Below are 57671 nucleotides of genomic sequence, written 5' to 3' on the forward strand. Positions count from 1 at the left end.
CAGCAATACATTTTGGGAAAATTTCACAATGGTACTGATTTTTAGCGCTTCTTCTCCTACCAGGGAACCCGATGCCACAACAGCACCTGTGGTATCAATACTCCCGCCGAGCCAGGCACCGGTAACTTCTTGCGACAAGCCCATCCACTCCGCCATATAAGGCATGAAAATCATCATTGGAATCGCTGTAATAAGGACCAATGAAATGACATAAGAAAGCTTTTTGCTATCGCCTTTAATTGCTCCCGAAGTTGCTATCGCTGCGGAAACACCACAAATGGATACTGCACTCGACAACATCAAGGCCATCTCTTTATCAATCTTTAACTTTTTACAGATCCAGAACGCAAAGTACCAAACAGACAGTACGACAGCCAGTGCTTGAACAAGCCCCAAGGATCCCGCTTTGAGGATATCCCCGAAAATCACGGTGGTTCCGAGCAGAATTAGGCCTATCTTGACATAGAGCTCCGTACTGAGCGCCTCTTTAAACCAATTAGGCAGTTTAAAGCAATTGCTGATGACTAAACCGATAACCAAACTAAAAATTACAGCTTCGAGATTGTATTCTTTAACCGTTGCATTCCCTGCCAGCACCAATGCAAATACGGTAAGGATAAATACAACAGGAAATACAACGAATAAATATTTTATAGATTTCCCCAAAAGAAAGGCGCCCAATATCGCGGTAACGAATACAAAAATAAATTGGTCAAAAAGCTTCATTAAATTTGTCGGTTCGAAAACTGTTGCGACGAGTTCGGCGGAATTACTCCACGAAAAACTAGGTACCGGCGCAACAACTCCTGAGAGTGCGAGAAATATGGTAGCAATCCCCAAAATGACGACTACCCAGTCTTCTGTAAATGTAAATGATCTTGAAGATGTCATATAATGGTTAGGGTTTAAAAGGTTAAATTTAATATAATTACAGTGACTTTCTAGGATTGTAACACAAAAATGGCCGAAGATTTCTCTCCGGCCATTAACCAAAACCAATAATCTATTATCAATCAAAAACAATATTTATTCTCATCTATCAATTTCTTAGCGATTCGCTGACGGGCATCTTTCACATTAAATGGCTGTGCTTTCGTGAATCTGCGCAAACCAACCAACATCATATTCAGTTCATCACCTTCACCAAAAGAATATAATGCTTCTTTACCGGCAGCGCTGATTTTATCAATAGCACCATACAGGTAGATCTTAGCCATATCTTTTGCATAGTCTGCTTTATCAGATCCTGTATGCAGCAATTTTTCTGCACGTAACAAGACTGACTCGGTGATATAAACATACCCGATAATATCCGCAATATTCATGAGGATTTCCTCTTCTTTGGAAAGCGACATCATCAATTTCTGTACGGCTGCTCCCGCAATCAATAACCCAGCTTTTTTAAGGTTTGCCACAATTTTCTTTTCTGCAGCGAAAGGCGCATCGTCCTCTTCACCAAAATCCGGAATAGCGAGAAGCTCTCCAGCTACGGCTTGCGCAGGTCCCATCAGATCCAATTCACCTTTCATGGCCCGTTTTAACAGCATGTCAACGACAAGCAATCGATTCACTTCATTGGTACCTTCAAAGATCCTGTTGATCCGTGAATCCCGATAAGCGCGTTCCATTGGCGCATCTGCCGAGTAACCCATTCCACCATAAATCTGCACGCCTTCGTCAACCACATAATCCAACATCTCCGAGCACCATACTTTGATGATAGCGCACTCAATTGCAAACTGCTCCACAGACTTCAACTTTGCTTTTGCTTCATCCATACCGCCAGCAATCAATGCATCGTAGGCATCATCAATATTTTGACCGGCACGATACGATGCCGACTCCACAGCAAACAAACGTGTTGCCATCTCAGCCAGCTTATAACGAATGGCGCCAAATTTGGAAATCGGCAGATTAAACTGCACACGTTCATTGGCATATTGCACCGCATGGTTGATCACCATTCGTGCCGAACCGATCGTGGCAGCGCCTAGTTTTATACGGCCAATATTCAGGATATTTACAGCAATCTTAAATCCATTTTCACGATCAGAAAGCATATTCTCTACAGGAACGGCGCAATCATTGAAAAAGATCTGTCGTGTTGAAGATCCCTTAATACCCAATTTATGTTCTTCGGGATTCATCGTGATGCCACCAAAGTCTTTCTCAACAATAAATGCTGTCAGGTTTTTATCATCATCGATTTTTGCAAATACGATGAAGATATCTGCAAAACCGCCGTTTGTAATCCACATTTTTTGTCCATTGATCAAATAATGTGTCCCCTCGGCATTTAATTTTGCGGAAGTACGGCCCGAATTTGCGTCCGATCCAGCATTGGGCTCTGTCAAACAGTACGACGCCTTCCATTCACCAGTAGCAAGCTTTGGAACATATTTTGCCTTTTGGGCATCATTACCATAATACAAAATAGGCAGCGTACCGATACCCGTATGAGCAGACAATGCGACAGCAAAAGAAAACCCGCCACCTACCGCATCAGCAACAAGCATAGACGTGTTGAAATTCTTGCCGAAACCACCATATTCTTCGGGAATAGAAACTCCCAGCATGCCAAGTTCACCGGCCTTATCCATCAAACTGGGCATTAGACCTTCCTCTTGTGCATCGATACGGTCAAGCTTATTTAGTACTTCGGTATCCAAGAAATCTAAGCAGGTCTGTCGAATCATTTTAGCTTCTTCATCAAACTCTTCCGGAATAAAAACGGCTGTATAGGGAGTCTCTCTAATCACGAACTCTCCGCCTTTAATTGCTTTATTTTCGCTCATTGTCTTTTTAGATTTATAGGGATCAGCAAATCACTGCTACGTGATGCTGCTGTCCACAATGTTTTTAAATACTTCTATGCGTTATGAGATCAGAGATCCATATTTCGTTTATATTGCTATCCTTAGCGGCTAATTTTAGTCCAATAACTCAAAAATACCAGCTGCTCCTTGACCAGTTCCGACACACATCGTCACCATGCCATATTTTTTGCCTCTGCGTTTCAACTCGTTTAAGACTTGGACCGTCAATTTAGCTCCTGTACATCCAAGAGGATGCCCTAAAGCGATGGCACCACCATTGACATTTACTTTCTCTTCGTCTAATCCAAGTTCACGAATAACGGCTAGCGATTGAGAGGCGAACGCTTCATTCAACTCAAAGAGATCAATATCTTCCTTTTTAAGACCCGCTTTTGCCAAAGCCTTGGGTATGGCATAGATAGGTCCGATACCCATAATGCGAGGTGGAACACCTGCTACAGCAAAACTAACGAGCTTTGCTATAGGTTTTACACCAAGCTCTTTCACTTTTGCTTCAGACATCACCAAGACAAATGCAGCCCCATCAGAAGTTTGTGAGGAATTCCCCGCTGTCACGGAACCATTCGCTGCAAAAACTGGTTTTAATTTCCCTAAAGCCTCCAGGGAAGTATCGGCTCGAGGACCTTCATCCGTATCAACAACATACTCACGTATTGCAATCTTGCCGTCTTTCAAGTAATTTTCCTTTACGGTGATAGGCACAATGCCATCTTTCAAATGACCATTTTGAATAGCTGCAACTGCCTTTTGATTTGATTTAAGTGCAAAAGCATCCTGATCTTCACGTGAGACATTGTAATCTTTGGCTACAGCTTCGGCAGTCAATCCCATACCCCAATACCAATCGGGATGCTCTTTTGCCACGACATGATTAGGCACAATTTTCCAACCTCCAAAGGGCATTCCGGACATCACCTCTACCCCACCGGCGATAATAACATCTGCCATGCCAGTCTTGATCTTTGCGACGGCTGTTGCAATAGTCTCCAAACCTGAAGCACAGTACCGATTAACGGTTACTCCCGGGACCTTATCCGTATCCAATCCCATCAGTGAAATGAAACGAGCCATATTGAGTCCCTGCTCCGCTTCCGGCATGGCATTCCCAACGATGACATCGTCTATATCTTCTTTATTTAAATTCGGCACAGTAGATACGAGATGCTTAATCACATCCGATGCTAAATCATCCGCCCGCATAAAGCGAAATACTCCCCGAGGCGCTTTGCCTACTGCTGTACGAAATCCTGCTACTATGTATGCTTCCATTATTTTTAATTTTTTCGTGAGTAGTGATTTTAGTTCCGTAAAGGCTTACCCTTGGTCAGCATAAATTGAATCCTTTCAAGCGTTTTGCGTTCGGCACAAAGCTCGAGGAAAGTTTTACGCTCTAGATCCAATAGATATTGTTCAGACACTTCGGTCGGTGACGATAAATTTCCACCACACATCACCCAACCTAGTTTTTCTGAGATCTTTCGATCATAATCAGAGATATAATTACCTTCACGCATTGATGAAGCCCCCACATACACGATCCCTAATCCTTGGTTTCCTAAAACCTTGATATCATTGCGTGGAGCAGGCTGAACATAACCCTCATCAGCCAATTCCAGTGCCTTTGCTTTGGCATCTGCCAAAAGGCGGGCCCGGTTCATTGTAATTGCAAATTTATCTTTCTGCAAATAGCCGAGTTCATAGGCTTCATAAGCAGAAGTCGAAACTTTCGCCTGCCCAATGGTCAGGAATTTATCTTTCAGGGTGTTCTGAACAATCTGATCCTCCTTAAATTCCTCCGAGGCACGTAATGTAAATTCTTTGGTTCCACCGCCACCGGGAATAACACCAACGCCAAGTTCAACCAAGCCCATATAGGTTTCGGCGTGAGCCTGCACAAAATCAGCATGCATGGAGAATTCACAGCCCCCACCGAGGGTCATTTGAAATGGCGCAACGACTACAGGTATTGACGAATAGCGTAAGCGCATGGATGTATTTTGAAAGGCACGGACTGCCATATTCAATTCATCAAAATCCTGTTCTACGGCCATCATGAAAATCATTCCGATGTTGGCGCCAGCGGAGAAATTTTTCCCATCATTAGAAACTACCAATCCGCGGTATTCTTTTTCGGCAAGATCGATCGCTTTATTCAAACCTTGAATCACATCGCCACCAATGGTATTCATCTTCGTGTGGAATTCACAATTGATAATACCATCACCGAGATCTATAATGGAAACACCTGTATTTTTCCAGATCGTTTTACTTTCACGGATATGATCCAACACAATAAGTTCCTCTGTTCCGGGAATAGGCTTATACGACTTCGATGCAATATCATAATAATGGCGCACGCCATTTTCAATTTTATAGAAAGATTCATGTCCTGCATCTAGCATTTCATGTACCCAGGGCGCAACTTCACCATTTTGACCTGGAAGTCGTTTTTCTTCTGCCTTAATTTTAGCTAACGTCTCGCGAACACCTAAAGCATCCCATACTTCAAATGGTCCTAACTCCCATCCAAATCCAGCTCGCATAGCATCATCAATGCGGAAGAAGTCATCTGTAATTTCGGGAACACGGCGTGATACATATTCAAACAATGGATAATGCATGGCACGGAAAAGTTCCGCCGCTTTATCGCTCCCTTGTTCATATACTTTCATCCGCTTGCGGATATCCTCCACAGGCTTGGTGGCTTCCAAAGTAGCTGATTTCACTTTTTGTTGTGAACCAAATTCCAGTGTTTTTAGATTTAGAGACAAAATCTCCGAATTACCATCGGCAGCTTTTACTTTTTCATAAAACCCTTTCTTGGTTTTCTCACCCAACCATTTATTCTCTACCATCTTACTGATGAATGCTGGAAGTTGAAAGACACCCTTGGCTTCATCTTCTGGCGCATTTTGCGCCAGGCCATTGGCAACATTCACCAGGGTATCAAGCCCTACAACATCAGCCGTACGAAAAGTCGCCGATTTGGGATGCCCCATTGCAGGACCTGTATATTTGTCGACCTCCTCAACGGTCAATCCAAGAGGTTCCACTAAATGAGTAACCGCCAACATCGAATAAACACCGATACGATTACCAATAAACGCCGGAGTGTCTTTACATAACACAACCGATTTACCCAACATCTTGTCACCAAAGTGAAGTATAAAGTCAACAACCTCGGGCTTGGTATGCGGTGTTGGAATAACTTCCAATAAAGGGAGATAGCGCGGCGGATTGAAGAAGTGTGTGCCGCAGAAATGATCTTTAAAATCCTCACTTCGCCCTTCTGTCATTAAATGAATAGGGATACCAGAAGTATTGGAAGTAATTAATGTTCCAGGTTTACGAAATTGCTCAACACGCTCGAAAACAGATTGTTTAACATCAAGTCGCTCAACGACAACCTCGATAATCCAATCCACGTGGGCAATATCTTTAAGATTATCATCAAAGTTTCCTGTTTTGATTCGTTTAACAAAAGACTTGCTATAAATTGGCGATGGATTTGTTTTTAAAGCCGTTTCTAAAGAACTGTTAACAATACGATCCCGGACGATCTTGCTCTCCAACGTGAGGCCCTTGGCTTCTTCCGCTGGGAGAAGCTCACGCGGAACGATATCCAACAGTAAAACTTCAACACCAATGTTAGCAAAATGACAAGCAATTCGCGAGCCCATAACACCCGAACCGAGAACTGCCACTTTTCTAATATTTCTGTTCATCATAACATATTTAGTATGCACTTCTGTACATTTGGTTTAAATTCTAGACGATTACTTCTTCCTTGTAGTTGTTTGCAAGATCATTTAGTTTCGCTAGCGAAGCAATCAATTGTTCACGCTCATTTTCTGAAAAATTATCCGCTAGATATTGATTGAAATTACGCACGACATCTTTAGCAATTCTCCTTTTTTCACGACCTAGTTCTGTCAAATATACTTTGACAGATCTTTTATCCGTTTCGCTAGTCTCACGGTAAATAAATCCCAGCGACTCCAAATTATTCAACACCCGAGACAAACTAGTTGTTTTAACTCCCGTCAGATTTGCAATCTGGGAAACAGGCGTACCTTCTTTATGGATATTTATCAAAATATAACCCGCCGCTTGGGTAAAACCGTACTGCGAAGCGATTTGATTGTATTTATTGGCTATGGTCTGCCAGCCTGTTTTTAAAAAATAATCAATTGTCTGATTTTGGTTCATAAGTGCACTCTCAAGCTATTTATTATGCTTGCATAACAAATATACTTGTTAAGAATTAGAATAGCAACAATCAACTTACAAATTTTGTCATATATTCGTCAGCATCATGACGGTAGATAAGTTAAGCGAAACTACGAACACCACTGAAATGTGGAAAACTTTTAAATACTGATATACAGAACGATACAACACAGCTCAAAACTTTTATTAACAACCTTTATGTAATAATCAAAATTAATTCCGTTAACTTTGTCCTAAACAAATATCAACACTGTATGGCTTTAGTAAACATACCGCGCTTGGACTTGCAGCATTACACACAAGGAACCCAAGAACAAAGAAATCAATTTATTCAAGATATTGGCAAAGCGTTTAACGAAACGGGCTTTGTAACGATTGCAAATCATGGTTTATCAAAAGATCTGATAGAGGAGCTGTACCAAGTAGTGCCTGAATTTTTCAGCTTACCTACTGAGACGAAGGAAAAATATGAGTTTCCGGAATTGGCAGGTCAGCGTGGTTATACAGCAAAAGGAAGAGAAAAAGCTAAAGATGCAAAGACTCCTGACTTAAAAGAATTTTGGCAGCGCGGCCAAACTATCGTTGGCGAAGAATATTCCAAATCTGATTTCCCGGACAATCCAGAAGTTGCTGAAATTCCTCGCTTTAACGGTGTTACAGCTGAGGTTTATAAAAAGCTTGAAGATACAGGCCGGGAATTATTAAAAGCGATTGCGACCTACCTTGACCTCGAAGAGAATTACTTCGAAAAATTTGTTATCAATGGTAATTCTATTCTACGTGCGATCCATTACTTCCCTATCAATGATCCTGATGCCTTAGCGCCTGACGCTGTTCGTGCAGGTGCACACGAAGACATCAACCTCATTACGTTATTAATTGGTGCCAGTGCGGATGGTCTCGAAGTATTGACAAAAGATGGCGAATGGTTCCCTATTAAAGCCAAAGGCGAAGATATTGTTATTAATGTGGGCGATATGTTGCAACGATTAACAAATAATAAGCTGAAATCAACAACGCACCGTGTTGTCAATCCTCCACGGGAAAAGATGGGAACTTCTCGTTTTTCTATCCCTTTCTTTTTGCACCCAAAATCCTCCATGAGCCTGGCTTCACTAGCATCATGCATCGATGCAGAGCACCCTAAAGTTTACGAAGATTATACAGCCGGTCAATACTTGGATGAGCGGTTAAGAGAAATCGGATTGAAAATGTAACTGAATAGGCTACGTACCGTATATAAAAGTCCGTTAGTTAATTTCTAGCGGACTTTTTTTATAAAATGGAGCGATTCGGGACCTGTCCGACGGCTGCACACTAGGCGCCCACTATTAGAGTAGGCAAACATTGGCCCCACAGTAGGCGAACAGTAGAGAATACTAGGGCTTTCACAAGCAAGATACGAATAGATGGCGAATAAGTGTTTAAGAAGGGGCTATCAACCGCCCTTGATCTCCTGCTTAATTTTAGTCGGCAAGCTTTCCACTATTAGACTATAACTATGCAAAATTAGTTCTTCAAGCTTTTTGTCATCCAGTTCTCGATTGGCAATAATCGTATTCCAATGTTTTTTATTCATATGATAGCCTGGTAGCACTGTATGTTCGTACTTTTCACGCAATTCAACTGCTATTTCGGGATCACACTTTACATTAAACCGAAGTTCATCGATCTGATCCAGCCCAACCAATAAAAAAATTTTGCCGCCAATCTTAAATACAAGTGTATCCGGACCAAATGGAGTCTCTTCTACGACTGGACCGATCGATAAACAATAATCTCTTAAATCTTCAATGTTCATATTTTATTGGATTTAGCTTAACATCACATTACCAAACCATGACAAGGAAAAAAATGTACTTTCCCTTATTTTTCTAGCACTGACTGGATTTCCTGTTGAATAGCGCCCCCTTTATCGGTATTATACCACTTTTGAATTTCTTCTTTAATTCCAGAAAAATCCATTCCCTGCTCTTTCAACTTCAAGAACAATTCCTGACAAGCTGCGGGGCGTGGTCCCCAGACAGCTAAATCTTGTCCATTTTCGTCACGTATCACAAGAATCGGAATAGATTTTCCACCGTTAGTTAAATACGAATCTATTAAAAAGGGAGCGCTATCTCGCAATTGGATATCGACAGTAACATTGGGATTTTGGGCTGCCATCTTAGCGAGCATCGGTACAGAATGCGCTGCATCCCCACACCAAGGCTCAGTAATAATAATCCATTGTTGCTTTTCTGCAATTGACTTCACAAACTGTTCAAAAGCCGAAGTTGGCTCAAATCGCTTTATCCAACGACCCATTCTGGCCCAATTCATTTTAGTGTATTGATAATATTCTTCATCTTGATAAGTGGGGTGATTCTCAGGATGGTTTAAGATATCTTCGAATAGTTGCAAGTAATTTTCAAAAGTCATAACATCAATTTTATGCAAAGGTAAATTTTACTTTCAACTTTCTCAACATACCTAGTGGCAACTGTCTGTATTGAATGCAATAAAAAAATAGAATGCTCCAAAACTCCCTTTAAAGAAATAAAGAATTGAAATACCGACACCATATACCAAAGATTTTACATTCAGAAAAGATATTTTACATTTATTAACGATTAAGTAAATTATATTTGAAGGATAACACCCGGACATGAAAAGATTAGTTCAATTACTATTTTTGCTATTTACCCTCATCAACAGCGCTCACTCGCAAATAAACATCAAGGGAAGGATTTTAGACAAGGCAGATGACAAGCCTCTAACTCATGCTTCCATTATTCTACTGAACCGCGATTCAGTCCTCCGTTATTTTAACCGCGCCAATGAAGAAGGAAGATTTCAAATTAAAAATATCAAACCTGGGAGTTACATTATGCTGGCCACCTATCCCAAGTTTGAGCTCTATAGTGATACGATTCAAATTGCAGACAAAGATCTCGACTTGCACGATATCAAAATAAATTCTCAAAGAAATGTTTTGCAGGAGGTGATTGTCACCCGTCGTCTTCCAATTACGCTCAAAGGTGACACCATAGAATATGATGCAGGAAGTTTTGCAACAGAAAAGAATGCCAAATTAGAAGATTTACTTCGTCGTTTACCTGGTTTCACCGTTACGGGAGATGGAAGTATCACGGCGCAGGGAAAATCAGTACAGAAGGTCTTTATTGATGGGGAGGAATTTTTTGGTTATGACCCTAAAATAGCCATTAGAAATGTACGGGCAGATGCTGTGGACAAGGTACAGCTTTATGAGAAAAAATCGGAGGAGGCCGAGCTTTCGGGCATCGATGATGGCGTAAGGATCCAAACGGTTAACGTTGTACTTAAGGAGAAAGCTCGAAAAGGTCTCTTTGGTAACATGGAGGCCTTAGGAGGATCCCAAGGACTGTATGCTGGAAATCTCTTTGCTGCCAAGTTTAATAAAACCGAGCGTATTGGCGTTACTGCCAGCCACAATAATATGGGTAGTTCCAGCGGTCGTGAGGGCTCTCTTCGAATGAACAACCAAATTACGGGCGAACCACTAAACACCAACCTTGGCGCCAACTATGAAAATCAGTTCTTCAAAAAAGCCCTAAAAGTAAACGCCAATTATGGTTACGATAACAGCAGTGACAAAAATCGTTCGGAAACTTACAATAAAAATGTGCTACCCGACGAATCTATTCAACAAAAAAACAGTAAAAATTATAATGAAAGGCACAGCCGAAGTAATAGTTTCAGGTCAAACCTTAGTATGCGATTGGATTCCACACAACATATCGAACTTCAATCCAACGCCAATTGGGCTAACAGTGATAACCTTACCTATAACGACAGCAAAACAGGTGATGAATCAGGTAACCTGATCAGTGACTTTAGCGAGAACAATCAATCCAATTCTTCAAGCTCCAACAACAGTTTTCGCTTGAATTATAGAAAACGATTAAAAGCGGGTCGTTCTGTCAACCTTATGGTTGGGAATAGTCACAAAGAGTCAAATTCAGACAGTAAAGTAAATTCAAGAACTTATTTCTACAAAACAGGAGATAGTACTATTATTGACCAAAATCGATATGGTCAAAATAATGGTAATGATTTCTCTACCTCAATAAATTTCAATAACCGTATTAACGATTACGTCAATCTAGCTCTCGGCTATAGTTTCAATCATTCGAAGAATACAAACATACAGAGATCGATAAACAATATCACGCAAAAGTTTGATTCACTATATTCGCAAAATCAAATCGACAATAACTCCAATCAAGGTGTTAATATTCACTTTTCCTATCGCAGAGAAAAGTGGGAAATAAACTTTTCAAACCGTACGTTCTTTAAGAATCAAAAGTTAAGCGATAGTTACAGATCAATCGATCTCGCACGTAATTTCTGGGACAACAATTTAAATGTAGATGCCAATTATCGCCTTTCAAACAGCAAAAATTTACGTTTTGCTTATCAGAGTTCAAATATTATTCCGTCGTTTGATCAGTTACAGCCTTTACAACCTCAGACCAATCCTTTGTTTCAACAAGTTGGTAATCCTGACCTAAAACGTGCCGTTAACAATAATATTTCGGCCAATTATAATGCTTTCAGTTTATTAAAAGGAACCAATATTAATATCAACGGTAACTTATCTTTTGTGAACAATCCTATTGTTAACAAAACAACCATATTGGACAACTCGGCACAAATCAGTACTTATGAAAATCTATCCGGTAAATCCAACTGGAACGGCGGATTGAATATTAACCATATGCAGACTCTGTCCAATCGACGTATCAATTTTAACAAAAGTGCAAACGTTAGGTTTAACAATAGTTATAGTTATACCAAGTTTGAAGGGGGGCAATCCGGCGGCGAGTTTCTGCTGAACAATGCAAAGAACGCCAATTTTAGCCTAGGGTCGAGCTTAAACGAGCAAGATTCAGAAGGATTTGATTTTGACTTTTCTGCAAATGCGGGCTTTAATATTCAGCAAAATTCAATCAACAAACAGTTCAACGCTACAAGTTTTCAAGGCGGAACTTCTACCTACGTTAAATACTTCTTACCCAAAAAGTTTAATATTGTAGCAAACATTTTCTATAGCTACACAGGACCAACGAAACTTTATAAGAAATCAATCAATCAATTTTATACCAATATCGAATTGGAGAAAAAAGTACTGAAAGATGAGAGCATGACGCTAAGTGTAAAGGCTTTTGACATTTTCAACACATTTAATAATACACGCCGTAGTGCAAGTGACACCAACTATTCCGAATCTGTTCAACAGGTATTGACGCAGTATTTTTTGGTCGGTGTAAAATGGGATTTCAACAAATATCTAGGGAAAGGAAATGATTAAAAAAATATATTTAACTGTACTGATCTGCTGTATGTGCGGATTATCGCTTCAGGCGCAATATGCCTATTTTGGAAGCAGAGGCACGATCAGTTTTGATAAGGTCACTTATACAAAAGCGCGCCTGCGGCAGATGTCAAACGACATGAATCCGAAAGGGATGGACAGAGATGGAGGAATACTGGACTATCTGGATAAAATGCCTGATTCGCACACAGAAAAATTGAAATTGTACTTTGATGAGAATTCAACGGTATTAATGCCCGAGGAAAATGTGGGAAGTGAAAAGCAAAGTAACGCAATAAAAATGACTGCACCGAAAGCTACTTCTGCCAATGGTCGAGGGGGCAGATTTCAGGGGGCAGCTCGATCTGGCCCAACCCCGAGAGGACAATTTAGAGGTGGAGCTAAAAATGGTAAAGTCCTTTATCAGGATCTGAAAGCAGGCACCGCAGATATTCAGCTTGATATTGACGAGAAATACATTCTTTCGGAAACACTGGATAGCATTACTTGGCGGTTCACCGAGGAATACCGAAATATTGCCGGTGTAAACTGCCGCCGGGTGAATGGTGCCACCAAAGATTCATTGTATCTGATTGCCTATTATTCGGAAGAAATCCCTGTCTCAGCAGGACCGGCCTTAAGTCACGGTCTCCCTGGGATGATAATAGGTCTCGTGATTCCTGAAATGCATATTCAATACTGGGCTACAGCTATTGAATATACCAATAAACTTGCGCCTTCTGAGTGGCGGGATAAGAAATCAAAAAAAATGGAACTTAATGAATTCTCGGAAATATTTGGCAGATATATGCCACGCAATCGACAAAACGAGTCAGCAAAAAAAAGGATTTTAGAGCAACTGGTGTATTGAAAATGTCAGTTTGGCAGTACCTAAAGACAAATAGATGACAAATAGTGATTTTTTTAAAAAAAAGTCGGATTGGCATAAGGGTTGATAATAGAGTGATAGATTTGTTTAAGTAAAAAATTAAAACACAAGATATGTCTAAAATTATAGGAATTGACTTAGGTACTACAAACTCATGTGTTGCCGTAATGGAAGGTAACGAGCCTGTAGTAATTACGAACAACGAAGGTAAACGTACAACTCCTTCGATCGTAGCTTTCGTAGAGGGTGGCGAGCGCAAAGTTGGGGACCCAGCAAAGCGTCAAGCAATTACTAACCCACATAAAACTATTTATTCCATCAAACGTTTTATGGGACTTTCATACGATGAAGCGTTAAAAGAAGCTGAACACGTACCTTATAATATCGTTAAAGGTGACAATAACACACCCCGCGTAGAAATTGACGACCGCAAATATACACCACAAGAGATCTCTGCTATGGTTCTTCAAAAAATGAAGAAAACAGCTGAAGATTTCTTAGGTCAAGAAGTAACTGAAGCTGTTATTACAGTTCCTGCGTATTTCAACGACGCACAACGTCAAGCAACCAAAGAAGCTGGTGAAATCGCTGGTTTATCTGTAAAACGTATCATCAACGAACCTACAGCAGCAGCTTTAGCGTATGGTTTGGACAAAGCACACAAAGACATGAAAATTGTTGTGTTTGACTGTGGTGGTGGTACTCATGACGTTTCTGTACTAGAATTAGGTGACGGAGTCTTTGAGGTTAAATCTACTGACGGTGACACACACTTAGGTGGTGATGACTTTGATAACGTAATCATCAACTGGTTGAATGAAGAATTCAAAAGCGAAAACAATGGCTTTGACTTGAAAAAAGACCCAATGGCATTGCAACGTTTGAAAGAAGCTGCTGAGAAAGCGAAAATTGAGTTATCAAGCGCAACTTCTACTGAAATCAACTTGCCATATATCACTGCTGATGCAACTGGTCCAAAACACTTAGTTCGTTCATTGTCTCGCGCTAAATTTGAGGCTTTGGCAGCTGACTTGATTAAGAGAACAATTGCTCCTTGTGAGTCTGCATTGAAAAATGCTGGTTTCAGCAAATCTGATATTGATGAAATTATCTTAGTAGGTGGTTCTACTCGTATCCCTGCAATCGTTGATGCGGTAAAAGCATTCTTCGGAAAAGAGCCTTCTAAAGGTGTAAACCCGGATGAAGTTGTCGCTTTAGGTGCTGCTATCCAAGGTGGTGTATTGACAGGTGAAGTAAAAGACGTTTTATTATTGGATGTAACTCCACTTTCATTGGGTATTGAGACAATGGGTGGTGTGATGACTAAATTGATCGAAGCAAATACAACAATTCCAACTAAAAAATCGGAAACGTTCTCTACTGCTTCAGACAATCAGCCGTCTGTAGAAATTCACATCTTACAAGGTGAGCGTCCTATGGCAAACCAAAACCGTACAATCGGCCGTTTCCATTTGAATGACATTCCACCAGCTCCTCGTGGCGTTCCTCAAATCGAAGTTACTTTTGATATTGATGCGAATGGTATCATCAAAGTATCTGCGAAAGATAAAGCTACTGGAAAAGAACAAAATATCCGCATTGAAGCATCTTCAGGTTTGTCTGATGACGAAATCAAACGTATGAAAGAAGAAGCTGAAGCTAATGCTGATGCTGACAAAAAAATGAAAGAAGAAGCTGACAAAGTAAATGCAGCTGACGCTTTAATCTTCTCAACTGAAAAACAATTGAAAGAATATGGCGATAAAATTTCAGCAGATAAAAAAGCGCCAATTGAAGCTGGCTTAACAAAACTAAAAGCTGCTTACGAAGCGAAAAACTTTACTGATATCGATGCTGCTTCTGAAGAATTGCAAAATGCTTGGAATGCTGCCTCTGAAGAAATGTATGCTGCTTCTCAAGGTGGTGCACAACAACCTCAAGGTGATGCAGGTCAAGCTCAAGGTGGAAACCAAGGTGGTGATGATGTAACTGACGTAGATTACGAAGAAGTGAAGTAATCACTCCTCCCCATAAAAAAAGCTCCGGGACATTAATCCTGGAGCTTTTTTTATTTTAACCCTGTCGCTTATCGATTTCTCAACATTCAACAACTACTTTTTATACGCTTCGAGCTATTGCTTGTTTTTATAGTGACTTAATATTCCTTTATCGAATGTAGCCCATATTCCAGCGGGCATTGCAGCCTTCTTTAAGGCATTATTTGTCCAGGTATTGCAGGAATAAAACATACTATAGGCACCTTTCGCTTCATAAAATGCATCTGAATCCCCATATTGTGCATTTGTTTTTACCAAAATAGCTTTGTTTTGATTTCCGTCTAATGATTGTTTGATATATTGTATCAAATCATGATATTGTGACCTACTGATCTGGTAAGAAAAACATAATTCATCTTCCTGAACGGTATTATAATAGGTCACATGAATGGCGGACTCGCCTAATCCGAAAGCAGCGATGAATGCGATCGAGGCTTTTAGATCCTTCCATTCGGGCGTATCCAAATAAAATCCTTTGTCCCCCCAGCCGATCCCAACATATTGGTATCCGTGATGTTTTCCGGTCGTATTTTCATAAGGAAACAATTGCGACCAATCCATCTCTTCGTTGACGACCGGTAATACAATATCGGTATGAACACCATTCGATTTGACAAATACCTGCACTGTCCTATCTCCGTTGATTTCTTTTCGCGGTGCTGAAATGCGCGACAAACTGTATTCCGCGACAATATAAAGCACGCAAAAAGACAACAATCCTAAAATAAAATAACCTAACACTTTAAGAACTTTTTTCATCTAAGATCTATTTCTACTCATTAATCTACCAAACGGGGTAAAAAAAAACCTGTATTGCTGGCAATACAGGTGAAAGATAAGCTATTTCTTTTAGCTCTTAAAATAACTTTTCAGGATAGACTCCATCCGCAACCAATTTTGATATTGATTCTTGTACAATAGGTTTATCCTCTTTATAGGTTACTCCAAACCATTTCGATGAAGTTGGAATTACTTTGAAATCCGCCAACTTATGTTTAACCATATAATCAGGTACGGAAGGAATAAAAAATTCAGCTTTTAAATTTTCTTTGTTTTCCTCAACAAAAGCAGGGAACATCGCTTGTGCTACTTCGAAAATTTTTGGTGTAAAACCCCAAAAGTTCATTGAAACACGCGTTTTCGGATCAAGATCCGTTTCCACCCCATTTTCCTCGTACACGATTTTGCGGTTATCCCCTTCGCCTTTATAATATATATTTGTCCGTTCAGTTACACTTTCCATATGGCCAGAAGGCGTCACCTCACATACTCCACGCGAGACATAACCATAATCAGACATGGTATTTCCAACCTGAAAACCCATTAATGACATCTGCTGGTCAGAAACCTCGGTCGTTAAGAATTCAGCCATTTTTTGAAAAGAATCGGCCCCGTAAAAATCATCTGCATTGATGACACAAAATGGTTCCTTAACTTTATCTTTGGCACTCATCACCGCATGTGCTGTACCCCAAGGTTTAGTTCTTTCAATCACATGATTGACACCAAATTTCGTTAGGTCAAAATCTTGAAAAGCATAATCTACTTCTATTTTACCCTTCAATTTTTCATCAAATACTGCTTTCATTTTTTCCAGAAATTCTTCCCGGATAATGAATACAACTTTTCCAAATCCTGCGCGAATGGCATCGTAAATTGAATAGTCAATAATTGTCTCGCCGTGTGGGCCAAAACCATCTACTTGTTTTAAAGAACCATACCGGCTAGCCATTCCTGCTGCCAAAATCAAAAGGGTTGGTTTACTCATATTTAAATTGCGTTAATAGAATTTTCTTCTCGTGGGTAAACTTAGCTAAATTTGCCTTTAAAAGCAAATTTCGGCAAGCTCAGTGCTACCCTCAAAGGTATAGTATTGAAACGAAAAAGATCAAAAAATTAGTATTATTTCTTTTTTAAGAATGCGTTTAATAATCCCGCCGCTAATTTGCCCAAAAACTTCACCCCTTCGCGCGCTAAAGTCGTTGTAGCAGTTCGTTGTGCGGCTTCCAAAGGAGTCTGTCTTCGAGAAGTGGGCCGACTCGCTTTTTCCGCTTTTTTTTCCTGGGCCGCGCGTTGTTCTTCCTGTGCTGCAGCCTGGATTCGTTCTTCTATGATTTCAGCCGCAGAGCGATTTTCTTGCCGCTCTTGGTATTTAACTTTTAAATCAGACTGATTGATCATTTGTTGGATTGTTGCGCCACTTGCAGGCCCCATCACGGCACGGGCAGGTACCAAATGCGTAGCAACAACCTCTGTGGGGATACCTTTATCATTCAATACGGTAATCAATGCCTGTCCTGTCCCTAAGGAGGTTAAGACTTGATCAATTTCATAAAAGTCGGATTTGGGATATGTTTTAACAATCTTCTTTAAGTTTTCAGCATCGTTGGGTGTAAAAGCACGCAGGGCATGTTGTACGCGATTTCCCAACTGCGCCAATACAGATTCTGGCACATCGGTTGGGGACTGTGTACAGAAGAACACCCCGACCCCTTTCGATCGAATAAGACGAATGATCTGATCAACCTGTGTGAGAAAGGCTTTAGGAGCTCCGTTAAACAGTAGATGGGCTTCGTCAAAGAAAAAGACAAGTTTAGGTTTGTCCAAATCGCCAACCTCAGGCATATTTTTAAACAGCTGTGCAAGTAAGCTTAACAAAAATGTAGAATAAAGTATGGGTTGGTCTTGTACATCGGAGATATTTAATAAGCTAATCACGCCCTTACCATCTACCTTTTGAAACAAATCGTTGATGTCAAATTCTCTCTCACCAAAAATATGCGCTAGACCTTGCTGTTCCAATGCAACGATCTTACGTAAGATGGTTCCCGAGCTGGCGGAGCTAATCTTACCGTAATCATTTTTTATCTCTTCGCTACCCGGTCCTTCCGAGAGGTAGGTAAGCAATTTCTTCGTGTCTGAAAAATCGATCAAAGGCATTTGTTGATCCTGCGCATATTTAAACATAGCCGCTAATACGCCCGTTTGCGTTTCATTGAGCTCCAGTATCCGGCCCAGCAATACCGGTCCAAAGTCCTCTACAGTCATCCGCATAGGAATTCCTTTGTTGCCAGAAAGTGAGTACAATTCAACGGGAAACGATGATGGCTCAAATGGTATGCCCACAGCACTTCCGCGGTCAATAAGTGCCTGATTAGTCAGTCCTGGCTCTGCTAAACCTGATAAGTCGCCTTTGACATCCAGCATAAATACAGGTACAGCGGCATCCGACAATTGCTCGGCGATTAACTGTAACGTACGCGTTTTACCTGTGCCTGTAGCGCCAGCAATAAGACCGTGACGGTTCATCATTTTCAACGCCAAATTCACTTTTGCTTCAGATTGAATTTCCCCATTCAGAATCCCTGCACCCAGATAAATGAATGCTCCTTTGGGGTTATAGGATACCTTTACTTGCTCAATAAATTGTTCTTTATTTGCCATACCTAAGGCTTTAAATGTATAAATCAATAAACATTGAAAAACGTTTCATAAAAATAATTTCTTCGTCACAATTTAGTGCCAAAATATATTTTTTAGTGCACTACTAATTTGAATTTAACATGGAATTGCTATTTTTACGATGTAAAACAGTAAAACTAAAGGTAATAAAAAATGTTAAATAAGCGGTTTAGATTTGTGGCAGCGTTCCTTTGCGCGATCATCTTTTTCACAAAGATGGCTATATCTATTTCACCTATTTTTTCCAATAGTTTAGATCAAAGTACAATCTTACAGGTTGTTTTACAACTGGAAATCGAGAACAATAATGGCGCGAGTAATGATACACTCGAGACGGCCTCAAAATTTTTCAATACGAAGTCAGAAGAACCTATTGTATTCGAAACTATAATCGTTGAGAACCAAGGAAAACAAAAGAATTATCTTAAAAATGAGAAAAGCATTCTAGCTTTTCATCCTACGGTTCCAACACCCCCTCCTAACGTATAATGACATCCTATCGGGATGTTTTCCTATCGACCTGCACGCGAAAGAAAAAGCGTGTACGCATTCTTGATTTTTCTTAAGCATTCTTTACGCTGGCACGATCGGTCTATTGTTGACCTTTTGAGTGCAGTGGGTGCGTTGATGCTCCGGGACAATAAGCTCTCGATGCGTTATTGCTGCAGCTATTGATAGTTGCTTAATGAAAACTTTATTTACAGATAAACACAAATTTTATGTTTGGAACTCGTACGTCGGCTTTTCTAAAATTATCGAAAAGAGACTTAAAATATGACTTCCCTGCTAGTGTTGTGGTGTTTTTGGTGGCACTTCCATTATGTTTGGGAATTGCAATGGCCTCAGGTGCGCCATTGTTTGCAGGATTATTGACAGGTGTAATTGGTGGAATCGTGGTCGCTTCCATCAGTAAATCACCACTCAGTGTAAGTGGACCAGCTGCCGGTCTAACTGTTATAGTCTTAGGTGCTATTCAAAGCCTAGGTGCATATGAAACCTTTCTACTTGCCGTCGTTATTGCTGGCATAATACAAATCATTCTGGGTATATTAAAAGCTGGAATGATAGGCAATTATTTCCCCTCAGCAGTCATTGTAGGGATGCTTGCGGCAATCGGTATTACGATTATCATGAAACAAATTCCTTTAGCATTGGGTTTGGTGGAATCACATGCCTTTGAAGTGAATAATGGGCATGGTATCGGTGCTTATTTTGACACGATAGTCTCAGCAATCAACTTTGGTGCATTGACCATCTGTGCGCTGTCTTTAGCGATTCTTATCTTTTGGCCAGCGATTCCAAAGCTCAATAAAGTTCCAGCCCCGTTGGTGGTGGTAATTTTAGGTGTCAGCTTAGCTTACCTTTTCAACGGATCAGCATTCCAATTGCATGAAAAGCAATTTGTTTTAGTTCCGGTTGTAGGTTCTTTCTCGGAGTTCACGGGTTTATTTACACTTCCGGATTTTACACAGGTAGTGAACAAAGAGGTGTGGATTGCGGCGTTTACCATTGCGATTATCGCTAGCCTTGAAACTTTATTGAGCATCGAAGCTGTGGATAAAATAGATCCTTACAAAAGAAATACACCAACCAACCGCGAACTTGTTGCGCAGGGAATCGGTAATATGACCAGCGGACTTTTAGGGGGCCTACCCTTAACATCTGTTATCGTTCGCTCATCGGCAAACGTCAATGCGGGAGGAAAAACGAGACAATCTGCCATTATGCATGGTCTTTGGCTTTTGGTCGCTATGCTGGCAATCCCGACAATGCTAAATATGATTCCACTAGCCTGTCTAGCCGCCATTCTCCTTCATACAGGATATAAATTAGCAAAACCAAGCCTGTTCACCTCCATGTACAAAAAAGGTTTAGATCAATTTATCCCATTTTGTGTTACCATTGTAGCCATTGTTTTTACCGATTTGCTGATGGGGGTAGGTATAGGAATTGTCGTCGCAACCTGCTATATCTTGAAAGCAAATATGAAAAATGCGTTTAAATACAATATTGAAAGAGACAACGACGAAGATAAAGCTATCATTACATTAGCTGAAGAAGTATCATTTTTGAATAAAGTTCCTATTCAACAAAAATTATACAGCTTACCAAAATCGATCAGCAAGATCCGCATTGATGGGACATTCAGTAAATTTATCGATAAAGATGTTATTGAAGTCATCAAAGATTTTGAACAGAATGCAAGAAGCAAAGGAAAAGACATTGAACTTTTGCAGGTTGTTTATAAAAAGCCTTCCTAGCACCAAAACATTCATCATTGGATAGAAGCTTTGCCAGAGATCATAGTGTATGAAAGATCCTGTCGGGACGGCAGTCGTCTTTCATTGAGATCAGGAACAGTTATTCAATGAAAATAAGTTGTTTGAAGTAAACAATGAATTTAGACATTTGTATATACTAGCATAAAATAGAAACGATGCCTGCGGGCAAGAGTGAAATAAGAAAAATATGGAAAATAAAGATTTAATAATCGGATTTGACAATATCATTAAAGGGAATAAAGAGTGGATGGAATTTGTGAAAAATGACGTAACAGGGCGTTTCCAGCAGCTTGCCAAAGGGCAGAATCCAGAAATTCTTTGGATCGGCTGTGCAGATAGCCGAGTACCCGCTAATGAATTGACAGGCACAAAGCCGGGCGAGGTATTTGTACACCGTAATATTGCCAACATGGTTATTCACTCTGATATGAGTATGCTGTCGGTGTTAGACTATGCGGTCAATGTTTTAAAAGTAAAACATGTCATTATCGCGGGCCACTACGGTTGTGGTGGTGTAGCTGCCTCTCTAAGCCGCAAGCAATATGGTATTATCGACAATTGGCTTGGCCATATCAAAGATGTATATCGCTTACATAGCGCTGAGATTGATGCGATTGAAGAGCACGAAGAAAAAGTAAATCGCTTAATCGAACTTAATGTAAAAGAGCAAGTTTTTAACCTTTGTTCCACCTCAATCATTCAAAATGCATGGAAAGAACGTAATGATCTTGCAGTGCATGGTATGATTATCAATATCGGTACTGGAGAATTGATCGACCAGCATTGTACTTTCACCAACAATGATGAGCTTGGCGAAATCTTCTCGTACAAATAGCATAGTCATAATAATCGGTATAAAGGGGCAAATTGCCCCTTTATTATGCTAGATCCAAAGGTGATTAACAATGCGCTTTATAGGCTCTACAGTAAGCATATCCCACTGTTTATTCTGAACCGAATATCTACGATCTCCTAGCAAATATCTCGTCGCGAATAATTAACTTTGTACTATGAGTGAAGAAAAATCATTAAATTTTATCGAGGAAATTGTCGAAGAGGATCTTCGTACAGGAAAGCATGGCGGACGTGTATTGACACGTTTCCCTCCTGAGCCAAATGGTTACCTCCACATTGGTCACGCCAAATCCATCTGCTTGAACTTCGGATTAGCCCAGCAGTATAATGGCAAGACTAATCTACGTTTTGATGACACTAACCCTGTCACTGAGGATACGGAGTATGTTGAAAGTATCAAGAAAGATATTCAATGGCTTGGATTCCAGTGGGCAGCGGAATTATATACTTCAGATTATTTTGAGACATTATACAGCTATGCCGTTGAACTAATAAAAAAAGGTTTAGCATACGTTGACGATAGCACAGCTGAAGAAATTGCAGCAGCAAAAGGTACTCCAACAGAACCGGGAGTGCCAACGCCTTACCGCGACAGGCCTATTGAGGAAAATCTAACCTTATTCGCAGCAATGCGTACCGGTAAATACAAAGACGGCGAAAAAGTACTTCGGGCAAAGATCGATTTAGCTAGTCCGAATATGCATATGCGTGACCCTTTGTTGTACCGCATCAAACACGCTCACCACCATAGAACTGGCGATCAATGGTGCATCTATCCGATGTATGATTTTGCACACGGGCAATCCGATTCTATCGAGAAAATTACACATTCGATCTGTACATTGGAATTTATCCCACACCGTCCACTTTATGATTGGTGTATTGATAAATTGGAGATTTTCCCTTCTAAACAATACGAATTTGCACGTTTGAATATGACCTATACCGTCATGAGTAAACGCAAATTGCTGCAATTAGTTAATGACAAATTTGTTGAAAGCTGGGACGATCCGCGTATGCCTACGATCTCAGGATTACGAAGAAGAGGTTATACACCTGCGAGTATCCGCAACTTTTGTGAGAAAATCGGTGTTCAAAAACGCGAAAATATGATCGATGTCAGTCTTCTGGAATTCTGCATCCGTGAGGATCTCAATAAAACGGCATGGCGCAGAATGGCTGTTCTAGATCCGATCAAATTGGTGATCACAAACTATCCTGAGGGCCAGGTAGAGGAACTTATCGGTGAAAACAATCCAGAAGTTGAAGGTGGTGAAGGCTCACGCTCCATTCCATTTACAAAAGAACTTTGGATAGAACGCGATGATTTTATGGAAGATGCGCCAAAAAAATTCTTCCGTTTAGGCCCTGGGCTTTCTGTGCGTTTGAAACATGCTTACATCGTCACCTGTCACGATTTTGTGAAAGATGAAAATGGCAAAATAACGGAAGTGCATTGTACATATGTTCCAAATTCTAAATCAGGAGAAGATACTTCTGGGTTGAAAGTAAAAGGAACAATCCACTGGATCTCGGTTCCACATGCGAAAGAAGCCGAAGTGAGATTGTACGACAGATTGTTCAATGATGAAAACCCTGCTGCTGCAGAAGATTTTAAAGCATCGATTAACCCAGAAAGCTTGCATGTTATTGAACGCGCTTATATTGAACCTGATCTAACACATGCAACTCCAGGAAAGGGTTATCAATTTATACGACTGGGGTATTTTACCTTAGATACGCATTCTACCCCTTCCCAATTAGTCTTTAACCGTACGGTTACACTGAAAGATTCTTGGGGTAAAGAGGTCAAGAAAAATGCATAAAAGATTTATTCTTAACTAAAAGAGGTCGGAAGTGATTCCGACCTCTTTTAGTTAATGGGATTTTATTATACCACACATGGACCTAACGTTGACATTCTTCCTAAAAAAATTTCGAAGCACCACCAATTTCTTCACATCGCTTTTTTAAATTACGGAGCACTATAAAACATGATATCATCCTAAACTTTTGCTTTTCCTCCAACAAGTAATATAGCCTTCAAAAATTCAGGCTTTATTCAAGACTGACAAATAATATACCCCCAGAGTCAAAACATACACAGCTGTGTTTTTTTGACAATAATTTATAAAGGTACGTCATGTACACTACTCCGAGCATTATATCATTCATTTTTCAACTTGATTATCGTCACTCTTTTGCCTTGATTTTAGCAATAGTTTTACGTCAAACAAATACCCTTAACGATATGAAAAAGTTATTTTTAATCGCATTGACACTTACTTTAGGAGCACTAAGTTTACAAGCACAAACAATCCCTAATCAACGTTGGCAAATGAGACTTAGAGGAGTGGCAGTCATGCCAAACGAATCGGCTACTATTAACACGATAGGCGGAGACGTGGATATCAACACAAAATTTATTCCTGAACTCGACTTCACCTATTTTTTTACAAAAAACATTGCGGCGGAATTGATTCTTGGAACGACAAAACATAAGGTGCATACAACAGGTTCAGATTTAACTGCGATTGGTGGAAGTTCCTCCAGTAATGTCGATCTAGGCAGCGTATGGCTTCTTCCTCCTACGCTTACAGCACAATATCACTTCTTCCCCGACGGAGCTATAAAACCTTATGTGGGCGCAGGGATAAATTACACGATATTCTATAGTGCTAATGCTGGATCCACTGTAAAGAATGTGAAATACGACAATGCTTTTGGCTTCGCTACCCAACTTGGGATTGATTTTAAGCTATCTGACAAATACTTTGTGAATTTAGATGCTAAATATATTCTGTTAAAGACAGATGTGAATGTGGATGCATCCAACTTAGCTCCCAACTTATCCATACCAGCAAAAGTTGATATAAATCCCTTTCTGCTTGGCTTTGGAGTAGGCATGAAATTTTAATCATTTGGCTCATTTCCCTATCCTATATGTATCGAGGCCGCTTTCAGTATATGAAAACGGCCTCATCTGGTTCATCACCTCAAGCATATTCATCCAGTTACCATTGAGCCAAACCCAATAATTTGGTTTCGTTTGTTAAAAGCATTACTCTAGACCATACCAGTTTTGATATTGACGCCTTAAGCCCTCAACGCGTGCCAATCGTTTATCCTCTTTCGCATCCGATAAAATTTTACGGTAGCGGTCTACCGAGTCCAATCCAACCTGAATATCATTCCATTCGAAACTTAAATTTTTCTTATCCACTACGAGTTGATGCAAATATTCCATATGTTCAGCTACATAATTTAGATTTCGATCCATCATATTATTGGCGAGCTGAGGTTGTCCAGAACGATATAGACTATCAATAATATCAGCATAGTTTACCGCATCTGACATAGCATACACGCGCGCCGGTAATTGATCATATGCCTTTTTAGCAACTTCTCCCGCTTGTTTTATTCGGCCATTAGCCAATAACAGACGCGCTGCTTTTCCAAAAATATCTCTTGCATACATGCTTGAAAAGCGGAATGAATCCGTATCAACATATCTAGCATTTTTTATATTCCCCCAATTATACGTGTGCATAATATTATGATATAAAGCTTCCATGTTCACTAGTCCGGCTTGCCCACTTTGCTTTTCAGTTGACTCTTCTGTAGCGGCGACCGGCATCAGTCTAGACGTGAAACCTTCATTAACAAGATATTTATCTAAACCTAATTTAAGATCACTTGGCAACATATTTGAAAAATAGACGGGCCTGTTCCATTGGTTATTTTCAAGCACCGATAAGATTGTTAAATCAGCCCTTGTTAGGTGTTCAGTTGGTATCTCCCATTCCATCGTTGATACAATAGCTTCCTGCAAATAAGATGGAACTGCATTTTTCTTAACGACATCCGCTCTATCGACGTCCAGTTTTACCTTTCTTGAGGGGAAATAGTTTTCCATCTCGCCGGAACTCAATTGAACTTTATATTCTGGATCATCTGAGGTCACAAATTGTAATAACTGACCGGCATCAACAGCTTCGTCAAGTTGCCTATCCACAAAGGGAATATAATCACGGACACCTTTTTTTGTCTTTTCTGCCGGGATCGTTACGGGGAGACCTGCTGCTCGATAAGTCGGCTGCCTGGCCTGTTGCATATACCAATCACCGGTAAGATAACTTAAGACGACCACGCGCACATCGGGACGCACACCTTCCACTTCTTGTAAGTACCACACCGGAAATGTATCATGATCGCCATAGGTAAATAGGATCGCATTTGGAGCACAGGCCTCAAGATAATTACGCGCCAAGTCTCTTGCCAGCGATTTCTCCGATCGATCATGGTCGTCCCAGTTCTGATGAACCAAAATAATGGGGCCACCCAGCAACGCAAAGGATAAACCTGTCGCCAAAGCATAGCGTGTTCGTAAAAAACGTTTGAAGAAACGAACCAATGCGATCAGCCCCAGCCCAATCCAGATTGCAAAGGCGTAGAAAGAGCCCACATAAGCATAATCCCGTTCGCGGGGCTGCATGGGCGTTTGATTGAGGTAAACAACAATAGCTATTCCCGTAAATACAAACAGCAAGGTTACGACCAAAGTATAAGGCTTGTTGTTTCGATACAACCATAGCGCACCAGCTATCCCCAAAAGCAGCGGAAGAAAGAAATAGGTGTTTCGGCCCGGATCATGCTTTTGAGCTGGGGAAAGTTTATCTTGGCCCCCCAGGCGCCAATTGTCCAATGTTTTGATTCCTGACAGCCAATTCCCGTCATTATACGCTCCATACCCTTGCTTATCATTCTGTCTACCGACAAAATTCCATAAGAAATACCGGGTATACATATCGCCAAGCTGAAAATTGAAAAAGAACTTAAAATTATCGGAGAACGTTGGCTGTTGCCCTTCTTTCAAATTGAGGTAACTTCTATAATAGGCTTGATGGCTTCCGTCTTGGCTATAGATACGCGGGAAAAAGGTTTCCTTATCAAATTGATATTTGTCTACCTGTGTGAAGGGAACATACGCCGATAGATCTTTCCGATAGCCTGTCTTACTCTTTACACCCACCACTTGCGAATCATAATACGGACCTTTGAGCAATGGTTCCAGGATATATTGTTCCCTGCTCAAATAGCCCAAAAAAGAAAATACATTATCCGGCGCATTATTATTCAAGGATGGGTTTGCTTTTCCCCGGATCATGACCATGGTGTAGGAACTGTATCCAAATAAAACAAAACAAAAAACTAACAGAGCGGTGTTGAGCGTGTATTTGTGCTTTGTATGTGAATAATACAAACCGTAAACTATCGAGCCTAATAGTAATGCACATGAGAAGAAAATGCCGGAACCAAATCCCATTCCAAGTGAATTTACAAATACAAGGTCAACTTTAGCTGCCAGGCCAACCAACCATTGTATAATACCCCACAAAACGGTCCCCAGGATCAGTACACCTACGACAAAAGCTTTTAAGGTACCTTTTGCACTCACCTGAGTTGCTTTTCTGAAATAGACAACCATCGCTATCGCTGGGATAGCAAGAAGATTCAATAAATGAACGCCAATAGAAAGCCCCATAACAAAACCGATAAATACCAGCCAACGGTCACTACCTTCTTCATCAGCACGAGCTTCCCATTTTAATATTCCCCAAAACACAACTGCTGTACACAAGGACGACATCGCATAAACTTCGGATTCTACAGCCGAATACCAAAATGAATCGCTAAAACTAAATGCCATTGCACCAACAGTTCCTGCGCCGAAGATATGCAAGCTGTTGGATAAGGGTGCGTATTTGTCTTCGCGGAGTATCTTCTTGGCAATTGCTGTAATGGTCCAAAATAAAAATGTAACCGTAAGCCCGCTGCAAATTGCCGATCCGATATTCATCCAATAGGCGATCTTACCGGCATTACCCAAAGCCAGGTTGGAAAATATATTCTGAATCAGAAGAAATAATGGTGCCCCAGGTTGGTGTGCGACTTCCAGCTTGTAAGCACAGGCAATGAATTCACCACAATCCCACCAGCTTACCGTCTTTTCCACGGTAGCAATATATACACATGTGGCAATGAGTCCACAAGCAAAACCCAGTAGAGAATTTATTCTGTTGTACGTCATAAGGTCAATTGGTTTTTTATTAAATCCTTTAGAGCACATTAAGGTAAAAAGTTATCCTGATTTCAGGATGTTAATTAACACTATTTAACACAAGTACTTGACAATAAACACACTGTCGCTTCCACTCAATTAAAAGAATAAGTCATAAACACGACGACTGGGCTATAAGGTCAATTATAGAATATCTTAAAAATGAAAAAGGGAGCTTATCAGCTCCCTTTACCTGGTATTTTTATCAGTTAGGCTAGTTTTTGTACAATTTTCTTTGTTGGACCCGGATTACTCATCGTATAAAAATGTAAAACCGGAGCGCCAAACTTGATCAGCTCCTGACATTGTTGTACCAACCACTCTTCTCCGACTTGTCTGACGTCGGCATTCGTTTTACAGGCCGAAACAGCATCGCTCAGTTCTTCTGGAATATCCAGATGAAATATTCTTGGTAAGGTCACGAGTTGCTTTTTGGTTGTCAGTGGCTTTAATCCTGGAATAATAGGCACATGGATTCCATTATCTCTACATTTAGTAACAAATTCCTTATATTTTTCGACATTAAAAAACATTTGAGTTACAATAAATTCCGCCCCCATATCGACTTTTTGTTTCAGATATTTAAAGTCAGTATTAAAATTTGGCGATTCAAAGTGTTTTTCGGGGTAACCTGCAACACCGATGCAAAAATCAGTCTTTTCTGATGTGACAATATCCTCATGCAGATACTTTCCTTTATTCATATCAGTCACCTGTTCCAATAGGTCTGTTGCAAAAGCATGTCCACCATCCGTTGGAATAAAATCAGCATCGCCCTTACGTGCATCTCCGCGCAATACCAAGACATTATCTATGCCCAGGAAGTTCAAATCGATCAGTGCATTTTCAGTTTCCTCCTTAGTAAAACCACCACATATCAAATGGGGTACTGCATCAACTTTATATTTATTCATGATTGCTGCACATATCGCCACTGTCCCAGGACGTTTGCGATAGGAAACGCGTTCCAGTAATCCACTTGCATGCTCTTTATAGATATAATCTTCCCGGTGGTAAGTTACGTCGATAAAAGGAGGTTTAAACTCCATCAGTTCATCCATGGTTTTAAAAATACTTTGGATGCCCTGTCCTTTCGCCGGTGGCAATAGCTCAAAAGAAAACAATGTTTTTCCTTTGGCATTCTGGATATGATCGATAATCTTCATTAAAAAAACTGTTTTTTAGTTTGGTTGGCTTATATCGAAACGCACACGTCGAGGAATCGTTGATCTTCATGTAACTTATCTTTCCCACATGGAGTAGGGTAGAATTTAGCACCTTGAACAATACAGGTTGCTAAGGCTTCAACGGGTCTATTCCCTCGGCCTTTCTCTATAAGCATTGCTAATATCGTTTTAAAAAATCAAAAGACAAAAATATTTTTTCGAAAAGGCTTAAAAGGCAGCGAAAAGACCGCAATAAATACGGCTTCAGGTTTATTTCCAGGTAATAACAGGAATTTACGCTCCACCAAAACTTAAAGACCTAAAAAACAGATAAAATTAACGATCGAGGATCATTGACAGCCAAGAGATTGACTACGCCACAACAGGATCGGCTAATGATGCGTTGCTAGGGAATTCCGTAGATTTTTGAGATAAAACGTGATTAATAGAAGTCCTGTTACATGGTATTCCTCTTTCGATCCATATTTAAAGCCATCAAATAAATAGCGATAAGCGATCAATGCATTTTGTTCATTGTAAAACAACGCTTTCCACGACTCGGGCACATCTTTCCACGCCTTCAGCACAATACCGTTCTCCGCATAAATAATTGGCGATTCAACACCATCCATTCGATAATCGTGATGTGTACCAGAACTCGATATATGTTGAAAGTAAGCGATGGAATAATCAACAAAATTCAATGCCCTTGCCTTGATCTCTTTTTCACTTTCTGTTCTTACGGGAGCATTCCGCCACAAGTTCACTTGACTGTCAAATTTGCTTGGCGTCTCGCGTATAGGGGTTTTATCTAAAGCAAAATTGAGATAAAGTCTTTCGGTAGTAGGCACACGCTCGGAGTTAAACTGTGAAAAATCACCTCTCAGCTGAATAAAATCTTGTTTTACCTTAACAATATCCAATGCGATGCTACCTTTTTTCTCGTCCGTCAACTCTAATCGGTCGCCGTTGAATCTATACTTCCCGAAGAGTAATATGTCATCGATGGCTAGGACAAATTGGTCTTTATCATGGAGGGAGAGAAAAGATCGGTATAGCATTGGGTCATTACCATAGACATCTGCCTCCACATTTTTGGAAGATTCGCTTTTTAATTTTTTATACTCCTCATTCGAATAACCAAATATCATTTGGTAATTGCCTTCAGGAAACGCCTTTTTCTTGCTAAAGAAAGTACAGGAAGATAACGAAAATGCGAATAGCAGCAGTAATAACGGTTTCAATATCAATGAATAATTATGGCCAACAATAATACACGGACCAAGATAAGAAATTACTGCAATAGTTATAGTATACCGCTATTCATTTGAATTAAGCTCGGGGATAGCTTATTCTTTATAGAGATCCACCAAGCCCTCTGGCAATTCAACTTCAATAATCTCCTCTTCGCCATCGATACCGAAGATCAAATCGTCCGAAAGCGGGAACATCAGCTCCTTGCCATCCATATCTACGGTAGCAACAAATTGTTGTGGAAATTCCTGAACATCTGTTATTCTCCCCAGTTCACCATGGTTTTCATCAATTACTAAAAAGCCGATTAAATCCGTATATCTAAAATCATCTGGATCACGCTCCGGCATTTTATCATTGGAAAGATATAGCTTTTTACGCACAAGTATTTGAGCCTTATCAATATGATCCACATCCTCGAATGTCACATAAGCGGTGCTGTTCTTTTGAAATTTGATGACGTCAACAAAATAAGGAACAAGCTTTTTGTTCACTTCCACGAAGACGACGTCCATATCTAAACTCTCGTATTCTTCGAACTCAAAAAATAGCTGTACTTCCCCTTTAAGCCCTCTTGTTTTGCTGATATAACCGATGTAAAAGCTTTGATCAATAGTCATATTTTCGTATTTGGCAATTAGATGTAAGACATGATAATGGCAAACTATTAGCCTAATGGCTGTTTCAAAAAAAGCCGGCTCAAGGTTGAGTCGGCTTTCTCGAATACTTTATGAAAGAATTAACCTTCAGTTTCTTCTGATGCAGGAGCTTCAGTCTCTTCAGCAGGAGTTTCTTCCGCTACAGGAGCATTTTTAGCAGCTACAGCAGCAGCCTTTTCTTCTTTTTTCTTAGCTTCAGCAGCTAAAGCAGCATTTCTAGCATCAGCTTTAGTTTGTGCTAAACCATCTTTTTTACCAGAGATTCTTGCATCATTAGCTTCAGTCCAAGCTGCAAATTTAGCTTCAGCAGCAGCTTCATCAAAAGCACCTTTTTTCACACCACCTTGCAAGTGTTTTTTGTAAAGAACACCTTTGTAAGAAAGGATAGCGCGAGCTGTGTCAGTCGGTTGAGCACCTTTATTCATCCAATCCAAAGCTTTTTCAAAATCCAAAACAATCGTTGCTGGATTAGTGTTTGGGTTGTAAGAACCAATACGTTCGATGAATTTACCGTCACGTGGAGCGCGAGAATCCGCTACGACTACGTGGTAAAAAGGACGTCCTTTTTTACCGTGTCTTTGCAATCTGATTTTAGTTGCCATTTTTTAATTTATTTTATGTATTCAACATATCCCCCGAGCTTCATACTAGAGGGGATGCAAAGATAGTTATTTTTTTCTATTCATAAACATGATTTTATAAAATTCATTGAAAATGACACCCTTAACATCTTTAATCCCCTATTTTAAAACAGATGTCATTACACTAGCTCTGCCGTCAACACCAACGTAATTTGTACAGCTGTTAGCTTCGTCCAAAGGCAACACCTAATCAGATTACGACACCATGTATATATCATAAACAATAATTTGGGTAATAAATTAGAATCAAATTACGTCTGTCTTTCTCAATTAAAATAATCTTCGCCATTTTTGCCAATTCACTTTTTACTTTCTACCTTCATTCTATGAAATCCGTTGCGCCATTAAAAATACTCAAAGCTTCAGCCGGTTCGGGGAAAACCTTTAGCTTAACTTTACACTATCTCACCCTCCTCCTATCCAACGAGAATAGCTATAAGGAGATTTTAGCGGTCACATTCACCAATAAGGCAACTGCCGAGATGAAAGAACGTATCCTATCGGTACTCCATGGCCTGGCAACAGGCCACCCTAGCCCTAAGATTGAAGATTTCAGAAAGTTATTACTGGCACAACAGCCAGGTTGGACGTCACACCTTGTGCAGGAGAAAGCTCACCGTGTTTATCGTCGTATCCTACATGATTATAGTCATTTTACGATAAGTACAATTGATGGTTTCTCCCAAAAGGTCATCCGTGCATTTACGTATGAACTCAATCTTGATGCAGCTTACAAGATTGAAATGAACGTCAATAAAGTGAAAAATGAGCTGACAGTCATGCTCAATCAATTACTGGATGAGCGACCCGATCTACTCGATTGGATTATAACTTATGCTGAAAAGAAGATAGCAAAAAATGAAAATTGGAACTACCGTCAGCAATTAATGAGCTTAGCGAGCCTTATTTTTTCTGAAAATTTCCAGGAATTTGATAGTTACATCAACTCGGCAAATCCCAAGGAGGTTTTTAATCTCCTCAATCAGGAGATTGAACAGAAGATAAGCGCATTTACCGAAGCGCTATCCATGACAATTGAAGCGTTTAGTGAGACATTCAAAAAATTCAACCTCACTGAAAATGACCTGAAGGGTAAATCGCGCAATAAAATAATTTCAGCCAGCAAAACCAGTAAAAAGACGGAAAAACTGAGCGCTTCTGAAATTGCCAAGATAATAGAAAAATACCTTCTGTTAATCGACAATGAAGATGCATTTACGGATAGTGATAAAAATATACGTCATGATCTTATGGCTGCATTTAACCCGATCTTGGCATCCTTCCAAAAGTTACACGACAACCTATCCGCTTACATTGCCTATCAAGCAGTACAGAATAACCTCTATTACCTGCGTTTACTCAAAGAAATGAGCGATTTACTGACACAGTGGCGACGCGATAATGGTGCCCAGTTAATTTCCGATTCTCAGATTCTGTTAAACAAGCTCGGAATTGATGAAAATAGCGACCCAACATTTATCTGGGAGAAAATCGGCAATCGCTTTAACTACTTTTTGTTTGACGAATTTCAGGATACTTCGCGCATTCAATGGAAAAATTATAGTCCACTACTGATCAATGCATTGGCAGATGCCAAAGGTACGGTCAGCGAACACCTGATTGTAGGTGATGTTAAACAAAGCATCTATCGCTGGCGAAATGGCGATTGGCGAATACTACTCCAACAGGTAGAACAACAGATTGTCCATGCCTTTCACTTGGACGACGATAACAAAACAACCTTTATCGAAAACGGAAGCCTCGATACCAATTTTAGAAGTCTTCCAAATATTATCCATTTAAACAATTACCTATTTAGCAGTATTCCAAAACATTTGCAACAGGTATTAAATGAAAAAGTATCCGAAAGCCTAGATGAAGAAGGCAAACAGTGGTGGGCTTCCTCGGGCAATGATAGCATGCTTGTCAAAGCGTATGAAAACAGCCAACAGGAGGTTCCTGAGCATAAAAAAGGAAAATTTGACCAATTAGGTTCTATTGAGATCTCCTACATCCCCGTTACTGATGGACGTTACCGAAGAAATCAGGTTATCGAAGAATCACTCGTCAATTTATGCCAAAAAATAAAAGAATGGCTACTCGACAAACGCTATCAACCCCAACAGATTGGTATTTTAGTACGTAGTAATTCACAAGCTAAGTTGGTTATCGAAAAACTCATGGATTTCAAAAAACAGCAACAGCTCACGTTTGAAGTCATATCAGGAGATGCGCTGTCGCTAGCCAGCAATGATGCTGTTTTACTACTGATCGAAACGCTGAAAGCCTTGGTCTATAATTCGGAGAAACATACCATTCATAAAGCAAAGATAGTCTATCTCTATCAGCATATACAGAATAATACAGTTGATCAGAATGCATGGTTAAAATTTGCCGGCAACGACATCCGCGCACTTCAAGATTATCTCCCTGAGGCGCTGATTGACTCCTGGGAAATGGCGCAGAAACAGCCATTGGTCCACTTGATTGAAAAGCTTATTGAAATCTACGGTTTCACAACCGCGGACAATATTCACCTCCCTTACCTTCTCGCATTCAAAGATATGATCTCAACGTTTTCCACCAATGGCGAACGTGGCATTATACAGTTCTTAGAGTTCTGGGAAGAAGATGGCAACCGGGCTGTACTCCCTTCCAATGGAGAAATTAATGCGATTGAAGTAACGACAATACACAAATCAAAAGGACTGGCTTATGACGTGGTTATGATTCCATTTTGTTCATGGGATCTCGACGGCATGATCAATGGCGATTTTTGGATCGAGACATCCGAAACTCCTTTTGCCCAATTGGGGAAAATTCCAATCAAATACACATCTACGGTCGGCAAATCTATATTTTTCAAACAATATTTTGAAGAGATGCTATTCAACTACATGGACGCCCTTAACACGTTCTATGTGGCAACAACCCGCGCCGTTGAACACCTTTATATTACTGCTCCGTGCTTTAAAGAATCTGTCGACAAAAAGACAGGAGAGATTACAGGCTATGATACCAAAGACGAATATATCAGCGATGTGCTCTTCCAAGTCTTAGATACTCCAGAATCGCCGTTTAAAATCGAAAATAAAGTCCTATATATTGATCAGATAATCCAAAAAAGAAAAGCGCAGTTTCGAAATGACAATATTATTTCGTTGACCCATTATCCCATTTCCAAAGAACTGGAAATGGCTTTAGAGAAAGCGAGTACGCGCAGTATCAACGATATTATGATGTTGGAAAAAGCGGCACAGTATGGCATATTGGCACACGATATTATGGCTCAGATTTCAAACGAAGAAGACATCCATAAACTGGTTGGCCGACTGATCCAGGAAGGTGTTCTTTCCAAGGATGAGCAGCCCTTTCTCATGCAGGAGATCAATCAAATCTGGAAGCATCCCATCATCAATAAATGGCTTACCGGAAACTATAAGATCTGGAATGAGGCCAGTATCATTACCGCCAAGGGAGAAACCATTCGGCCGGATAAAGTCTTCACTTCCAAAGAGGAAACAATCGTACTCGATTTCAAGTTTACGCAGACAGATTATATCGGACATCAGTATCAAGTCGATAACTACAAAAAAAATCTAGAGAATCTAGGCTACAACAATGTTAGGGCTTTTCTCTATTATGCAAAATCAAATCAATTAACTGAAGTAAAATAATAGCCCGATGCAGACAGCCTTTCTAAAATTAGTAGCAACAGATATTCAAAAGCGTTTTGGAAACGATCTGAGTGAGATTGCCATCGTCTTTAATAATAAACGGCCAATTACCTATCTCAAAAAACATCTTTCCGAAGTGTACGGACAGGCGATCTGGTCTCCTCAGTTTTTTACGATTCAGGAATTTTTTAGACGTTCGACCGATGATACCGAAGCCAGTCCTTTGACACAATTTTTCCACCTTTTTAATATCCATAATGAGTTATTGGTGATTGAAGGAAAACAGCCAGAAACCTTGGAAGAGTTTTATCCAATTGCCGAAATAATACTGAGTGACTTCGGCCAGCTCGATTACGACCTTGTTCCTATTGAGCAGATCTATCTTGAACTTTATGATAACACCAAAATCGACATTGCATTTCAACATCTAACCCAAGAACAGCAAGAGTTTATCCGTCAATTTTGGCAGTCTTTTTCCATTGCTGGACATAGTGGCGTACAAGAGCGCTTTCTGCAACTTTGGAAAAGACTACCTGTATTATATAGTCGATTTAAGGAAAAGCTTAAAGCAGAAGGACAAACCAACTATCCAACCATTTACCGCGATCTAGCTGAAGGCAAGGCTACATATCAGCAGTTTGCATCATCCTATCAACATATCCTTTTTGTCGGTTTTAATGCTTTAAACAAAGTCGAAGCAAAATTATTTAGGCAATGGCAAGAGGAAGGCCGCGCGCTATTTTACTTCGATGCTGATGCCTATTACCTGGAAGACACCATGCAGGAGGCCGGGCTATTTATTCGTCGAAATATTTTCCAAACAGGCTTGGTCAATGCCCTCGGCGATAGCCAGAATATTATTGGCAATAGAACCTCAACCGTAAATCTATATGCTAGCACCGGCAAGATCAGCCAAACAAAATTACTGCACGACATCCTCGAACAGCACAAGAATATGGAGCAGACCTCCGCTATTCTTCTAGCAGATGAAAATCTACTGGTTCCTTTACTGCAAAGTTTACCAGATGTAAAACCTAATATCACTACGGGTTACCCCTTGACGCAGTCTCCTATTTATGGCATACTGGATCTATGGATGGAGGTACATTTGGAGATATCACAGTTTAAAAGACGGAAACTTTCCTATCAAATCATAGAGACCTTCATAAATCATCCGCTGAGTATGGTTTCCTTAGCAGACAAACTTCAGATTCAGAAAGAGATTGCCGACAAACAACTCTTCGAAATCACATTGGAAGAGCTTCATTTCAAAAGCTCCTTACCACAATTTTTTGTACCTATCGAAAATTCAGCTCATTTGGTACCTGCGCTCATCCTGCTCGTCGACGATTTGTTACATAGCATCTCATCTCAAGACCGTATCCGCCAAATTGACAACAATCTCCTAATCGAAACAAAAAAAACCTTGAACCAGCTCTTACTGGGCTTTGAAACTGTTGCCCCATTAAGCATCAGCTTCCAGATCGGTTTGATAAAAAAAGCCATTGCTCCAATAAATTCCGCCATAGAAGGGGATCCACTCGAAGGCATACAAATCATGGGGCTCTTGGAAAGCCGTTGCTTAAATTTTGACAACATCTATATCCTGGGCGCTAATGAGGGCATCCTACCCAAAACCTCCAATTCACCCACCTTTATACCCAATAGCCTCAGGAGCGCGTATGGTCTTCCTATATTGGAAAATCAGAATGCCCTATCGGCCTATTTGTTTTATCGCCATTTTCAATACAGTGAGGGAATACATATTTTCTACAATGGTTTAGTTGATGAAAGCTCCACTGGTGAAGAAAGCCGGTTTATCAAACAGCTAGAATTTGAAAGCAATTTTCAGTTTGACCGAAAAGTTCAACAACAACCTATCCAATTTGCAGATAAAGCGCAAGAGATCGTTATCCAAAAGCGTGGTGAAATATGGAAAAAAATGTACGAGGACTTTATCGTTAACCAGAAAAAGATATCGGCGACCGCACTGACGACATACCTGCAATCTCCATTACAGTTTTTCCTAAAACATATTGCCAACATCAAAGAGCCACCTTCACTGTCTCAGGAATTTGAAATGAATAAGCTCGGAACAGTCATCCATAATGTCATGGAGGAAATATTCCTACCCTTCAAAGGAAAACAGGAGTTTACGCCAACACATGTTCTACGAGGGCAGATAGGCCGTATCGAGGCATATGTGACCCGAGAAATAGGCATTCAATATCAGATTGAATTAAAAGAAGAAAAGGATTTAAATAGCTTGCAGCGGATCATGCTGAAAATTGCCTCCGAGTATGTCAAAATGTATCTCGAATATGACATCAATAACTATAAATCATTTCGGATTATTGAACTTGAAAACGATACCGATTATATCTTGCCATTCCCGCTAAAGATCAATGGAGAAGAACATCAAGTCTCACTATACGGTATTATTGACCGTGTAGATGAGGTGGTAACCCACGACGAGCGTATTATCAGTAGAATTGTCGATTACAAAACGGGCGGAGATTCGATCCTATTCAAAGAAATCGATCAGGTATTTGCTCCCAACACCGAAAATAAGGCCATGGTGCAGACGCTATTTTATGCCTATGTATTTGAACAGAAAACAGGAAGAAAACAACTTGAACCTCATCTCTATGTTGCGCGGAAAATGCGGGAAGAGGGAACCTTATTCAGTGGTAAAGAAGGAATATTGACGGATGAATTTCTCGCATTCCAGAAAGAGAATTTTATCAAATTCTTGCGCGATATTGTACAAGAGATCTTTAATCCCGATATTCCATTTCGGCATAATCCGGAAACAGTCGTTTATCCAAGCGATCCTTATACCTTATTTTATCGAGAAGCAAGCAAATGGGCCGAAGCAGAATAATAAAATGAACTACGGTTTGACAAGGGACACCAAACTAAACAGAAAGGGGACATTGCATTTGGTGTCCCCTTTCTATATCAACGTGCTTTTCTTTTTATCGCGTTATTCGCGCGACGTTTCGCTGTATTGATTTTATAATTGAACCAATGTCCCTTGAAGATCTTTCGCATTGTATTATCAAAATGTCTTGTGATAAACAAATTGCGTGCGCCCTTCAACTTCTCGCTGATTGAATTTGCTAAAGCCCTAACGGAAATTGAATACCCCTCCGTTTCATATTGAATATAATGCCACCATCCTGCGGGCATATATAGAGTCTCTCCAGGGTGAATAACTGCCTCATAGCCATCCAAATACTTAATTCCAGGATATTCATCTACATTACTGTATTTGGGATTGGCAATACTATGAAAATTGTATGGCAATTTGTACATCAAATCAGATTGATCATTTGGGAAAAGCCAAATACGCTTTAACCCCTGAAATTGAGAGATAAATACATGTGACATATCAATATCGAAATGATTACGGGTACTCGAACCTTCACCACCAAAAAACATAAATGGCAACCATTGCAACACCTTGCCACCTGTGACATCGTTATAAATAACGTCATTTTTCAGTTCGGGACGAATTTTAAGCAGATTGAACAAAAACAACCGTAACTCCGTAGGTTCTTTTGTAATCAGATCCAAATACTCAGCAAATGTCATCTGGCCAACAGGAGCGCTGGCAGCACGGTCCATCGATTCCTCCTCTTTTCCGTAGACATCTATTTTTATATCTCCTGCAATTTCTTTAAAGTAATCATAACTCCATTTCTTCCACGCTGGACTTTCTGCACTTATAAAATCTGATATAATGACAGGAAAACCTGGTTTCAGATAATTTTTTAGGAAGTCCTCTGATCGAATGCCCGAAATTTTATCAACTTGCTTTAACTTCACGACTGATTAATTTTGCTTAATTACAAACATAAAAAAATATTTCTACCAAATTTCAAAAATACCACCTATGCGTTATTTTACATAGAATGAATTATACCAAGCAATTTAACAGAAATATACTTAAAATCTCAATGACCTTCGTCATTTTATTATATTTTAACACCTCTGATTCAGCTAAACACCATCTCATAGCTCAATAGACCAACATAAGAAACCTTCTGTTTAACGATCTATGCCCCCCAACAGCGCTTCGCTTGCGAAGCGCTCTATAAATAACAAAAAAAAGGGTCTTAAGAACCCTTTTTCATATTTACCTTTTGCTAGGCTATTATTTATTTACCTTTTTGATGTATTCTTCAACAGCCATAGTCATACTAGGAGCCTTTGGCGTTGGAGCAGGAATATCTAAAATCAATCCATGATCCAAAAGTGCCTGCTGAGTAGAAGCACCGAATGCTGCAATCCTTGTATTATTCTGTTTAAAATCTGGGAAGTTATCATATAAAGACTGTACACTGGAAGGACTAAAGAATACGATAACATCGTAAAAAACATCCTTTAGGTCACTCAAATCACTTACAACAGTTCTAAAAAGCACAGCTGGTGTAAATTTATAGCCGTTTTGCTGTAACCAGTTCCTTGTCTCCTCATTGGCTACATCCGAACATGGAAATAAGAAATTCTCACTTTTGTGTTTTTTCAATACGTCTTCAAGGTCTTTCGCCGTCTGTTTACCAAAGAAAATTTTCCGTTTCCGATATTGAATGTACTTTTGAAGATAAAGTGCAATGGTCTCCGAAATGCAGAAATACTTCATCTCCGCAGATACTTCAAATCGCATCTCTTCGCAAACTCTAAAATAATGATCTACAGCATTTCTACTTGTAAATATTACGGCAGAATAATCTGCCAAATTCACTTTATCCCTACGCACATCTTTGGCAGGAACTCCCTCTACGTGTATAAAACCTCGAAAATCTAATTTTAACCCGTATTTCTTTGCTAAATCATAATAAGGGGACTTATCGTTTTCAGGTTTCGGTAAAGTTACCAGTACACTTTTTACCTTCTTTGCTCTTTCTACGTCTGAAGTTTGCATATAACCACTTTTAGCTCAATAATCTTAATAGTATTAATATTGGTGCTATTTCTAGGCAACAAAGGTACAAAATTAAATAGGAAATTGAAAATTTATACATCGACATAATATGAGCCGCTGTCTTAAGAAAGCGGTAGCAAAAAAGTAATGCCGCTCCAACAATGGCCAAGTGCAGTACAACACCTACCGATGTTGAGGGTACAAGACTCAATATTAAAAGTACAGGAAGCATTAAAAAAAGTGTATTGAAATAAATCAGATACAATACAGTCACATATTCCTTTACCAACTTCCTAATTTCAAACACAAAGGATAGAAATCGAATAAATCCGATTTTTAACGCAAATAAGCCTCCAACCATCGCCACCGTCTTCATATAATTGGAGAACGTGATAAAATCAAATCTATCTAATTCATATGCATAGAATAGACTTACAAATAAACCCAATGCGCCTGAAAATAATATGAATAGAAAAATAAAAGGCCATGATGTTAAGATTGTATCCTCTTTGCTTACCGATAGCAACACCCGATCATCCCAATAACCCTGAAAAACCAATTTGATATCAGAAGGGAAAAATATCCGAATCATCCCAACACCAAAAATTAATGCAAGAACCGTGAAAAGAATCCAATTTTCCCGGTGCACTTTAAGTGTCCCATATTGTCTATCCAACTTGCTAGTTCGCCATTCTCCTTGAAAATATTGCTGCACATCGAAGTTATAAATATTATGAACCATCAACCCCTCCCTTTCCACTGTTACGATTCGATATTGATCCTGTAACGCTGGATTCAAGGATACCAAGACTTTCTCGTTAGGTGTTAAAAGCGAATCCTTTACAACATGCGTACTATCAATCCCAATTGTGCTACCGTCCTGCACAACGTCTCGATAAGTACGCCCCTGCGCATTCAATTTTGTTATTGCGAATAAAAGAAATAGTACAAATAGAATATGATATTTGAAGATAGCTGCGTTCATTAAAATGAATTGTCTTTAACGGCAATGAAATATTCAAGAACCGTCTATAATCGAAACTCTTTAATTGTGGTCGTAAAGTTAGGATAAAAAGTTATATTGCATTCAAAAATCTTTATAGAACATGCACAAAGAAACCACACGCTGCCAATGGTGCGGATCTGATGAACAATATGTTGCCTATCACGATAAAGAATGGGGCCGACAAGTCAAAGATGATAAAACCTTATTCGAGTTTTTGGTATTAGAATCAGCACAAGCGGGATTAAGCTGGATTACTATCTTACGTCGAAGAAAAGCATACCAAGAAGCTTTTGCTAACTTTGATGTCGATCAGGTAGCAACCTACAGTAATGAAAATGTAGAACAGTTGCTCGCCGACTCTGGGATTATAAAACATCGCAATAAGATTGAGTCAACCATCACAAATGCGAAACTTTTCAAAAAAGTACAGACCGAACATGGCAGCTTTTACAACTATTTATACAGCTTCCTGCCCGAACAGCAGCCCATCGTAAACCATTGGTCAAGTTTACAACAAGTACCAGCTACTACCGATATTTCTGATAAAATCGCCAAGGATATGAAGAAAAAAGGTTTTAAGTTTTTTGGATCTACCATCTGCTATGCTTATATGCAAGCCGTTGGAATGGTGAATGACCATGTTGAAACTTGTTCTTTTAAATATCCTGCAGATGCAGTATCCTAAACCCCAAAAAAGTGCACTGCAATGTGAAATAGCGCAGTGCACTGAAAATCAAAAAAGCCTTCTTTTTTTCAGCCTCATAGTAGACCCAATTTTTTCTAACCAGGTATGTTTTTATAGATATCCGGCAGATTCCGACCTAGCCCATTAAAGTCCATGCCATACCCGACCACAAATTCTTTACTTATTTCAAACCCAACATAGTTCAATTCTTCGAAATGATACTGCAGCGCGTCAGGTTTCACCAAAAGCGCACAGGCAATGACACTCGCCGGATTTAATTTTTTTACTGCATCCAACGTATGTTTGAGTGAATGCCCAGAGTCGACAATATCTTCCACGATAATCACATCCCGCCCTTTCAGATCAATACCAAGACCTAAAAGCTCGTTTAACTCAGATTGGCCTGTTCCGATGTATGATGCCAACTTAATAAATGACATCTCGCACGGAACTTCAATTTGCTTGAGCAAGTCTGCCATAAACATAAAACATCCATTCAATACGCCTATAAAAACAGGCTGTTTATGCTCATAACGCAGACTGATATCGATACCCATCAGGCGAACACGCTTCTGAATCTGTTCCTCTTCAATGAGAGGTTCAAATAACAATCCGTCAATTTCTATGTTTCTCATGCTATTATTAATCTTTCATAACACACACTACTTTTGTGCATCTTTATCTTTTTCTTCTTTTTTACGTCCCAATATCTTGTCAAATAACGATCGCTTTGGCTTATCCTGCGCACCGCTTTCCTCGTCCTTCTTTTCCGTGAGATCCATTTTGTTTAATTTCTTTGGAACAGATACATTTTCGAGATCCTCGGCAGGAGAGCTGCCATCAAGACGATCGAACAACAGCGGATCTTCTCCCATATCGAATATATCGACAGAATCTACCACAGCCGGTCTTGCTGCACGCAATTGAGGCTGCAGAACAACCTCATAAAATCCATAATTTGAGGTTGTTGAATCCACGCTAATCTGCCCGGTTTTCGTCATAATATGACCGTAAGTATTAAAATACCGCAACATACTTCCTTTTAAGTGACCTGTCCAGTCAAAAAAGTTCAATCCTTTTTTGGGTCGCGGAACAATACTTGACAAAAATATACTCTCTCCAAGGCCTAATTGTGCCGGAGTTTTTCCAAAATAATAGCGCGCAGCTTCAGTTATGCCATAGACATTATTTCCCCATTCGATGACATTGAGATAAACCTCGTACATGCGCTTTTTGCTCACTTGCTGGGAGCGCTCCATCAGCCATACCAACAGAATCTCCTCCAACTTCCGCACAACCGTCTTATTGCGATTTAGAAAAACATTTTTCACCAGTTGCATTGATATCGTGCTGGCTCCGCGCTTAAATCCCTTTTCCTTGATGTTTGTAACAATCGACAATTTAAAAGCCTTCTCCTCGAATCCCTTGTGCTTAAAGAAAAATGGATCCTCGGTATTGATCAAGCTAATTTGCATATACCGGGAGATTTGATCGATAGGCGTAAAATTGCGATTCTGAGGGCCCACAACGATCTCCCGCATCGGCTTGCCATCTTCATAAGCGGTATACGTAAAAGGTGTGTTTAACATTGCAATATTAGCCTCTCCCCATTTCACTACCTTTAAATCCTTATCATCCATTTTAGAAGAGAAAAGGAGATTTTCAGGTTTCCTAAATTCAAAAGCAAAATTCAGGTCGTATTGAATATGCCCCTCCACCTGAATACCTTCTAGACCAGGAAACAATCCAACTGGCATAGCATCAAAAAAGTGTTGGGCCTGTATTTTATTCGTGTGAATGGCCAAAAAAAGCTCTTTCTCAGGCTTATGAACATATTTAACGTAGGGAGAAAATACAAAATCTTTAACCTTTACCGTGCTTTCTTTGCTTACTTCGAGCGACGACGCTCCGATATTCAGGGCCCCTTGCATTTGGGCCTCAGGAAAGATCACATCGTTACTAGAAATACGCCGATGGTTTACTTTTAAATTTTTAAACCCCCATTGCCCATGCAGTTCCAGCAATTCTTTATTTCTTCTGTGTGCCTTGTCCAATCGGAAGGATATTTCATCAAAACTTACAGCGAGACCAAATTTGCGCTGCAATAGGGGAAGATTTACGCCCTTTTTATCAGAAAAAAGACGGAGATCGCATTCTTGATTATCCGAATCAATTGTTCCCGTCAGATTCCAGGCGGCCTCATGATCGTTTAACAAAAATTTAGTTTCCATATCACCGCCATCGATCACAGCAGAAGGAATAACAACACGTTGTGAAGTGCTGTCATCACGATAAGAAAGTTCAAAGCTCTTCAGATCGAGATCGTTGGGAATCTTAAAAAACACATTTTTCAACAATCGATCTGCCAAAGCGGCCAGATTCTGTTTCGGATTATCGTTTTCTATTGTGTCTTTCTTCTGCTTTCTAAATAGAAAATCATAGTTACTAATTGAATCCTTTTTTATAAGAGAAACCGTACCGTGATCTAAAATAACTTGTCCTAACTTCACATCCCCGAATAATAAAGGCCATAATTTTACAGATACTGTCAGATCATTAATTTGAGCCAATTGGTCTCTATTTTTGGGCAATAGTTGGATATTCTTAAACTGTACAGCATTAATTCCACGGAAAGCATAGTATTGGATCTTCAAATCCAAATCATATTTTTCAAGCAACTTCGCTTTTGCTTTGTTGATTACCCCCATGAGCATCGCATCTCTTTTTTGATAAGCATACGCGCCTACTGCAAACGCCAAAACCAAAATAGCAGCTAAAGAGATATAAAGCCATCGCCATTTGCGGGACTTAAAAGATGTTATAAATCGATTGGACATAATTATTACTAAATGCAAATTCGTGCATATCAACAGTCAAACTTAGATAAATTTGGCTGTATATACAATTATAATTCACGGAAACGATGGTCGCTTTATACGCAGCTTCAGCAAGACAAATTTATTGATAAAACGCATTAATTACATAAAAATAAAAATGTTCCAAAAAAGCTGTCTTTCCTAAAAGCCAGCCCTATATACAATAATTTTAATCCCATTAAAAACAGAGAAATGACATGAAATTGATCCGCAATGAGTAGTTTTGTAATCCATGATTACAAATGAACAATAGATGGTTACCAAAGAACAAATATTAAATGCATTATCCTATGTGGAAGAGCCTGATTTGAAAAAGGATCTTGTCACATTGAATATGATTCAAAATATCGGGATCGAAGGTGAAAAAATTTCTTTCGATGTCATTCTAACTACTCCGGCTTGTCCGCTTAAGGACCATATTGAACACGCATGCCGAAATGCCATCGCTCATTTCATCGACAAAAATCTCGAAGTTCAGATCAACATGACTTCCAATGTGATCGGGAAACAAGGCGCACAGGTTTCAGGCATTAAAAACATCATCCTGGTCTCCTCAGGGAAAGGAGGAGTTGGAAAGTCAACTGTCGCCGCCAATTTGGCGCTTGCCCTCCAGGCTAAAGGAGCTAAAACAGGACTTTTAGACGCTGACATTTATGGGCCATCACTTCCGATTATGTTTGGCCTAGAAGGTGCTAAACCCGGATCAGTAGAAATGCCTGATGGACAGGTTAAAATTGAACCGCTTGAAAAATTTGGACTAAAATTACTGTCGATCGGATTTTTCACCGACCCAAACCAGCCTATCCCATGGCGTGGCCCCATGACCACCTCTGCAATCAAGCAACTCTTTAATGATGCACACTGGGGTGAACTCGATTATCTAGTGGTCGATATGCCTCCAGGTACAGGCGACATTCATATTACCGTATCACAAACTTTCCCGATTGCAGGTGCAGTGATCGTCACTACGCCGCAGCAAGTTGCCCTAGCTGACGCTGTCAAAGGTATCGGTATGTTTTTAATGGATAGTATCAATATCCCGTTACTGGGCGTGGTGGAGAATATGGCTTATTTTACACCAGCAGAGCTTCCTGATAATAAATATTATATTTTTGGAAAAGACGGCGGAAAAAGGTTAGCTGAAGAATATAAAGTACCTTTCCTTGGTGAGATACCACTATTAAAAGGTATTTCTGATGCTGGAGATAATGGATTCCCCATTGCGATAGACAACGAAGATCCTGTAACAAAATCATTTCTCACGATTGCAGAAAAAGTTGCTCAGCAGCTTTCCATCATTCATAGTCAGTTAAAATAGCTATTCAAAGGCAGTGATGCCGCTGTCAATCACACAAAAAGGCTTTCATGGGTATGAAAGCCTTTTTGTATGATTGACATTTTATTAGAGCGCCAGCTCTAATACTACGGGGCAATGATCGGAATGCACAGCATCCGGCAATATACTGGAAGATTTAATATGATCGGCCAAAGGCTTAGAAACCATATTATAATCGATGCGCCAACCCAAATTCTTTGCGCGCGCTCCAGCACGATAACTCCACCAGGTATACTGGTGCGGATCTGGATTTAGATGGCGAAAAGAGTCAATATAACCCGAATTAATAAAATTTTCCATCCATTCACGCTCTTCTGGAAGAAAGCCCGAAGAGTTCGCATTTGATTTTGGATTATGAATATCGATCGCACGATGGCAAATATTATAATCACCGCAGACAACTAGATTCGGCTTTTCCACCAAAAGCTTATCGCTATACAACTGAAAATCCTTTAAAAAACGGTATTTAAAATCCTGTCTTACGTCTCCGGTTGTACCCGAAGGAAAATAAGTACTCATCACCGATAGTTGATCAAAATCAGCACGGATAATACGACCTTCAAAATCATAATCCTCATGACCACAACCGTACTCAATATGCTTAGGCGTCATCTTAGTAAACAAGGCAACTCCGCTATAGCCCTTCTTTTGTGCTGGATACCAGTAATGCTCATAACCCATCTCCTCCAATAGGGCAACTTCGGGAATCTGATCAGGCGTAGCCTTAATCTCCTGAAGGCAGATGACATCTGCATTTACAGCTTTCAACCAGCCCAACCAATCCTTCTTTAAGGCTGCACGCAAACCATTCACATTATAAGTTACTATTTTCATTGTTTATTGTTGTGATGCTAGATTATAAAAAAAAGAAAACTTCTCAATCCCTGATATATTATTTCCACATAACATTAGTAGTCCTTTGAAGAGAACAAATCACTAATCTTTGAAAAGATACCCGTTTGAGGCTTTAAACCTTTGAGTTCCCGCTCCAAGTTTAATGCTTCTCGTCTCGTAAGTACATGCATGGTCATTTTTTGATCCGTCTCCGGCCTATCATGCTGATCTGTCTTTACCGCCGCAATCTGATCGATAACATCTACACCTTTGACCAGCTCACCAAATACGGTATAATTCCAATCTAAATGAGGTGCACCACCAATAGTGGTGTACACCTGACGTTGGGTTTCAGAAAACTTCTTGCCATTCATTCGGGTCTGCTCTAACCGATTGAGATCTTCAGGACTAAATACCTTTCCCTGAACAAGGTAAAACTGAGATCCCGACGAAGCTTTTTCAGGATTATTATCCCGGGCAGCTCCGATAGCACCTTTTTTGTGAAATAAACCATCCTGAATCTCCGCAGGAATGGTGTATCCTGGGCCTCCATTACCCAACTGTGCTCCGCCAACCGCATTTTTTGAGTCAGGATCACCGCCCTGAATCATAAAATTTTGAATGACGCGGTGGAAAAGCGTCCCATCATAATATTGGCTTTTTGCCAATTTGGCAAAGTTATCCCGATGTTTTGGCGTTTCATTATACAGCCGCACCACACAGATGCCCTTCTCAGTAACGATCTGTACATATTTAAATTCAGGTTTAGCCGCAAATGCCAAAACCTGTAAAAAGCAGAATACTGCAATTAAACTAGCTTTTAAAAATTTCATGTGTTGATGGTTCTACGTTCCCAATTGAACTTTTATTTTTTTCTTGATGTGATCGCTAGATAACATTTAATTCCTCAAAATAATCGATGATCAGCGACTTCATAATCAGTTCTTGTTCCAAAAGTGTATAGTTGGGAATTGGTTTTATTAATTGCCAATGCGGCCATCCCTCCTCATCAAGGCCTTTCAGCGTATAAAATCCCATCGCACTGAAAAGACGGCAGGTGGCAATATGCATCAATTCTTCTTTTTCCCGTTTCGAGAATTTCTGGGCACCCTTGCCCAATTCCTGAACACCAATGAGAAATAAACACACCTTGATGTCTGGTTTTTCCATATCAAATAGTGTCACAATCTCATCCTGCAGGAAACTCCATTTCTTGTTAACTTCAGCTGCCTTCATTTTTTTGATTTAATCAAACTAGCCATCACCTCTGCACTACGTTGGTCAATCATCTGAAAAACCGGATCAAACAAATTATCATCAAAATATGGATCGGGAACAATATCGTCGCCTAAAAATAGTTTAACCTTGTTCAGATCCGCTTTATCTACAACCTGGGCACAAACATCTGCATAATTCTGTCTATCCATGACAAATATTAGATCATATTCACCAAAAAACTGTGGTTTAAAATGCCGAGCCCGCTGACCAGATATATCGATACCGTATTTCTTGGCAACTGCGATCGCCCTATGATCAGGTGCTTCACCAATGTGCCAATCACCTGTACCAGCCGATTCAACGACCCAGTTTAATTGTTGATCCAATGCCTTTTGCTTCAATATACCGTGTGCAAGGGGTGAACGACAGATATTCCCCAAACAAACCATTAAAATCTTCATTTCTATAACGTTTAAAAAGCTATACAATAAATACCACGACTGCTATGGAATTCGACTAATTCCGTAAAAACTCAATTAAATCAACGAGTCACTCCGTCGATTCATCAATAGCACAATAGTAGTAGATTGCAATTCCAAAAATTCTGTGCTTATCAAGTGCCGAATTCCTGCTGTATTTTCGTTCCGCAAAATAGCTAAACTAAAATTATTAACGAAACAACCCGCTTAAAAGTGACCAACTTCTTACCAAACCATGGTTTTCTAATACCCTAACGCTTCTCCCAACCCTTATAAAAGAGAATCAATGTACCGCTAGCAGTTTTTCCGAACCAAAAAAAAGGTGGCCTAACCTAACGGCTAGAGCCACCTAAACTATATTAATCAACCAATTCTTAACTCAATGCTTAATATTCTACTGGGAAGCTCAATTGAACAGCACCACCTTGAGGCGACACACCTTTCAAACGTACAATATTACGTTGTGTTGCTCCTAAAGCGGCTTCAACATCATCAACTGAATTAACAGCCTTTCCGTTAACCTCAGTAATAACTAATCCGCGCTCTACACCGAAGTAATCAAAGATACCACCACGGTTCACCTGAGTGACAACAACGCCGGAGTTCACACCCAATTCCTTTTTCTTCTGAGCCGATGCAGGAATAAAGCTTGCTCCTAATTTGTTATAAATTTCGGTTGCACTTTTCGAAGCTTTTCCGCCAGCATTCGCAGACTTCAACGAATCTTCTCCTTTCAATGTCATCGTAACCTGTTTTTCCTTACCATCTCGTTTGTAAGTCACATTTACTTTATCTCCAGGACGCGCACGACCTATAGTTTCACTTAAAACAGGTGAACCTGTAATCACTTTCCCATTAATTTTGGACAGTATATCACCTTTCTTGATACCTGCAGCCTCAGCAGCACCACCAGCTACGACATCCTGAACATAAAGGCCATCAACATCTGCAAAACCCTTCTCTTTCGCCAATTCAGGGGTTATTTCAGTATAAGTTACCCCGATGTAACCACGTTTTACATTACCGTATTCAACAAAGTCATCAACAATTTTCTTTACCAAATTGACAGGAATCGCAAAACCATAACCCGCATAGGTACCTGTTGGAGAAGCAATAGCGGAATTAATTCCGATCAATTCACCCGAAGCATTCGTTAAAGCGCCGCCACTATTCCCCCTATTAATTACTGCATCTGTCTGAATAAAAGATTCAATCGCTGAACTGACAGGAATTTGGTCTTGCCCCCCACCAAATGGGTTACCACGTTGTTGTTGACCTTCACTTAAAATGCCGATCTGACGACCTTTCGCACTAATGATACCTGCAGTCACGGTAGACTGAAGTCCAAGTGGATAGCCAAAAGCCAATACCCATTCACCAACATTGACATTATCTGAGTTACCTAATTTAACCACAGGAAGCCCCTTGCCCGACACCTTCAATAAAGCTAAGTCGGTATTTGGATCACGTCCGATCAATTTGGCTTCAAATGTTCGCTTATCTGTTAATACAACTTCAATCTTGTCTGCATCTTCCACCACATGGTTGTTGGTTACAATATAACCATCATCTGAGATAATTACACCTGATCCAGATGCTTGTACCGGTTGCGACTGCATTTGACGTCGCCCCCCCCCTTGTGGCATGCCAAAAAACTCTTCAAACATGTCAAACGGAGAACCCTGAGATTGTTGTGATCCCTTACGGCTATATGTGGTTTTAATATGTACAACACCTGGTGACACAGCCGCAGCAGCCTGGGTAAAATCAGGATTACCTGTAGAGGACATTACTCCTGTTGGATTATTTGCAAAATAAACCTTTTGTTTGTCTTCGAAAGACAGACCATCAAACTTCTTATTCTCAATAAGCTTGTAACCTCCTAATGCTACCGCTCCACCGAAAACAGCTGTTAATAGCGTTAAACCGACCTTATTCATAAACTTATTTCTATTTTAAAATGTCTTAATATAAGCTGATAATTTTTGCTCTTAAAATTACCGATTTTATTCGGATATGTCCAAATGTAATACCATTTCGAAACCTTCGGAAAATAAGACACGTTAAAAAATGTTAATTACTAGACAAATGCAAGCATTTTAACAAATCTTAACTTTATCACGTTTTTTTGTAACAAAAAAACGTACTTTTGTTACTAAAAATCAACAAAATGGCAACAAAAGTAAGATTCTCCAAATACCAAGGAGCAGGCAATGATTTCATCTTAGTAGACAATCGCCACAATGCATTTGACAGAGCAGACGAAGCATTGGTAGCGAAGCTATGTGACCGCCGGTTTGGTATTGGAGCTGACGGGCTGATGCTCTTACAGCAGAACGAGAATTACGATTTTGAGATGATTTACTTTAATGCAGATGGTAGAGAAGGAAGCATGTGTGGTAATGGAGGCCGTTGTATTGTCGCTTTTGCTCGCGACCTTGGCATTATTACTGACAAAACTGTCTTTTTGGCAGTAGACGGTATACACCATGCCTCTTTAGCGGAAGATCTTGTCAATCTCCAAATGATCGACGTGCATGATTTTGCCCGCGATGGAGACGCCTACCTGTTACAAACAGGTTCTCCACATTATGTTGAATTTGCAAAAAATCTCGCACATAAGAATGTCTATCAAGACGGCTACGCCATTCGTAATAACGCGACATATGGAACGGAAGGCATCAATGTAAATTTCATTGAAGCTGAAGGAGATGGTTATTTCCTGCGTACTTTTGAACGCGGTGTCGAAGACGAAACCTATGCCTGCGGCACCGGTGCTACTGCGGCAGCCATGGCCGTCGCCCTGCAGCAGAATCTCACAGGCGATATTCATATTCCTATCCGTGTATTAGGAGGGCAGCTTTATATCTCCTTCCATAAAGATGGTCAGCATTTCACAAAGGTATTCTTAAAAGGGCCGGCGCAGTTTGTCTTCGAGGGCAACTACTAGGTTTCTACTATCAATCAACACTAATCGTTTTCAGAATTTTCAATCCAAGCATGTCAATTTTTAAAATTTCATCGGGCAAATTGCGAGTAATGGTATATTTTATTGTATATTAGATACCTTTATTTACAAGGTCCGCTATCTTTAATGCAACAGTCAAAGTCATTTCCAGTATATAAAATCGTTTATTCCATATGTGAGCACCCTTATCTCGGCTATCTCATTGAGCCACACATGGTCCAACTCAATCCCAATGGGACTTACTCACTCCGATATCAACGCATATTTAGTAACACTGTCGGTGCCTACGCCGCCGAATTAGATGAAGTAGATTACAAACTCATTCGACTGCTTGATGAAATTGAACAAACACACCTCATCAAAAAATACTACAAAAAAGCGATCAGACCTGTAGATTTCTTTTCCAAAGTTTTTGATAAAAAGCTCTATGAACTCCTTCGTCCTAAAATAGATGAAAAAATGATTCAATTTTTTGAAGCTGTTGGAGACAAACCATTCTTTATGATGAGCAAAGATGGATATCCTGCAGATCAAGAAATTAAACTGGCCACATCCCCGGCCTCAATACTTTTTCATTTCCGTCGAAACGAAGAAGAAACGCGCTATTTCCCGACCATCAAATACGAAAATCAGCGTTTGGAGTTTATGTTCAAAAACGCTATCGTGCTGACTAATGTACAAGCGTGGCTACTTTTAAATAATACCCTTTATTATTTCGATCAGCCCCTTGAAGGCAAAAAGCTTAGCCCCTTCCTGAATAAACGCTATATTTCTGTCGGTAGAAGCACTGAAAAAAAATATTTTGAAACATTTGTCTGTGGCTTGATAGAACGCTATCATGTTTATGCCGAAGGGTTCGACATTGAAACCCATCAGCATCAAGCAATTCCTATTCTTCATTTGATTTATATCGAAGATGGAGTTTCTCAACTTCAACTGCAATTTAAATACGGTAAACATACCTTTACAGCGGGTGCCGAAAATAAAGTTACTGTCCGCATGGTCTATCAGGAGGGAGACGATCATTATATTTTCCACCGTGTCAAACGATCTTTGCAATGGGAAGAACAACAGCATGAAAACTTAAAAAAGCTGGGGCTACAGGATTTTGACCTTCAACTCGGTTTATTGACACCAACGATAGCCGCTGGGAAACGACTTTCCATATTTGACTGGATAAATAATCACCAAGAACAACTGGAGAAACTTGGTTTTCAAATTGTACAAAATAATGAAGAAAAGCGTTTCTTCATAGGACAGACCTCGCTGGATATCTCCATTGAAGAAGACAATGATTGGTTTGATATCAGTGCTATCGCAAAATTTGGCCCTTACGAAATCCCATTTATTCAGCTGCGTAATCATATCCTCAATAACATTAAGGAATTTACTTTACCGAATGGAGAAATAGCCATGATTCCAGAAGAATGGTTTGCACAGTACAATCACCTATTTCAATTTTCTGCAGACCGCCATGAACTTAAATTAAATAAAGTACATATAGGCCTACTCTTTGAAATTAGCGAACATACGCAACTGGTATTTACCCGAAAACTTCAAAATCTGGCTAACTTCGAAGAAATTGCGGATATTCCCGAACCAAAACATTTCAAAGGAAATCTTCGTCCATACCAGAAGGCAGGATACAATTGGTTTAATTTTCTAAAGCAGTATAAATTTGGGGGCTGTCTTGCGGATGATATGGGCTTAGGCAAAACCATACAAACATTAGCCTTGTTGCAGCAACAAAAAGAACTGCTTCAGAATGAACAGGAGGTACGTACCTCGCTTTTGGTCTTACCGACTTCATTAGTATACAACTGGCAAAAAGAAGCACATCAATTTGCTCCACAGTTGAATATTCACCTTCATACTGGCAACAATCGCATCAAAGATTCCGCATTATTTTCAACATATGATTTGATAATCACCACTTACGGAATAGCGCGCATAGATGAAGAGATTTTAAGTAGCTATTATTTTAACTATATTATATTGGATGAAAGTCAGAACATTAAAAACCCGACATCCAAATCTTTCAAAGCCATAAAAAGCCTAAAGAGTAAAAATAAACTGGCCTTAAGTGGAACTCCAGTCGAAAATTCAGTTTCGGATCTTTGGGCTCAGATGCACTTCACCAATCCCGGACTGTTGGGTAGTTACACCTATTTCCAGAAGGAGTTTGTGCAGCCCATAGAAAAGAAAAAAGACGAAGAAAAAGCACAACGTCTCCAGGCGATTGTTAAACCGTTTATATTAAGACGTACAAAAGATCAGGTGGCAAAAGAATTACCGCCAAAGACCGAACAGGTACTCTACTGTGAGATGACAGAAAAACAGTCCGAACTTTACGAGAAGGTTAAATCTGAATATCGCAATGCAATCCTTGACGGACAATTGGAAAACAAACCAAAATCTAGCCAAATTGCACTTTTACAAGGCTTGACAAAGTTGCGGCAGTTAGCCAATCACCCCAGAATGGTGGATGAGAAATTCTCGGGCGATTCCGGTAAGTTCGAATCGGTCATTGAAACCCTAGAAATGGTGATGCAGAGAGGCAATAAAGTACTGATTTTCTCCCAGTTTGTAAAACAACTCAATATTTTCCGCCAGTATTTTGATCACAAAGGAATAAACTATGCCTACCTGGATGGCGGCACAAAAAATCGGGATGAAGCGGTCAGTCAGTTTCGTAAAAACAACGATACCAAGCTATTCCTTATTTCGATAAAGGCAGGTGGTGTGGGGCTTAATCTTATTGAAGCAGACTATGTTTTTATCCTAGACCCTTGGTGGAATCCGGCTGTGGAACAACAGGCCGTAGACCGCTCGCACCGCATCGGTCAAACGCGCAATGTCTTTATCTATAAATTTATCAGCAAAGATACCGTTGAAGAAAAGATATTAGCCTTACAGAATAGAAAGAAATCGATCGCACAAAGCCTGATCACAACCGAAGAAAGCTTTATCAAGTCACTTTCTCAGGAAGATCTGCAAGAGCTTTTAGCCTAATAAAATCGCGACTGCTATTTGTATCCATTAATCTTCGCCATATAAATCGATGGACGAATACCCGTCACCCGTGTAAAAATGTTGCTGAAAGAAGAGAGCTCGTTGTAACCCACACGGATGGCGATTTCGAGAATGGTGTAGTTATTTTCAGACATGAGTTCCAGGGCTTTCGCAATTCGTATAGCTCTTAAAAACCGAACATAACTGATGCCCATATCTTCTTTAAAAAGCCTCGATAAGGAGCGGCTACTCATTCCAAAACGCTCAGCAATCTGTTCAATGGTAAAGGACTGATCGATATTACTGTTGAGATACCTAGCCACACTTTTGAGCTTTTCACTTTTAGGATAGGGATGCTGCATCGGAAAAGCATCTATTGGTGAACTCGTATCTGGAATAATCGCCATCATCGCACGCAGGAGACAGTATTTAGAATAATTAGTCGTCTTACTCACCCCGCCAGCCCAATCTCGAGCAAATAAAAACATTTCACGCATCAAATCATTGCTTAGAAATATATTCGGCACCGAAAGCACAGAAGGCATATCCGCCATTTCTTTAAAGTAAAAACTATACAGTGGAATACGAGAGCTTGTACTTTCCAGATGATAAGTGGTATTTGCCGGAATCCACATATAAAATCTTGCCGGCAAATACCAGTGCTTCGTTGCTGTAAATACATGAATAATGCCGCCTTCGGCGTAAAGCAGGCGCGCTTTTTTATGTTTATACTCGCGAGAATCAATACGATCGACATACAAGTGGTCGATATAAAAATTGTAATGCTCAGCATCAATCGCTGTAAGTTTGCCCTCTTCCATACCTCAAAATTACGTTATTCCAACAATATGGCGCAAATAAACAAATATCCGTCCGACTATACAAAACAAATCCTTTCCACCCTACTGTATCTTTGTGCGGGCCATATTCCCAAATAAGAAAGTCGATCGGAACTTAGCCCCCACCTTCAAGTAAAATGCATTGACAAATCGTGATGTCGCAGGTAACTCAGAATCGAATCTGGATCAGAATGCTAAAGTTGAAGAATTTGGAAAATGCGCAATTAGAATGAATATGAATAGAAAAGATAAAAAAGACAAGACAAAAGGATTTAATAAAGCGCTCGTCCTCTTTGCGAGTATATTATTATTGACCGGTATTGGCTTCCTGCTCAGGCATCTGATTTTTACTCATCAATATGTAACTACCAATGATGCACAGATAGATCAATACGTGACCCCTGTTGCTAGTCGGATCCCCGGTTTTATCAAAGAAGTCCGATTTGAAGAAAATCAATATGTACATCAGGGTGACACCCTATTAATCATTGATGCCAGTGAATATCAGACCAAGGTAGATATCGCAAATGCCGAACTCCAAAGTAGCCAGAGAAATGCCGAGGTAATCAGCAAAACAGCCAATGCGACTGCCAATAGTATTTCGGTTCAAAAGGCAAGATTAGAAGTGGCAAAAGTAAGTGTATGGCAGACGCAACAAGATTATAGTCGATTCAAGAAACTATATGAGGCCGATGCGGCAACCAGACAGCAGTACGACAATGCCAAAGCAGCTTACGATTTGGCATTAGCACAACTCCATGCTATGGCAGAAGAGTATAATTCCGCCCGACTGAATACCAGCAAAGAAAAAGCAAACGAGTTACCTGCAAAAGCGAATATTAATATTAAAAAGGCCGCAAGAACAAATGCCCAGCTTTTCCTTTCCTATACTGTAGTAACCGCGCCCTATGACGGCTTCGTCGGGAAGCGGACTATACAACCCGGACAATTTGTGAAGGAGGGTCAGACACTGGCAAATGTAGTTAGCGAGGAGAAATGGATCGATGCAAATTTCAGGGAAACACAGCTTGAAGATCTAATAGAAGGCACTATCGTGACGATACAGGTAGATGCATTTCCCAACCTTCTTTTTAAAGGAAAGATCCATTCTTTTTCTCCAGCATCAGGTTCCAAATTTGCCGTGATACCCCAGGATAACGCAACCGGAAACTTCGTAAAAATAGAGCAGCGCATCCCCGTTAAAATTGTCTTTGACGCACAGCAGGATCTTAAAAAGCTACGTGGCGGCATGAACGTTGTCATTCATGCTGCCCATCAATCCTAATTTCACCATGCTTAATAACAAATCTGTATACTATAGCTGGGTTCCCGAATGGATCAAACTTCCGCTTATGATACTAGCGATGTTTCCCCATCTCATGTTAATGTCGCTCTTCCATTCGAATACGGCATTTACCGCGTCGGCGCTTGACATCGAAACCGAAGATATTCAGTATTTCCTTTCCTTGATGTATGGCGCCATTGTAGTTGCTTTACTCATTTTTCAGCGGCTTTTTTCTTATTTCAGGGTGAGAACATATATCCTGTTGACCTGCAGTGCTTCCATCCTCATCCTAATCGGCATTTCATTGACAAAAGATCCATTCCTTATTGGCGTTCTGCGTGTAGCCGAAGGTATTTTCTGCGTGCTTGAAGGCGCTTGTTTCCTCCCAATGGTTATGAGCCAGATTAAGCATACAAAGAGCCGCACCATTGCCTATTTCTTCCTATATACATTTATGCTTACTGGCTCGACTTTGACAACATCTTTGCTCAAAGAAAGTATTATGGATTATAGATGGCAAGATATGATCCATGTTGTACTCTATTGGCATTTGATTGTGATTGCGATAGCCCTGCTCTTACTCAACAATAATCGCCTAAGTAGAAAATTCCCCCTCTATCAACTGGATCTCACAAGTTGCCTGTTTCTGCTGCTCTCATTGAGTTGCGGCGCTTACGTCCTAATCTATGGGCGTAAATACTATTGGTTCGAACACACCAATATCAACATCAACTT

43 protein-coding genes and 1 riboswitch (2 of these 44 only partly in view) are annotated in these 57671 nt (G+C 40.0%); of the genes, 17 read left to right on the plus strand and 26 right to left on the minus strand.

All coding sequences use genetic code 11. From position 1 onward, the window contains the following. From B2107_RS17865 to B2107_RS17885, 5 genes are all read right to left on the minus strand, one after another. A protein-coding gene (locus B2107_RS17865) for a YeiH family protein (protein WP_293957083.1) crosses the window boundary here: on the minus strand, positions 1–891 show its 5' portion. It extends 366 nt beyond the left edge of the window; the window shows 891 of its 1257 coding nt (coding positions 1–891); the start codon lies at positions 889–891; its stop codon lies off the left edge, out of view. 122 nt (positions 892–1013) lie between these two features. Then, entirely contained in the window at positions 1014–2795 is a 1782-nt protein-coding gene (locus B2107_RS17870) for an acyl-CoA dehydrogenase family protein (RefSeq protein ID WP_120335063.1), read from the minus strand. Positions 2796–2930: 135 nt separating this feature from the next. After that, complete coding sequence (locus tag B2107_RS17875; protein WP_293957084.1) at positions 2931–4106, minus strand: acetyl-CoA C-acyltransferase; 1176 nt, start codon at positions 4104–4106, stop codon at positions 2931–2933. Positions 4107–4135: 29 nt separating this feature from the next. Further along, positions 4136–6565: a 3-hydroxyacyl-CoA dehydrogenase/enoyl-CoA hydratase family protein gene (locus B2107_RS17880; protein WP_293957086.1), complete on the minus strand. Its 2430-nt coding sequence runs from the start codon at positions 6563–6565 to the stop codon at positions 4136–4138. Positions 6566–6605: 40 nt separating this feature from the next. Further along, a complete protein-coding gene (locus B2107_RS17885) occupies positions 6606–7046 on the minus strand; it encodes a MarR family winged helix-turn-helix transcriptional regulator (RefSeq protein ID WP_293957087.1) in 441 nt (146 codons plus the stop codon). A 275-nt stretch (positions 7047–7321) separates the two neighbouring features. Here B2107_RS17885 and B2107_RS17890 point away from each other — a divergent pair, with 275 nt between their 5' ends. Further along, complete coding sequence (locus tag B2107_RS17890) at positions 7322–8284, plus strand: isopenicillin N synthase family dioxygenase (RefSeq protein ID WP_293957089.1); 963 nt, start codon at positions 7322–7324, stop codon at positions 8282–8284. 221 nt (positions 8285–8505) lie between these two features. Here B2107_RS17890 and B2107_RS17895 read toward each other — a convergent pair whose 3' ends face one another. Beyond that, positions 8506–8868, minus strand: a complete 363-nt coding sequence (locus B2107_RS17895; protein ID WP_293957091.1) for an MmcQ/YjbR family DNA-binding protein — start codon at positions 8866–8868, stop codon at positions 8506–8508. Between the two features lie 65 nt (positions 8869–8933). Continuing rightward, complete coding sequence (locus B2107_RS17900; RefSeq protein ID WP_293957092.1) at positions 8934–9488, minus strand: thioredoxin family protein; 555 nt, start codon at positions 9486–9488, stop codon at positions 8934–8936. Positions 9489–9714: 226 nt separating this feature from the next. Here B2107_RS17900 and B2107_RS17905 point away from each other — a divergent pair, with 226 nt between their 5' ends. The 3 genes from B2107_RS17905 to dnaK all read left to right on the plus strand — a co-directional run bounded on the left by B2107_RS17905 (position 9715) and on the right by dnaK (position 15312). Further along, entirely contained in the window at positions 9715–12402 is a 2688-nt protein-coding gene (locus B2107_RS17905) for a TonB-dependent receptor (protein WP_293957093.1), read from the plus strand. Next, entirely contained in the window at positions 12395–13276 is an 882-nt protein-coding gene (locus B2107_RS17910; protein WP_293957094.1) for a GLPGLI family protein, read from the plus strand. The genes B2107_RS17905 and B2107_RS17910 overlap by 8 nt, the downstream gene beginning before the upstream one ends. Before the next feature lie 131 nt (positions 13277–13407). Then, positions 13408–15312 (plus strand): molecular chaperone DnaK, encoded by a 1905-nt coding sequence (dnaK, locus tag B2107_RS17915; protein WP_293957095.1) that lies wholly within the window; start codon positions 13408–13410, stop codon positions 15310–15312. Positions 15313–15426: 114 nt separating this feature from the next. On the opposite strand, the gene B2107_RS17920 is transcribed toward dnaK, so the two are convergent. The 3 genes from B2107_RS17920 to B2107_RS17930 form a co-directional block, all read right to left on the minus strand. Next, positions 15427–16110: a TIGR02117 family protein gene (locus B2107_RS17920; protein ID WP_293957096.1), complete on the minus strand. Its 684-nt coding sequence runs from the start codon at positions 16108–16110 to the stop codon at positions 15427–15429. Positions 16111–16207: 97 nt separating this feature from the next. Beyond that, complete coding sequence (locus B2107_RS17925) at positions 16208–17119, minus strand: sugar phosphate nucleotidyltransferase (protein WP_293957098.1); 912 nt, start codon at positions 17117–17119, stop codon at positions 16208–16210. Positions 17120–17253: 134 nt separating this feature from the next. Then, positions 17254–18795 (minus strand): helicase HerA-like domain-containing protein, encoded by a 1542-nt coding sequence (locus B2107_RS17930; RefSeq protein WP_293957099.1) that lies wholly within the window; start codon positions 18793–18795, stop codon positions 17254–17256. Between the two features lie 234 nt (positions 18796–19029). On the opposite strand from B2107_RS17930, the gene B2107_RS17935 reads away from it, so the two are divergent. From B2107_RS17935 to B2107_RS17955, 5 genes are all read left to right on the plus strand, one after another. Then, positions 19030–19302 (plus strand): hypothetical protein, encoded by a 273-nt coding sequence (locus B2107_RS17935; protein WP_293957100.1) that lies wholly within the window; start codon positions 19030–19032, stop codon positions 19300–19302. A gap of 230 nt (positions 19303–19532) precedes the next feature. After that, positions 19533–21074: a SulP family inorganic anion transporter gene (locus tag B2107_RS17940; protein WP_293957102.1), complete on the plus strand. Its 1542-nt coding sequence runs from the start codon at positions 19533–19535 to the stop codon at positions 21072–21074. 208 nt (positions 21075–21282) lie between these two features. Continuing rightward, a complete protein-coding gene (locus tag B2107_RS17945; protein ID WP_293957103.1) occupies positions 21283–21930 on the plus strand; it encodes a carbonic anhydrase in 648 nt (215 codons plus the stop codon). A gap of 175 nt (positions 21931–22105) precedes the next feature. Next, positions 22106–23776 (plus strand): glutamine--tRNA ligase/YqeY domain fusion protein, encoded by a 1671-nt coding sequence (locus B2107_RS17950; protein ID WP_293957104.1) that lies wholly within the window; start codon positions 22106–22108, stop codon positions 23774–23776. A gap of 425 nt (positions 23777–24201) precedes the next feature. Beyond that, entirely contained in the window at positions 24202–24867 is a 666-nt protein-coding gene (locus B2107_RS17955) for an OmpW/AlkL family protein (RefSeq protein ID WP_293957106.1), read from the plus strand. A 144-nt stretch (positions 24868–25011) separates the two neighbouring features. Here the strand turns inward: B2107_RS17955 and B2107_RS17960 are convergent, their stop codons facing one another. The 5 genes from B2107_RS17960 to B2107_RS17980 form a co-directional block, all read right to left on the minus strand. Further along, positions 25012–28041, minus strand: coding sequence for a DUF2723 domain-containing protein (locus tag B2107_RS17960; RefSeq protein WP_293957108.1), 3030 nt, complete (start codon positions 28039–28041; stop codon positions 25012–25014). Between the two features lie 239 nt (positions 28042–28280). Then, positions 28281–29237 carry a methylenetetrahydrofolate reductase [NAD(P)H] gene (gene metF, locus B2107_RS17965; RefSeq protein ID WP_293957110.1) on the minus strand — a complete coding sequence of 319 codons (957 nt, stop codon included), beginning with the start codon at positions 29235–29237 and terminating at the stop codon, positions 28281–28283. A 72-nt stretch (positions 29238–29309) separates the two neighbouring features. Continuing rightward, positions 29310–29412, minus strand: a riboswitch (SAM riboswitch). Between the two features lie 217 nt (positions 29413–29629). After that, positions 29630–30481 (minus strand): hypothetical protein, encoded by an 852-nt coding sequence (locus B2107_RS17970; RefSeq protein WP_293957111.1) that lies wholly within the window; start codon positions 30479–30481, stop codon positions 29630–29632. A 105-nt stretch (positions 30482–30586) separates the two neighbouring features. Next, the gene (gene rimM, locus B2107_RS17975; protein ID WP_293957112.1) at positions 30587–31111 is read right to left on the minus strand and encodes a ribosome maturation factor RimM; all 525 of its coding nucleotides are present in this window, start codon (positions 31109–31111) and stop codon (positions 30587–30589) included. Between the two features lie 119 nt (positions 31112–31230). Next, positions 31231–31752 (minus strand): 30S ribosomal protein S16, encoded by a 522-nt coding sequence (locus tag B2107_RS17980; RefSeq protein WP_209578546.1) that lies wholly within the window; start codon positions 31750–31752, stop codon positions 31231–31233. A 365-nt stretch (positions 31753–32117) separates the two neighbouring features. Between B2107_RS17980 and B2107_RS17985 the strand changes: the two genes are divergently transcribed. After that, a complete protein-coding gene (locus B2107_RS17985; protein ID WP_293957114.1) occupies positions 32118–35468 on the plus strand; it encodes a UvrD-helicase domain-containing protein in 3351 nt (1116 codons plus the stop codon). A gap of 7 nt (positions 35469–35475) precedes the next feature. Next, entirely contained in the window at positions 35476–38352 is a 2877-nt protein-coding gene (locus B2107_RS17990; RefSeq protein WP_293957115.1) for a PD-(D/E)XK nuclease family protein, read from the plus strand. A 77-nt stretch (positions 38353–38429) separates the two neighbouring features. On the opposite strand, the gene B2107_RS17995 is transcribed toward B2107_RS17990, so the two are convergent. From B2107_RS17995 to B2107_RS18005, 3 genes are all read right to left on the minus strand, one after another. Continuing rightward, on the minus strand, positions 38430–39299 hold the full coding sequence (locus tag B2107_RS17995; protein WP_293957117.1) for a cupin-like domain-containing protein: 870 nt from the start codon (positions 39297–39299) through the stop codon (positions 38430–38432). A 328-nt stretch (positions 39300–39627) separates the two neighbouring features. Continuing rightward, positions 39628–40398: a uroporphyrinogen-III synthase gene (locus B2107_RS18000; RefSeq protein WP_293957119.1), complete on the minus strand. Its 771-nt coding sequence runs from the start codon at positions 40396–40398 to the stop codon at positions 39628–39630. Between the two features lie 10 nt (positions 40399–40408). Continuing rightward, positions 40409–41383, minus strand: a complete 975-nt coding sequence (locus B2107_RS18005) for a DUF4271 domain-containing protein (RefSeq protein WP_293957121.1) — start codon at positions 41381–41383, stop codon at positions 40409–40411. 121 nt (positions 41384–41504) lie between these two features. Between B2107_RS18005 and B2107_RS18010 the strand changes: the two genes are divergently transcribed. Then, positions 41505–42089, plus strand: coding sequence for a DNA-3-methyladenine glycosylase I (locus tag B2107_RS18010; protein WP_293957123.1), 585 nt, complete (start codon positions 41505–41507; stop codon positions 42087–42089). Between the two features lie 95 nt (positions 42090–42184). Here B2107_RS18010 and hpt read toward each other — a convergent pair whose 3' ends face one another. Continuing rightward, positions 42185–42724: a hypoxanthine phosphoribosyltransferase gene (hpt, locus tag B2107_RS18015; RefSeq protein ID WP_293957125.1), complete on the minus strand. Its 540-nt coding sequence runs from the start codon at positions 42722–42724 to the stop codon at positions 42185–42187. Positions 42725–42751: 27 nt separating this feature from the next. After that, on the minus strand, positions 42752–44926 hold the full coding sequence (locus B2107_RS18020) for a transglycosylase domain-containing protein (protein WP_293957127.1): 2175 nt from the start codon (positions 44924–44926) through the stop codon (positions 42752–42754). 292 nt (positions 44927–45218) lie between these two features. Here B2107_RS18020 and B2107_RS18025 point away from each other — a divergent pair, with 292 nt between their 5' ends. Next, positions 45219–46283 (plus strand): Mrp/NBP35 family ATP-binding protein, encoded by a 1065-nt coding sequence (locus B2107_RS18025; RefSeq protein WP_293957128.1) that lies wholly within the window; start codon positions 45219–45221, stop codon positions 46281–46283. An 84-nt stretch (positions 46284–46367) separates the two neighbouring features. Here B2107_RS18025 and B2107_RS18030 read toward each other — a convergent pair whose 3' ends face one another. The 5 genes from B2107_RS18030 to B2107_RS18050 all read right to left on the minus strand — a co-directional run bounded on the left by B2107_RS18030 (position 46368) and on the right by B2107_RS18050 (position 50772). Next, positions 46368–47135: an exodeoxyribonuclease III gene (locus B2107_RS18030; RefSeq protein ID WP_293957130.1), complete on the minus strand. Its 768-nt coding sequence runs from the start codon at positions 47133–47135 to the stop codon at positions 46368–46370. Positions 47136–47209: 74 nt separating this feature from the next. Next, the gene (locus tag B2107_RS18035; protein WP_293957131.1) at positions 47210–47968 is read right to left on the minus strand and encodes a peptidylprolyl isomerase; all 759 of its coding nucleotides are present in this window, start codon (positions 47966–47968) and stop codon (positions 47210–47212) included. Positions 47969–48023: 55 nt separating this feature from the next. Beyond that, positions 48024–48371 carry a hypothetical protein gene (locus tag B2107_RS18040; protein ID WP_293957133.1) on the minus strand — a complete coding sequence of 116 codons (348 nt, stop codon included), beginning with the start codon at positions 48369–48371 and terminating at the stop codon, positions 48024–48026. Beyond that, on the minus strand, positions 48368–48814 hold the full coding sequence (locus B2107_RS18045; protein ID WP_293957135.1) for a low molecular weight protein-tyrosine-phosphatase: 447 nt from the start codon (positions 48812–48814) through the stop codon (positions 48368–48370). Before B2107_RS18045 ends, B2107_RS18040 begins: the two co-directional genes overlap by 4 nt. Positions 48815–49218: 404 nt before the next feature. Further along, entirely contained in the window at positions 49219–50772 is a 1554-nt protein-coding gene (locus tag B2107_RS18050; protein ID WP_293957137.1) for a Do family serine endopeptidase, read from the minus strand. A gap of 230 nt (positions 50773–51002) precedes the next feature. On the opposite strand from B2107_RS18050, the gene dapF reads away from it, so the two are divergent. Both dapF and B2107_RS18060 read left to right on the plus strand, forming a co-directional pair. Then, positions 51003–51782 carry a diaminopimelate epimerase gene (dapF, locus tag B2107_RS18055; RefSeq protein ID WP_293957138.1) on the plus strand — a complete coding sequence of 260 codons (780 nt, stop codon included), beginning with the start codon at positions 51003–51005 and terminating at the stop codon, positions 51780–51782. A gap of 144 nt (positions 51783–51926) precedes the next feature. Further along, positions 51927–54812 carry a DEAD/DEAH box helicase gene (locus B2107_RS18060; RefSeq protein WP_293957140.1) on the plus strand — a complete coding sequence of 962 codons (2886 nt, stop codon included), beginning with the start codon at positions 51927–51929 and terminating at the stop codon, positions 54810–54812. A 14-nt stretch (positions 54813–54826) separates the two neighbouring features. Here B2107_RS18060 and B2107_RS18065 read toward each other — a convergent pair whose 3' ends face one another. Next, complete coding sequence (locus B2107_RS18065; RefSeq protein WP_293957141.1) at positions 54827–55633, minus strand: AraC family transcriptional regulator; 807 nt, start codon at positions 55631–55633, stop codon at positions 54827–54829. Between the two features lie 253 nt (positions 55634–55886). On the opposite strand from B2107_RS18065, the gene B2107_RS18070 reads away from it, so the two are divergent. Continuing rightward, complete coding sequence (locus B2107_RS18070; RefSeq protein WP_293957143.1) at positions 55887–56936, plus strand: HlyD family secretion protein; 1050 nt, start codon at positions 55887–55889, stop codon at positions 56934–56936. A gap of 7 nt (positions 56937–56943) precedes the next feature. Continuing rightward, positions 56944–57671 carry the 5' portion of an MFS transporter gene (locus B2107_RS18075; RefSeq protein WP_293957144.1) on the plus strand. Its footprint extends 850 nt past the window's final position, so 728 of the gene's 1578 nt are visible here — the first part of the coding sequence; its start codon is at positions 56944–56946; the stop codon falls past the right edge of the window.

The organism is Sphingobacterium sp. UBA7855 (genome assembly GCA_002500745.1).
Lineage (GTDB): Bacteria > Bacteroidota > Bacteroidia > Sphingobacteriales > Sphingobacteriaceae > Sphingobacterium.

Bases quoted from the DNA above. Each gene is read 5' to 3' on its own strand.
- B2107_RS17870 (WP_120335063.1), bottom strand. From the start codon at position 2,795: ATGAGCGAAAATAAAGCAATTAAAGGCGGAGAGTTCGTGATTAGAGAG.
- B2107_RS17875 (WP_293957084.1), bottom strand. From the start codon at position 4,106: ATGGAAGCATACATAGTAGCAGGATTTCGTACAGCAGTAGGCAAAGCG.
- B2107_RS17880 (WP_293957086.1), bottom strand. From the start codon at position 6,565: ATGATGAACAGAAATATTAGAAAAGTGGCAGTTCTCGGTTCGGGTGTT.
- B2107_RS17885 (WP_293957087.1), bottom strand. From the start codon at position 7,046: ATGAACCAAAATCAGACAATTGATTATTTTTTAAAAACAGGCTGGCAG.
- B2107_RS17890 (WP_293957089.1), top strand. From the start codon at position 7,322: ATGGCTTTAGTAAACATACCGCGCTTGGACTTGCAGCATTACACACAA.
- B2107_RS17895 (WP_293957091.1), bottom strand. From the start codon at position 8,868: ATGAACATTGAAGATTTAAGAGATTATTGTTTATCGATCGGTCCAGTC.
- B2107_RS17900 (WP_293957092.1), bottom strand. From the start codon at position 9,488: ATGACTTTTGAAAATTACTTGCAACTATTCGAAGATATCTTAAACCAT.
- B2107_RS17905 (WP_293957093.1), top strand. From the start codon at position 9,715: ATGAAAAGATTAGTTCAATTACTATTTTTGCTATTTACCCTCATCAAC.
- B2107_RS17910 (WP_293957094.1), top strand. From the start codon at position 12,395: ATGATTAAAAAAATATATTTAACTGTACTGATCTGCTGTATGTGCGGA.
- dnaK (WP_293957095.1), top strand. From the start codon at position 13,408: ATGTCTAAAATTATAGGAATTGACTTAGGTACTACAAACTCATGTGTT.
- B2107_RS17920 (WP_293957096.1), bottom strand. From the start codon at position 16,110: ATGAAAAAAGTTCTTAAAGTGTTAGGTTATTTTATTTTAGGATTGTTG.
- B2107_RS17925 (WP_293957098.1), bottom strand. From the start codon at position 17,119: ATGAGTAAACCAACCCTTTTGATTTTGGCAGCAGGAATGGCTAGCCGG.
- B2107_RS17930 (WP_293957099.1), bottom strand. From the start codon at position 18,795: ATGGCAAATAAAGAACAATTTATTGAGCAAGTAAAGGTATCCTATAAC.
- B2107_RS17935 (WP_293957100.1), top strand. From the start codon at position 19,030: ATGGCTATATCTATTTCACCTATTTTTTCCAATAGTTTAGATCAAAGT.
- B2107_RS17940 (WP_293957102.1), top strand. From the start codon at position 19,533: ATGTTTGGAACTCGTACGTCGGCTTTTCTAAAATTATCGAAAAGAGAC.
- B2107_RS17945 (WP_293957103.1), top strand. From the start codon at position 21,283: ATGGAAAATAAAGATTTAATAATCGGATTTGACAATATCATTAAAGGG.
- B2107_RS17950 (WP_293957104.1), top strand. From the start codon at position 22,106: ATGAGTGAAGAAAAATCATTAAATTTTATCGAGGAAATTGTCGAAGAG.
- B2107_RS17955 (WP_293957106.1), top strand. From the start codon at position 24,202: ATGAAAAAGTTATTTTTAATCGCATTGACACTTACTTTAGGAGCACTA.
- B2107_RS17960 (WP_293957108.1), bottom strand. From the start codon at position 28,041: ATGACGTACAACAGAATAAATTCTCTACTGGGTTTTGCTTGTGGACTC.
- metF (WP_293957110.1), bottom strand. From the start codon at position 29,237: ATGAAGATTATCGATCATATCCAGAATGCCAAAGGAAAAACATTGTTT.
- rimM (WP_293957112.1), bottom strand. From the start codon at position 31,111: ATGACTATTGATCAAAGCTTTTACATCGGTTATATCAGCAAAACAAGA.
- B2107_RS17980 (WP_209578546.1), bottom strand. From the start codon at position 31,752: ATGGCAACTAAAATCAGATTGCAAAGACACGGTAAAAAAGGACGTCCT.
- B2107_RS17985 (WP_293957114.1), top strand. From the start codon at position 32,118: ATGAAATCCGTTGCGCCATTAAAAATACTCAAAGCTTCAGCCGGTTCG.
- B2107_RS17990 (WP_293957115.1), top strand. From the start codon at position 35,476: ATGCAGACAGCCTTTCTAAAATTAGTAGCAACAGATATTCAAAAGCGT.
- B2107_RS18000 (WP_293957119.1), bottom strand. From the start codon at position 40,398: ATGCAAACTTCAGACGTAGAAAGAGCAAAGAAGGTAAAAAGTGTACTG.
- B2107_RS18005 (WP_293957121.1), bottom strand. From the start codon at position 41,383: ATGAACGCAGCTATCTTCAAATATCATATTCTATTTGTACTATTTCTT.
- B2107_RS18010 (WP_293957123.1), top strand. From the start codon at position 41,505: ATGCACAAAGAAACCACACGCTGCCAATGGTGCGGATCTGATGAACAA.
- hpt (WP_293957125.1), bottom strand. From the start codon at position 42,724: ATGAGAAACATAGAAATTGACGGATTGTTATTTGAACCTCTCATTGAA.
- B2107_RS18020 (WP_293957127.1), bottom strand. From the start codon at position 44,926: ATGTCCAATCGATTTATAACATCTTTTAAGTCCCGCAAATGGCGATGG.
- B2107_RS18025 (WP_293957128.1), top strand. From the start codon at position 45,219: ATGGTTACCAAAGAACAAATATTAAATGCATTATCCTATGTGGAAGAG.
- B2107_RS18030 (WP_293957130.1), bottom strand. From the start codon at position 47,135: ATGAAAATAGTAACTTATAATGTGAATGGTTTGCGTGCAGCCTTAAAG.
- B2107_RS18035 (WP_293957131.1), bottom strand. From the start codon at position 47,968: ATGAAATTTTTAAAAGCTAGTTTAATTGCAGTATTCTGCTTTTTACAG.
- B2107_RS18040 (WP_293957133.1), bottom strand. From the start codon at position 48,371: ATGAAGGCAGCTGAAGTTAACAAGAAATGGAGTTTCCTGCAGGATGAG.
- B2107_RS18045 (WP_293957135.1), bottom strand. From the start codon at position 48,814: ATGAAGATTTTAATGGTTTGTTTGGGGAATATCTGTCGTTCACCCCTT.
- B2107_RS18050 (WP_293957137.1), bottom strand. From the start codon at position 50,772: ATGAATAAGGTCGGTTTAACGCTATTAACAGCTGTTTTCGGTGGAGCG.
- dapF (WP_293957138.1), top strand. From the start codon at position 51,003: ATGGCAACAAAAGTAAGATTCTCCAAATACCAAGGAGCAGGCAATGAT.
- B2107_RS18060 (WP_293957140.1), top strand. From the start codon at position 51,927: ATGCAACAGTCAAAGTCATTTCCAGTATATAAAATCGTTTATTCCATA.
- B2107_RS18065 (WP_293957141.1), bottom strand. From the start codon at position 55,633: ATGGAAGAGGGCAAACTTACAGCGATTGATGCTGAGCATTACAATTTT.
- B2107_RS18070 (WP_293957143.1), top strand. From the start codon at position 55,887: ATGAATAGAAAAGATAAAAAAGACAAGACAAAAGGATTTAATAAAGCG.